Raw genomic sequence first — 57,671 nt, 5'->3', positions numbered from 1 at the left:
GACGGATTGAGGGCGGGCGGCTGGTGGTGTCGATTGCCGAACGCGGTTGATTTAGACCTAACTAGCTCGGCAAGTCTATTTCCGTGGGTCACGTCATCCGTGGGTCAAGTCAAATGACTGTTATCGTGACCCGATCGTCAGGCAATAGGGGGCTGACAACAAGGGGCTGAGTCGCTCGTAGGGTGGGCACTGCCCACCGAACCGTTGCTTCATGGTATTTGCGATATGGCGTGCCAATTATTTTAGGTAAAGGCTGTATCTGGTGAATATGTAAAGGCTGTATCTGGTCAATATTTGGCAGATGTTTTATGTATAGAAATTAATAATTGTACTAATTTCATTGATTTCACTAAAACTCAAATTCTGGGGGACATAATGATCAATTATTGCTGACCATGCCCCTAGGGCATCATGCTGATCATGAGTGATCCATACCCCCGTCCCCAGGAACCGGTATCTCATACACCACCCCAAGATTCCGATCGATGGCATAGCCTGCGCGACCATTTGCAGCAAGTGGCTCGCCTAACCGCACAATTTGCCGTCCCCCTAGGAGCCGATCGCCTAGGTTACTACGCGGGCCTTTGGCATGACCTGGGCAAATATAACCCTAAGTTTCAGGACTATCTCTACCACTGTCACCAGGCAACCCGGCACGGACAAAATAGCCCAGCGCCCAAGTCTGTTCCCCACGCAGTCTATGGTGCAAAGTTAGCAGAGCAGGAACTTCCCGGCGACCTGGGCTGCAAACTGGCCATGGTCATTTTTGGTCATCATGCCGGTATTCCTAACTTGGCGGATATGGATAGCAAGCTAGCCGGTAACCATAGAGCCAAAACTGAACAGGCCTATCAAGCGGTCTTGCGGGAAGCGGAAAAAACCGATATTGAATTGGAGCCAGATCAGGACTTAACTGATTATGCTCCGGCAGAAACCGATGATTGTTACCAACAGGAAGTTTTTTGGCGGTTTCTGTTTTCTTGCTTGGTTGATGCGGACTATTTGGATACGGAGCAGCACTTTAAGCCCACAGAATCGAGCCAGCGCCACTTGGGAATCACAATTGCCCAATTGCAATCGACCTTTGAGCGTGCCTATGCCCAAAAAATCCTGAAACCCTTAAAAAATCCCCAATCTCCCCTCAATTGCCTTCGAGCTGAAATCTATCAACTTTGTCAGCAAGCGGCGAAACAACCGCCGGGTGTATTTCGGCTCTGTGTCCCTACGGGTGGCGGCAAGACTCTGAGCGGCCTGCGGTTTGCCCTTGACCATGCGGTGGCCCATGGGCGATCGCGTGTCATCTTTGCTGTGCCCTACACCAGCATCATTGAACAGACCGTCAATGTCTATCGCGATTTGTTTCAAGCTGAACTGGGCCCCGAAGCGGTTTTGGAACACCACAGCGCTGTTTGGCAAGAAGCACCTTTCAAAAACGAAAACGAATCCGTAATGCATGGTGACGATCGTGCCGAGGATGCTCGCCAGGCCTTTGCTCGGGCCCGGTTAATTGCCCAAAACTGGGATGCTCCCTTGATTGTTACCACAACGGTGCAACTGTTCGATAGTTTGTTTGCCAATCGGCCGAGTCGTTGCCGCAAATTACACAACCTAATCAACAGCGTGATTGTGCTGGATGAGGTGCAAACCCTCCCGATCGAGCTGTTGGATCCGATTCTTTGTGTGCTGCGTGAGTTGGTCACCCGCTATGGCGTGACGGTGGTGCTTTGCACGGCCACCCAACCCGCCCTCGCCGGTCAAAATGCCTATCTTCAAGGATTTGCCACCGACCAAGTGCGGGATATTGTGCCCCCGGAACTGGCCAAAGCTCATTTTCAACAGTTGCAACGGGTGAACTATGTTGTGCCGCCGAAATCTTGGTCTTGGGCGGATTTAGTGACGGATTTGCAAAACCGGCAGGCAAACCAAGCACTCATCGTTTTGAATACGCGCCGCAACGCGTTAGATGTCGTGGCTGCGTTGCAAGGTGCTGGCTGGCCCCGCGAGGCGCTCTTTCACCTCTCCACCTTGCTTTGTGGGGCCCATCGTCGCCAGGTGTTAGCCCAAGTGCGCGATCGCTTGCGGGCAGGGCTGCCTTGCTTGCTGGTGGCTACTCAAGTGGTGGAGGCGGGGGTGGATATTGATTTTCCGCTGGTCTATCGGGCTGAGGGGCCGCTCGATCGCGTTGTGCAAGCGGCCGGCCGCTGCAACCGAGAGGGCAATCTTTGTGATCAGTCAGGCGAGCCAATTTTGGGACAAGTGGTGATTTTCTCTCCCCAAGAGGGCCGGTTACCTAATGGCAGTTACAAAACCGCCGTTGGTACGGCTAATCTCTATCTTCAGACCGATCGTGTGAATCAAGCCTTACACGACCCCAAAACCTTTGAGCAGTACTTTCAGGAGTTGTACCAAACGGTTGGGCGCGATCGGGGTCAAAAGATCCAGAACAGCCGAGAAAGTTGGAGCTATGCCGAAGTAGCCGAGCAATTTTCGTTGATGAAAGATGAGACCGTGCCCGTGGTGGTTCAGTACGACGATCGCGCCAACAACCTGATTCAAAAAATTGAGCGCTCCGGTTCCCTAAACAGGGGCGATCGCGATGCGCTCCAGCCCTACATGGTGAACCTGCGCTTCTACGAATTCAACCAATCAGCCCATTGCCGCCGTGAGGTTGTTCCTGGGCTGTGGTTTTGGAAAGGGGGCTACGATCGGCAACTTTACGGAATTGAGATCGATGGCCAACCTATCCAATACGACCCAGCCGACTTTATTCCTTAGTTTGCTATCAAGTGGGTTAATCAACAATTCACTGACTTTCCAGCATGGAGATTATGAAAAACCTAAATTCATTGAGGGTGAAATTTACCGCGCCCTATGCTTGCTTTACGCGCCCTGAGTTCAAAGTAGAACGCATTTCCTATGATGTGCCCACCCCAAGTGCAATGCGGGGAGCCTGCGAAGCCATTTTCTGGAAGCCAGAAATGCGCTACAAAATTCGCGAAATTCATGTTCTGAAGCCCATCAAATACTTTTCAATTTGGCGTAATGAGGTGAATAGTCGCCAAGTGTTTGCCACTGCCCAAGGTTGGGCCAAAAAAGGCGAAGGATCCTATTTTGCCGATGACGATCGGGCCCAAAGGCACACCCTTTGTTTGCAAGATGTGGCCTATGTGGTTGATTTGGATATTGAAGTTTTGCCCCATGCGGCCGCTGATGTGGCCAAATATCGCGATCAGTTCCAGAGGCGAATTGAGCGAGGCCAGTGTCACCATCAACCCTATTTGGGAACGAGGGAATTTTCAGCATTCTTTGAGAAGCCAAATCCCGATCACCCTGCTGATTGTGCAGATCCCAGTCTCAATCGTGAACTGGGTTTGATGTTGTATGACGTGGAATTCCAAGAGCAGCCGAAGGGGCCGGTTAGCTATCGCAAACGAGATCAATCGGGCGATCGAATCGTTACGGCTCAGGCTCGTCCTCGTTTTTTTCGAGCTTCCTTAACACGAGGTGTGCTGACCATTCCTGAACAACCCTTATCCTAGGAGGCGCTTATGCTTCTGAGCGAGTTGGCCAAGCTGGCAACCCGAATTGATGAAACACCATCAATGTATGGTTTTTCGCCAGTCAGTTGGCTGATTGAAATTGATCAACAAGGAAGACCGATCGGAACAAGCCTGATGACTCCAATGGTCGAGGAGTCACGAAAGGGGAAAAAACGAGGCAAGAAAATTATTGTTCCCCACATTGGCCGCACAGTAGGCATTCAGCCCAAGCTGTTGGCAGATACGGGGGAGTATGTCCTGGGAGCCGCCCGATCGACCTCTAAGCCAGAGCGTGTTGCCGAATGCCATCGGCAGTTCAAAGATCTAGTTGCCAACTGTTTTAGTGCAACTCAAGAACCCGCTGTAGAAGCCATTTTGAAATTTTTGGAAAGTTGGGATCCTGTTCAACAGCGATCGCAATTTGCACCCAATTTGCAGCTTCCTTCTGAGTTTGATGCCAGTGAAGTTGTCACCTTTCGAGTTCATTTTTCCGATGCCCCCGCACTCATTCCCGCAGAGAACAAGGCGAATCTAGAAAAAGTTCAACAATTTTGGGCTGCTTACACATCTGGTGAAACAGCATCAGATAGCCGAGAACGTCCCATGGGTTGGTGTTTGGTGACCGGAACCTATGGCCCATTGGAACAACGATTACCCTTTTTCATTAAAGGTCTTCCCAATGGACAACCTTCAGGAATAGCTTTGGTTTCTGCAAACTCCGTTGCCTTTGAATCCTTCGGGCTGGCAAATTCCCTGACTTCTCCTATTTCGCGACCAGCGGCGGAAGGATTTGCTAAGGCGCTAAATGCCCTTATTGCCAGTGAAAACGACTGTCTTCGCATTGGGAATAGTGTCTATGTTTGGTGGGTGCAACAGGGTGCTGAAGCAGTTGATTTGAAGATCTTGGGCAAGCCGCGTGATCCATTGAATTCAAAAAGAATTCAGAATCTACTGAAATCACCAATGACTGCTCAGAAAATCAGCGAAAAGACAAGTGCAGCCCTCGCTCAACGTTTTTTCGCAATTGCGCTCACTGCCAACAATGCCAGGGCGGTCATTCGTAGCTGGATTGATGTGACGATCGAGTCAGTCAATCACAACCTGAAAATTTGGTTTCAGGGGCAGAAAATTGACTCGCTCTATGAGGAAGATCGCGAATTCTTTGGACTCTATGAACTAGCCGCTTGTGCTTATCGCGAGCCTAAAAAAGATATGTTGTCCCGAACTCCAACAGCGCTGTTTTTAGCGGCTATTGAAGGGCGGCCATTGCCTGCTGACTTGCTCGATCGCCTCCTGCGTCGAATCCGAGTCGAAGGGGGCAGCATCACCCACACAAGGGCTGCTTTGCTCAAGCTAATTCTGACCTTGGAAGGAAAAATCAACATGAATGAGCCTCAAAATGCGATGGAAAGCCTAACTCGCAATCCGCAATTTCAAGATGAGCAATTGGGCGATCGGCTCGCCTACCATGCTGGTCGCCTGTTGGCGCAAGTTGACAGGATTCAGTATGCCGCCTTGGGCAAAGTTAATGCCCCGATCGCCGATCGATACTATGGCTCCATGTCCATCAGCCCTTGCTATCTTCTGGGAAAAATCATTGGCAAAGCCCAGGCCAATCTATCCAAACTTCGCAAGGAAAAACCAGGTCAGCACAACCGGTTTCAAGAGGAGTTGGAGGAAATTCTTAGCAAAATTCCCGATCGTGATCTGCCCAATCTGCCCAGTCGCCTTTCGATGCAGCAGCAAGCTATTTTCGCCATTGGCTATTACCACCAACAAGCACACAACCGCCAGCAAATTCGCGATCGGGCTGCTAATTTCTCTTAGCCAAGCCTATTGCTAGCGCCCAGTCATGCTGTTTGCTTGATCACTTGAATTAATTTTCTGGAGCTTAATCATGTCTGCAATTCACACTAATGCTCAGCATCGTCATGATTTTGTGCTGTTGTTTGATGTGTTGGATGGAAATCCCAACGGCGATCCAGATGGTGGCAATCTTCCACGGGTTGATATGGAAACCATGCATGGTTTGGTAACGGATGTTTGCTTAAAACGCAAGATTCGCAACTGGATCGCTACCTATGGCGATCTGATGGCAGAAAATAGTGAAGAAGCAAGGCGGCTTAAGCTTTTTGTCAAGCATCATGGCGTTTTGAATGACCAAATTCGCGAGGCTTATTTGGCTGAAGGTCTACCAGTTGGTCAACCGTCAGAAGAAACGGTTAGGGACTCCAAAGTTTTGGAGGCACTATACCAAGTTCGTGAATTCCTACCTTCAAGTTTTACTCTGTTTGAAGAAGATGATGACAACAATGATCCCGTTATAAAGTTGCGCTACAGCGGCGAACTAGATGCCGATGAATTGAAGGAACAACTACAGGAGTCCGAGGCCTCACCGGAGTGGAAGGCTGTCAAAAAATTGGTGGAAGACCTGATTAAAAATTCTCGCAAGCCTAAGAAGAGCTTGCAAAATACGGAAAAGGCAAAGCACTGGATGTGCGCCAATTTCTTTGATGTGCGAATGTTCGGGGCAGTGATGAGTACTGGTTTGAATGCTGGTCAGGTTCGTGGGCCCATGCAATTAACCTTTTCTCGATCAATTGACCCAGTTTTTCCAGAAGATTTGGCAATCACACGAGTAGCAGTTGCTGACGCGAAGGATCGTGAAAAGCTACAAACGATCGGGCGCAAAACCAAAATCTCTTACGGTCTATATCGAGGCTATGGTTTCTTTTCGGCTCCTTTGGCCAAGCAAACCGGTGTGACCGATCGGGACTTGGAACTGTTTTGGGAAGCGGTTCAAGGAATGTTTGAAGTGGTGGATCGATCGGCTAGTCGCGGGCTAATGGCTGTGCGTGGGTTATATATCTTTTCCCATGAAAATCCATTGGGTAATGCGCCAGCCCACAAATTGTTCGATCGCATTTCGGTGCAAAAGCGTCCTGAGGTCGATACACCGCGATCGTTCGATCACTACGTCATTGAACTAGACGAAACAAATTGGCCCCAAGGAGTCACCCTAACCAAGCTGATTGAAGGCTAATTAGGCCTTGGCGGAAGCCAACTCCCAACCTAGTTGGCTTCCGCACATTTTCTTATCTTTTGGTTCAGGCCAGTTCGTAAACCCTGCAGCGCCCGGCCCCCGGGCTGGGCGAGGATTGAAACATCAGCCAATTTAGATTTTTTAGGGCCAGATTTATATTGCAGCGCCCGGCCCCCGGGCTGGGCGAGGATTGAAACTTCCCATCAATCTCGGCAATGCCAAGCGCCCCATCAGGCAGCGCCCGGCCCCCGGGCTGGGCGAGGATTGAAACGAGGTCAGAAACTCATAGGTACGGTAGTCCATGAGGGCAGCGCCCGGCCCCCGGGCTGGGCGAGGATTGAAACTGTAGTCCTTGATTCGACCAACTCATAGCGCCTAGGCAGCGCCCGGCCCCCGGGCTGGGCGAGGATTGAAACAGTGTCAGGGTTGCAGACCAGCAGCCCGATCATCGCAGCGCCCGGCCCCCGGGCTGGGCGAGGATTGAAACTCAGGTAACAGCCCCGACAAGGCCCGATCAAATAAGCAGCGCCCGGCCCCCGGGCTGGGCGAGGATTGAAACCCTAGCATTGGTGAGCCATTGGTCATACGCGGCCGAAGGGCAGCGCCCGGCCCCCGGGCTGGGCGAGGATTGAAACCTTGCATCCCAGCCGTCACCGTAAAGCTCGGATCGGCAGCGCCCGGCCCCCGGGCTGGGCGAGGATTGAAACACCCATAACGGATTAACGTTCGAGATCGGTGTTCCCGGCAGCGCCCGGCCCCCGGGCTGGGCGAGGATTGAAACTCGTCCAGGAAATGCAATTTTGCAACTCCAAACAGGGCAGCGCCCGGCCCCCGGGCTGGGCGAGGATTGAAACACCGTCCCGTCGTCGCATTGCACAACGCAATACTTAGCAGCGCCCGGCCCCCGGGCTGGGCGAGGATTGAAACAGCAGCTCATCTTTTTCGCTCTGGGCCTTGTCCAGGCAGCGCCCGGCCCCCGGGCTGGGCGAGGATTGAAACACCGTGTCGCCGTCTGAGACTGATTCGATCGACCAATTGCAGCGCCCGGCCCCCGGGCTGGGCGAGGATTGAAACTTAAGTCGGCTGGCCGACTGCTGAGTGGTGGCGATCACGCAGCGCCCGGCCCCCGGGCTGGGCGAGGATTGAAACAACCAAGCTCAGGCTGCGATCGCCTCGCTCCAATCGCAGCGCCCGGCCCCCGGGCTGGGCGAGGATTGAAACTGCTGAGGATAATGCAACCAGGGCTGCAATTGATGCAGCGCCCGGCCCCCGGGCTGGGCGAGGATTGAAACCTTGCGGATCGCATCGCCTTGGAATGCCTTGCAGCGCCCGGCCCCCGGGCTGGGCGAGGATTGAAACTGATTGGCGGCGATCAGGCGATCGGCTCAATCTCAGTGCAGCGCCCGGCCCCCGGGCTGGGCGAGGATTGAAACAGGTAGCTCTACCCGCTCCTGGATCCACCTTTCGGCGCAGCGCCCGGCCCCCGGGCTGGGCGAGGATTGAAACAGGGTCACCCTCCATGAGGGCCCGCTTCAGGGCCGCTTGCAGCGCCCGGCCCCCGGGCTGGGCGAGGATTGAAACAAGGTCGAAGAGCGCAAGGCGCGAAATGGTCGGAATGCAGCGCCCGGCCCCCGGGCTGGGCGAGGATTGAAACGGTAGTGTCTGGCCGTGGCCATGGCCTTGTCGCGCAAGCAGCGCCCGGCCCCCGGGCTGGGCGAGGATTGAAACACCGCGATACCATCCAGCAGCCAACAACCCTAAAGCGGCAGCGCCCGGCCCCCGGGCTGGGCGAGGATTGAAACACACCGATGATCCACGGTTGGCAGAGCGGGCCGCTGCAGCGCCCGGCCCCCGGGCTGGGCGAGGATTGAAACGCCGCACACTGAGCGTCGTATCCCCCAAACACCCGGCAGCGCCCGGCCCCCGGGCTGGGCGAGGATTGAAACAGACCTAGCGATCGGCACAATTATCAACGAAACCAAGCAGCGCCCGGCCCCCGGGCTGGGCGAGGATTGAAACCAATCCCTGCTTACGGGTAGGGCTGGCAAGGTGACGCAGCGCCCGGCCCCCGGGCTGGGCGAGGATTGAAACAGGATTTGCAGCGTTCCAGCCCTCATGTTTTGGATCTGCAGCGCCCGGCCCCCGGGCTGGGCGAGGATTGAAACGGCTGTCACACCACACCCCGCCCCGATCGGTCTATTGCAGCGCCCGGCCCCCGGGCTGGGCGAGGATTGAAACGATAGGGACACCGCCCACTGTGGCGATGTCCCGCAGCGCCCGGCCCCCAGGCTGGGCAAAGATTGAAACGAAAGGAGCGATCGCGTGAGTTTGCTCGATGATCTCAGTCAGTTTTTAGAAGCTCGGCTAGAAGCCTTTCTGCGCGAACATCCCGAGCTAGAGTTGCGGGCCCTAGAAGAGCAACTGCGGGAACAGGAAGCCGATGCCAAGCGATCGATCGGGGAATTACACACCCAAGAACAGCAACTGAAAGCCGACATTTGGGAAACAGCCCAGGACGTGCAGCGCTGGCACATTCGCATCGAAAAAGTGGAAGCCGCCGGAGAACACCAACTCGCCGCAGCCGCCCGCGAACGAGAAGCCGCCCTCTTGCGCAAAGGCAATCAACTTTGGGGACAAATGCAGGGCATTAAAACCCGCATTGAACAGTTAGAAACCCTGGTCTCGCAACTAGCCAGCAAACGGCAAGAGGTGGCCGCGCGGGCTGCCCAAGCCGATGCGCAAACCCAGGCCCAAGCCAAGACCCGCACCAGCCGATCGCCCTGGGACAGCAGCGATCGGGCAACCTACGGCAGAGGAATGGGAGCCGATCCCCTAGAAGAGCAGTTCCAACGCTGGGAAATGGATGAAGAACTAGAGCAACTGAAGCGCCAAATGGGCCGCCCTTAAGGGTTTGAGCAAGGGATAGCGGCTTTTTTAGCCGATTCAACTGCTTTGGCCTCCAACGGCCGTGCTAGCTTAAGGATGTAACGGTTTGTAAAGAAAAGTAACAACCCGATCGTGCAAGACTGGCAAAGCAAGCTCAAAGGCAAAGTAATCGTCATTGTTGGCGGCACGGGGGGCATTGGCGCAACCCTGGCTCGCAAACTAGCAGCGGCTGGAACCTCGTTGGTGTTGGCGGCTCGGGGAACGGAACAATTGGCGGCCCTCGCAGCGGAACTGCGGGGAACGGGAGCTACGGTGTTGGCGGTTCCCACGGATATTACCGATGCAGCTCAGGTGGCGAATCTATTCACCCAGGCGATCGCCCAATTTGGTCAGATTGATGCGCTGGTCAATGCGGCGGGCGCGGGAATTCTCAAACAGTTTAATAAGCTCACGGAAGCCGATCTGGATCAAATGTTGGCGGTGAATTTAAAGGGCAGTTTTCATACTTGCCAAGCCGCCATTGAGGTGATGAAAGATCGCAAGATGGGGCATATTTGCAACGTGATCGGCATTTTGGGCAAGCACTCTATGGCGATGGGTGCAGCCTATTGTGCTTCCAAGTTTGCGCTCACGGGCCTCAGCAAATGCATGGCCGATGAAGCCCGGCGCTACGGGATCAAGGTCACACTGTTCTATTTTGGGGGCATTGATTCACCCTTTTGGGACAACGTGAGCCTCAAGGTCGATCGCACCAAAATGCTGTCCACGGAAACGGCGGCCGATGCCATTTTATTTGCTCTCAGTGCAGAACCGCAGGCAATTCCCATGGAAATCAATATTCAGCCGGAAAGCCATCTCTTTTTCTAGGCATCCGTGAATATTCATCTGTGAATATTCATCAGCCATTGAGAATAGCAATTTATCAGGGAAAAAAACTGCTGATCGATCGCCCCGCTCCGCCATTGACTCGCTTTGGCCGATTGCTCTATGCTTGTGATTGAGAATGATTCTCATTCTGGATAATCCTCTGAATCTGGGCGTGGGCCAACCAGAGGCATAACCGCAAGCTTAGGTGTGATTGATGGGTGGGATGACTCGAACCATGGCGGAACGGCGATCGCGCAACCGGGGAATTGGGCGGACGCAATGGCCAGCGATCGCCCTTGGCCTGGCCCTGCTGGGAACGGGTTGCGGCACTGGAGCCAACTCCGGGGCAACAACCCCCAACGGCAACAGCGCCCCAGCGGCCAGCACCACCAACCCCGATCGCCCCAAGGTGGTGGCCAGTGGCGGAGTGGTTTGCGACTTGGCCCAGCAAATTGCGGGCGAGACAATCGACCTCACCTGTTTGGTGCAACCCGGCCGCGACCCCCACACCTACGAACCCACCCCCAGCGATCGCGCCGCGATCGAGTCTGCCAGCCTCGTGCTCTATGGCGGCTATGACTTTGAAGGGGGGTTAACCAAAACCCTCACCAGCGCCCCCACCCAGGGCCCCAAAGTGGCAATTTTTGAAAAGGCTGTTCCCAGTCCGCTGAAGATGGCCGCCCATGATCATGACCATGGCCACGACCACGGCCATGAAGATGACCACGACCACAAGCACGACCACAAAACCGAAGCGGCCGCCAAGCCCGAGGAACATGATCACGACCATGATGCAGATCCAAAAACTGCCACTGGGGCAGCGGCGGAACTGGTGGCGGATCCCCACGTGTGGCACAGCCCCCAAAATGGCCAAAAGCTAACGGAGATCGTGGCGGCCCAACTGAGCCAACTGATTCCCGCCCAAGCCGATCGCTATCAACAGGCTGCCCAGACCCTGACCAGCGAACTGCAAGCGCTTGATCGCTGGATTCAAACCCAAGTGGCCACCGTCCCACCCGATCGACGGCGACTCATCACCACCCACGATGCCTTGCGCTACTATGCCCAAGCCTATGGATTTGAGGTGAAAGGGGCCCTCAGCGGTCTGAGCACCGAAGAGCGACCCACCCCCAGCAAGTTGGCGGAACTGGTGAAACTGGTCAAGGCGGCCAATGTGCCAGCCATTTTTGCAGAAGCTTCCACCAACCCCAAGACGATCGCCACCGTCGCTCGCGAGGCCGGCGTGCAGGTGGCCCCCAACCCGCTTTATATTGACGGGCCCGGCGCACCCGGCACGGCGGGATCCACCTATCAAACGATGCTGATTAGCAATACTTGCACGGTGGTGAATGCCTTGGGAGGCCAATGCGAACCCCAGACGGCTCCCCTGGGAAAATCTCGTTCTTGAAACCCCGTTCTTAAAATTCAAATCTCAAAATCTGGGTCTCAGGGTTTGGGTCTTGAAGTTGAGTTTCTAGAATTTAGTTCTTGAAGTTAAGTTCTCGATTTTTGGCAATCAAAATTGAAATTTTGGAGCCATATTTTTCACCGCTTTTTGAGATTTAACTTTGCTCTAATTTTGGATTATGCTTCCTTGATGAATAAATTGATGAATACATTAATGAATACATTCAATTCATCGGCTTAAGGAAGCAATTTCATCTCTGCGCTAACCTGAGATATCCAAGATTTGCGAGGCGAGTACAATAACCATGTACGTTCTCATCGGCGGCGCAGGAATGATGGGATTGCGGTTAGCCCAACAACTCCTAGAGCTGGGGCATACCGTTGCTGTGATTGACAAAGATCCCTTAGCCTGTCGATTTGCTCGCGAACAAATCGGGGTGATGGCCTTCGAGGGTAGCGCAGTCAGCACCGCAGTGCTCCTAGAAGCTGGGATCCGGCAGGCCAATGCGGTGGTAGCAGCCCTAAGGGATGATGCTTTGAATTTGGCGCTCATCACTTTATCCAAAAGCTACGGCATTGCCCACACTGTTGTTCGGATGCTCGATCGCGAGTTTCTGGATGCTTATCGTTTGGCCGGCGCTAGCCACATCATCAGCACCATTGATTTGGCAGTGGCCACGATGGCCAACGCGATCGAATACCCCGAAGTGGAATCCATGATGCACTTTGAACAGGGTCAGGTTGAAGTGCTCAAGCTGCCCGTTCCCAATGATTGTTATGTGGTCGATCGCACGGTGGCCCAGATTGCCCAAGATCCCGATTTTCCAACGGGATCTCTGATCATTGGTTATCAAAGTCATTCCTGTAGCAACCTAGAAATTCCCAATGGTCAAACAGTCTTGAAAGCTGGCTCTACCATTTTGGTTGTGACCCGGCCGGAACTCGTCCGGCCGATGATCAAATATCTTGGACTCACTGCTAGTCATCGCTCAGAGACTGAAGCTTCTGATCCAAATCTTTGATGTAGCGTTGCACCACATCTTCCGGAACAATTCGCTTGCGCAGAGCATCGTTAATTGCACCCTTTTCCGCAATAATTAACTGTCTTCGCACCACATCCAATTGGTTGGGATAATGCAGACCCAAATGGGCTTGGTGTTGGTTATAGACCTCCCTCAAAACCCGTTCTGATCCAGCGACTTTGGCTTGATAAGCAGCCCAAAGCTCCTCATAAGTTGCTTTTGGTAAAACGCCAGCCTTGAGTAGCTGGGCAAGTTCATCCTGCGCCGCCTTGGCCCCGATCAGTTGAATCTGTAATTGGCCAATTTCTTCGGATATGCCATTGCCTTGGCCGATGTTGAGCTGCTTGATCAACCAAGGCAATGCCAGTCCCTGAATCACCAACGAAAACAGGACTGCCCCAAAAACCAGTTCAATAATGAATTCTCGGCCAACAAAACCCACAGGAATGGCGATCGCCAATGCCATGGACAGCGATCCCTTAATATTACCGAGCACTAGGACATGTTGCCAACGGAGGGGAATCGGGCGATCGAACCAGCGCAAGCCAGCCAGCAATGAATAAACAGAGATGATGCGTCCCAATTGATAGGCAATGATCACCAAAATAACCGCCGGGAGAATTTTCCAGAGAGTGAGGGGATTAATTTCAATGCCAATCAACAGAAAAATGAATGTATTAACACTAAAACCTGCATATTCCCAAAAGCTGAGCAGCGTGATCCGATAGGAGGCTGATGTGGCTTGGGGCAAACCCAAATTACCAAAAACCAAACCAGCAATTACGACGGCTACCGCACCGGAAACACCCAAAAACTGACCCAGTTGGAATGTGCCTAAAGCCAATGCCACAGTTAGCAACAAGCTGCTTAAGGGATCTTGCAGGCGATTAAAAATCGGCAAGCAAAGATAGCCTAAAACTGCTCCTAGGAATGCACCGCCCAGGGAAACCAACAGCATCTCTTTGATGCCTTGACTGACGGTAATGCTACCGGTGGAGTAAATGACCAACAGCAGATTGAAGGAAACTAAGGCAGCGGCATCGTTAAATAATGTTTCGCCTTCAACAATCGTTGAAAGCCGTGAAGGCACTCGCAATTCCTTAAAAACCGCGATCATGGAAACGGTGTCGGTATTAGCCAAAATTACACCGACCAACAGCGCATTAATCCAATCCAGCCCTAGGCTCAGTTTCACCAAAACAGCAATGATCCCTGAGGAGAGCAAGGAGCCAGGAATTGCGAGCAGGGCGATCGGTTTGAAGGTGCTGCGAAGACGACTAATATCCGTGTTGATTGCCGCTTCAAAGATCAGAATTGGCAGGAAAAGATTGAGCACCAGCGACGGATCCAGGCCAAGGCGCTGGGATAGCAAGTCGGTGATGGGTAGCCCCGCCAGCACCAAGCCGGTGACATAGGGAATTCTCAGCCGCTGCGTCACCAGGGCAACGGTGGTTGCCAGCAAGAGCAGGATAATGAGGATATTAATCAGTTCGGGAATGCTGCCGATCGCTAGACTGCTGACCGCTGCGTTGGAATTGTGAACTGAATTGCTGTTTGCTAGGAATTGTGGCCAGGAGGAAAGAGTCAGCAACCAATCATGCTTCATGCGGTTTTCTCCTAGATGAATGAGGAAGATTAATGGCAAATTTACCCCGCTCTGATCTGGTTTGGAGGGGGGTAGGTATGGCCAGATTTCTGACAAGCTGTTACGGTCGATCGCACAATTAAGCCGATCGCCCAATTACAATCCCAGTCCGAACAGTTAGGTTAAATAGGTCAAAGTTAAGTCAAAGCTAGGCCGCTACGAGCGATCGAATCAGTTCCGCCAGTTGATCGACTTCCGCTTCTTGGGTGAAGTAATGAACACAGGCCCGCGCACAATCGGGATTGGGCAGGGTTCGGAGCAAATATTTTTGTTTTTCCAGGGTGGCCACGAGCGATCGAGCGTTGTGGGAGCCGCTGACCTTGAAGGAAATGAGGCCGGTTGGCGGCGGGTATGGCAGCCAACATTCCACCTGGGGAATGGTTTGCAGATGTTGCCAAAGGCGGCCGGCAAGCTGCACGATTCGATCGTACCGTTGCTGGGGTGTGCCCCAACGGCGGTGCAAGTCCAGAGCCGATTGGAGACCTAGCCCAAGCGCATAGGCGGAGGTGGCCACTTCAAAGCGTTGGCCGGTAGTTTTGTGGCCCGTGGGGTTACCCTGGCGATCGGCCGTGATGCCACGCCAGCCCACAAAGGTCGGCTCCAGGCTCGATCGGGGATTAACATACAATCCCCCCAACCCATCGGGCCCACAGCACCACTTGTGGCCTGTGAAGGCATAGAAATCAATCTCTAATTCCGACAGATTCAAGGGCAACAGGCCCACCGATTGGGCCGCATCAACCAGGATTTGTACAGAGGGCTGTTGGTGGCGGCAAGCGCGGGCAATGGCTTGCACATCGAGAATTTCGCCCGTATTCCAAAGGGCATGGCTCACCAGCACCAAGCGGGTTTGGGGATGCAGATGGGCCAAAATGGCTTCCACGATCGGTTGCTCAGGGACTCGATCGCGCAGGGGAAACTGATCGATCGTCACTCCCCAACGCTTGGCGATCGCTTGGGCGGCGGCCACCACCCCCGGATGCTCGGAATCGCTAATCAATAGCCGATCGCCCGATCGCCAAGGCAATCCCCAAAGGGCAATGTTGCAACCAGCCGTCACATTCTCAGTCAGGGCGATCGTCTCCGGACTCACCTGCAATTCCTGAGCAATGGTTTGGCGGGTGGCGGCCAGTTGCGCATCAACCCAATCGCCCACGGCGCTGCTGAAGGGGCCCAGTTGCTGCATCGTTTGCCAGGCTTGCACCATGGCTTCCAGGGATCCTTGGGGTAGTGGCCCTTGGCCGCCGTAGTTGAAATAGGTTTTGTTGTCTAGGGCGGGGAATTGGGAACGCACCTGATCAATGCTCCAGGGTTCTCCGTTCCTAGGTTCTTGGTTCGTTTGTGCCATATTCCTGTTGCCCGCAACCACCATGTTTCCAAACGCTCCTGCCAATAGGCTGCTAGTGGGTTTCAACTAACCCTTGTGCAGTCAATCTCAAGGTTTTTATTTTGCTGTTTTTTGCGGTTTCTATTCCGCAGTTTCTATTCCGCAGTTTCTATTCCGCAGCCGCTATCCCGATGTTTCGAATGTTTCGAGGTGGCGGGTATGAGCCAGGTTGCGTGAATCTTAACCAGCAGCCCAGTCGCGATCGGTTGCCCGTCGTTTGGTGTCATTTAAAGACTGTTTGACCCGCTCCAAAACCCAACTGAAGGTTTCAAAAACCTGCCGGAGCGATTGTTCATCCCGCAGGGTTGAAAGGCTGAAGTTGGGGGCCCGACGTTCTCGTGAGTCCGGCGGGAGGGCCAGGCCAATCGAGCTGAAGTGGCTGCGCAATTCCATCCATTCGTCATGGCGCGTGAAGGGATACCAAGAAGCGTAGGTGCTGGAATTGATTTCCAAGCCCCCATCAATCCCCACTTTGAACAGCTCATGGGACTCGCCCCGCCCGAAATCACACATGGCCACAAACCCGCCGTAGGTGTCGCCCGTGCGCCAGTAAACCTCCACATTGGGATGATCGCTGCACCACTCGTAAATGTGGTGTGCAATGGCGGCTTCGTCTTCCCCCTGGCGGGTGCTGAATTCTTGGAAGAAGCTGTCTTCGTCCCAACGCCGCCGATCGAGGGCGGGGGAAGCGCTCTTGGAGTCGGTCATGCGCCCAATTAATCGGGGCACGAGGGTGCGAAATCCTTCATCGCTCACGTATTGGCGCAGCTCGATCGCCTGAACTTCTGCCGGATCCATCTGGGCGTTCAAAAACTCCACCGTCCGCACCAGTTCCGGCGAGAGGGCATCGGAAACCACCACAATTCGGATCCGGCCCGCTTGCAGGTTAGTTTTCACCTGTTGCCAAAAACGCTCTTCTTCCTCGTCATGGCCCAGGAAGTCTTCCACCACTTGATCGGGATCCCGATCGTTGGCGCGGCAGTTGGCTTCAAATTGGGCCAGCATGGTTTCGATCGGCCAATATTGCGACAGGTTCGCAGCATATTCGATCGCCTGGCCAATCAGCTCTTGGGCCTGTTGACCGCCGCCGCGTCCGTGGCTGCAAAACACCTCCACCACCGTAGGCACACCGCTGCGATCGAGAAAAATCCGATCCAGAGACCAGCGATCGGCCCGTTCGTCATCAAAAATCACCGTGTTCTGGCGAGTGATGGCCAACCAGTCCTGATCACGGTTAATGAGGCTGCGATCGCCAGCCAATAGGTTGGGGTAAGTTTCCAAGAGTTCCTGAAGAAGCGTCACCGACCCATAGGGCTGCTCCATCATCTCCACGAGTCGCCCATCATTGCGTACGAAGTAAATTCCGCTGCTCATGCCTATTGCTCTTCAGTTGCTGCCGTGAACTGGTGATCGCCGGGGGGCCATGGCGGCCCCCAATCCTTAGCACCGCTTGGGCGACGGACTCATTGGCGACGGATTAACTTGACCCGGGGCCGGATCACCAGCCCCTCCACACCCCGTTAAAAACCGCTTCTGCCGGCCCCGTCATGAGGATCCGATCGCTCACAGCATCCCAGGTGATCTGCAATGGGCCGCCGGGAAGCTCCACCGTAGCCACTCGATCGCTGTGGCCATTTAACACGGCTGCTACCAGTGTTGCACAGGCCCCCGTTCCACAGGCCAACGTGATGCCCGCGCCGCGCTCCCAAACCCGCATTCGTAGATAGTCGCGCCGCACCACTTCCACAAATTCCACATTGGTTTTTTGGGGGAAGGCCGGATGGCATTCGATTTGCGGGCCAATGGCGGGCAGGTCGATCACGCTCACATCCTCCACAAAGGTGACACAGTGGGGATTTCCCATGCTGACGGTGGTTACTGTCCAATCCTGGCCAGCGGCCGTGAGCGATCGGGCCAGGGCCGTTTCGCCCGCTGTGCCCAAGGTGGTGGGAATCCGCTCGGCCGCCAAAATCGGCTGGCCCATGTCCACAGTCACCTGGCCATCGGCCTGAATGGTGGGAATAATAGAACCCGCCAGCGTGTGGACTTTGTAGGTTTTTTCGGTGTTGTCCAGGCCTTCCAGGGCCGCTAAATATTTGGCAAAACAGCGAATGCCATTGCCGCACATTTCCGGTTCGGAACCATCGGAGTTAAAAATTCGCATGGTGTAATCGGCTCCCTGCTCGCCGGGCAGCACGAAGATCACACCGTCGGCCCCAATGCCAAAATGGCGATCGCACAGTTGCACGGCCTGCTCAGGCGAGAGAATTGGCTCTGCTCGATCGCGGTTATCCAGCAGAATAAAGTCATTCCCTAATCCGTGATACTTTGCAAACGCAAGTCCCATTGAGCACTCCCTATGGCTGAAGAATTTAATACTGGGCTGCCCAGCACCCGTCAAGTGCAGACAGCCATTAAGAATAAGCAAGAAGTGGAACTAAAGCTGCTAACCAATGACCTGATTGCAGGCAAGGTGAGGTGGCAGGACAGTGATTGCATCTGCATTGTTGACCATTACGACCAGCCTACAATCGTTTGGCGACACGCGATCGCCTATCTCAAGCCCAAGGCCTAGGGGCAACTCAACGGCTCATTCAGCGACTGAACTGGCTGATCAGCGAACGATTGATTTTCCATGTCCCAGTCGTCGTAACAAGGGGCCTAAGCCCCTTGTCCTCCACGATCTGCCAAAGGTGGAATCAGGGTTTCAGGCGATTTGTTTCAGGCGATTTAACGACAGGCCCTAGCCTTGACCCGATTGGGCAGAAGACTGGGCCGGCGAAGCTCCGGCCGGGGCCGCAGGAGAGCGCTGGCCCCGCAAACTGCGGAAGTAAAGGGTTCCCACGCCGCCTAAAAAGAGGCAATACCCGATCGCCTGAGCTAGGTAGAGATGGTCACGGTAGCCAAAGAGGGTTTTGAGCAATACACCCGGCAACACCCGATCGCTCAAGGTCGCTGACCAATCCCAAACCAGGGGCCCCAGCAAGCAGGAATCGCCCCCCACGGCACAAAGGCCAGCCCAGGCAGGATGCAGTTGCTCCCAAAGAACCGCCGCCGCGTCCAGGTGCTTGAGTACGGAAATCACCAACGCGCCCACCACCAGCAGCAGAATTGTGCCCACCACTTGGAAAAATCGGCGCACGTCAATCTTGATGCCAAAACGGAATAGCAGCAGCCCCATGATGGCGGCTCCGATTACACCCGCGATCGCCCCCACGGCGGCCCCGAGGCTTTCCTGAAACTGGGCGGCAATGAAAATAACTGTTTCCAGTCCCTCTTGCAGCACGGCGGCCGTGACCAAGCCAAAAATTTTCCAGGAGGCCCCCGCTTGCTCCCCGATCGCCCGCTGCACAGAGGATTGCACCTCTCCTTTCAGTTGTTTGGCCTGCTGAGTCATCCAAACCAACATCCAACTCAACAGACCAATGGCGATCGCCCCCAGAATTACTTTTAAGCCTTGAGTCCAAAAGGGGGCCCAAGGGGCAACCGATCGATCCAAGGCCCCGAAGACCCCAGCCAACCCAACGCCCACCAAAGCACTCAGGCACAACCCCGCCACAATCCCCCAAGCCACCGATCGGTTGAGGTGGGTTTGGCCCGCTTGTTGCAAACAGGCCAACACCAAGCCAATGATCAAAACCGCTTCAAACCCCTCGCGCAGGGCGATCGAAAAGGTTGGCAACGCATCCACAAGGTTCATGGCGGGGAAACCCCAATAGCATTAATCGTTCAGCAATCGTTCAGCAATCGTTCGGCGCTCTTCTCCAAGCTAGCGAGGAATGGCGCGATTGGGCAAGACAAGAACAAGATCGGCCGGCTAATTAGTCGGATATGGATTGGTTGATTGCTGGGTTGATTGCTGGGTTAATTGCTTGGCTGATTGCTGGGTTGATTGCTGGGTTAATTGCTTGCTTGATTGACTGAACAATAATCTCGAAAAATATTCTTAAAAATATTCCCCAAAAATATTCCCGCAACATTCCTAAAAAGATACTTAAGCAACTTGCTCAAAAGTCTTCATCACCAGAATCGCGCAAAAAATGGGCGATCAAATCGCTTTCACGACCCGATCGCCCCTCAAAGACAACGAGAAAAATCCCTAACGCAATGGACTAGACCAACTCCCTAGCGTCCTGCCAAACGGGCCAACGCAGCAATTCGGGACTCCGTGGAAGGATGGGTGGAAAACAAGTTGCGCAGCCAGTCTTTGGCGCTGGGGTTAATGATCAGCAAGGGCGAAAAGGCGGGATTGCCCTCCAAACGAGTGGCATCAGCCATCGTTTCCAAGCGCTTCAGGGCCCGAGCCAAGGCCATCGGATCGCCCGTTAACTCTGCGGCTCCCGCATCGGCCGAAAACTCCCGCGTTCGGGAAATGCCCAGTTGAATCACCGTGGCAGCGATCGGGGCCAAAAGCATGGCCAACAACCCTGCAAGCGGATTGCCCCGATCGCGATCGCCCCCAAACCACATGGCCGCCTGCGCCAGGTAAGAAATCGCGCCCGCAATGGTGGCCGCCACCGCCTGAGTCAGGGTGTCGCGGTTGCGGATGTGGCTGAGTTCGTGGGCAATCACCGCCGCCAACTCATCTTCCGGCAGAATTTCCAGAATCCCTTCCGTCACAGCCACCGCCGCATGGTTGGGGTCACGACCGGTGGCAAAGGCATTAGCCATCGGGCTGGGGATGATGTGCAGGGTGGGCACGGGCATTCCCGCGCGATCGCACAGTTGCTCCAGCATGGCGTAAAGGTGGGGCGCTTGCGATCGATTCACGGGCTGGGCCCCATAGGCCGCCAGAGCAATTTTGTCCGAATAGAACCAGGATCCCAGGTTCATCACCGCTGCCAAAACCAGCCCCAGGAAGGCCCCGCGAGCACCTCCAAACAAAAGACCGCTGGCAAAAATCAGCAGGCCGCTCATGCTGGCGAGCAAAACCGTGGTTTTTAGTTGATTCATAGCACCAAACCGAAAGAAGAAATCGGCATCGGTGTTTGGAGTTTGGAAATCCGAAGACCGGCCGTTGCTTCAATTCTAGGAAGGATTTGGGGATGCGCACGCGGTGGGAATTGCCCCGCTGGAGGGTGGTTTTCCGCCATTTCCCCGATCGCCCCCAAAGTTCTAAGCCCAGAATCCTAAACCCAGAATCCTAGGGGCTGAATTACGGTCTAGGAAGCCTTGCGGCGAGTGCTACTCGATCGGGTCGATCGGGTGGTTTCGCCTTCTGGGGCCTTGTCCTCAGTGGTTTTGGCTTTGCGGGTGCGAGTGGTTTTGGGAGCTGCTTCTGCGTCTGCGGTTTTGCCCTTGGTGGTTTTGCTGGTGGTTTTACCCGTCGTCTTGCTAGCGGTCTTGCTAGCGGTTTTCGTGGTTTTACCCGTGGTTTTGCTCGCAGTCTTACGGGCAGTCTTTTTCTTGCTGCCCGCTTTGGCCGCCAACAATTCCAACGCCTCCGCCAAGGTCAGGCTCTCCACGGTTTGCCCTTCTGCCAAGCCCGCATTCACCTTGCCATGTTGGACATAGATGCCATAGGGCCCCTGATACAGGTTCACCGGTTCGTTGTCGTCCGGGTGGGGGCCCAACTCGCGAAGCGGGGTTTTCTGTTTGCGGCTACGGCTGGCCTTCGGTTGGGCCAATAGCTCCAGGGCCCGTTCCAGGGTGATGGTGGTGACATCATCATCGGCCTTGAGCGATCGGTAATCTTGGCCCCCGTCCTTGCCCATGTCGTGAACAATGTAGGGGCCAAAACGCCCAAGGCTGGCTTTGACGGGGCGGCTGGTCTCCGGGTGCTGCCCCAACAAACGCGGCAAAGAGAGCAAACCCAAAGCCAGCTCAAGGGTCAGGTTTTCGGGGGTCACGCCTCGGGGCAAGGAGGTGCGTTTGGGTTTGGGATTTTCGTCAGTCACCTCGCCCAACTGCACGTAGGGCCCATAGGCTCCCGTCAGCACGTAAATGGATTCGCCGGTTTCGGGATGGTTGCCGATCGAGGCGGGGCCTTCGGTCTTTTGGCGAATCAGGGCGGCAATTTGCTCCGCGTCTAGATCAGCCGGGGTCAAATCCTTGGGCAGGGAGGCTTTGATCGTTGCGCCCTGGTCGTCCACGACTTCCACATAGGCTCCGTAACGCCCAATCCGAATATCGGCGTTCAAATCTTCCAAAACGATCGTGCGGGCTTCGGCCGGGTCGATCGCGCTTTCGCGCACCTTCACCTGAGTATCCAGCCCACCATCGCCCAAGTAGAACTGACGCAGATAGGGCAGCCAAGAGGTTTTGCCCGTGGAAATTTCGTCCAAGGTGCGTTCCATTTGGGCCGTGAACCCAAAGTCCACCAGGTCAGGAAAATGATTTTCCAGAAGCCCCGTGACCGCAAAGGCCGTGAAGGTGGGAACCAGGGCATTGCCGAGCTGTTGGGCATAGCCCCGATCGACGATCGTGCCGATGATGCTGGCGTAGGTGCTGGGGCGGCCGATGCCTTCGTTTTCCAGCATTTTCACCAAGGCCGCTTCCGTGTAGCGGGCGGGGGGTTGGGTGTCGTGGCGCAGGGCCTCCAGGTCTTGGCAATTGACCCGATCGCCCTTGGTCAGGGGTGGCAACAGCACTTCCCGATCCTCGATCGCCGCATCGGGATCGTCTGACCCTTCCACATAGGCTCGGAAAAAGCCCGGGAAATCAATCCGCTTGCCGCTGGCCCGAAACTCAGCGTTTTCCACCCGAATTTGGGCTGAAACGAAGGTTTGGCGTGCATCGGCCATTTGGCAGGCCACCGTTCTTTTCCAGATCAAATCGTATAGTTGCAGTTCCCGTCCGCTGAGACCCGTTTGTTGCGGTGTGCGGAACGTGCTGCCGGCCGGGCGAATCGCTTCGTGGGCTTCTTGGGCCCCCTTGGCCTTTGTGGCATATTGACGCGGTTGGGGACTCAGGTAATTCGCGCCGTAGAGTTCCGTCACGCAAGCACGGGCCGCCTCGATCGCCTGTTGAGACAGGTGTACCGAGTCGGTTCGCATATAGGTGATATAGCCCTGCTCGTAGAGACTTTGGGCCGTGCGCATGGTGTCCCGGGCCGAGAGCCGCAGTTTGCGGTTCGCCTCCTGTTGCAAGGTGGAGGTGGTGAAGGGAGGCGATGGCTTGCGGGTGTTGGGTCGCTCCTCAATGTCCGCCACTGTCCAATCGCCCGATCGCAGGCGATCGCGCAGGGTTTGGGCCTGCTCTTCGTTGAGCAAAACAACCTTTTTGCCCGCCGCAATTTGCCCGGTGGCTTCGTCAAAATCCGCCCCCGTGGCCAATTTTTTGCCGTCCAGGGCCACCAACTTGGCTTCAAAGGGGCGATCGTCCAAGCTGGTCAACGCCGCCTTCAAGTCCCAATAGGTTCCGGTTTTGAATGCTCGCCGGGCCCGTTCCCGAATCACCAGCATCCGCACCGCCACGGACTGCACCCGCCCTGCCGACAGGCCCGCCGCGATTTTTTTCCACAGCAAAGGCGACAGGGTGTAACCCACCAAGCGATCAAGAATTCGGCGGGTTTCTTGGGCATGAACGAGGTTATCGTTCACCTGGCGACAGTTTTGAATGGCCGATCGAATGGCCTCTTCCGTAATTTCATGGAAGACCATTCGTTTCACGGGCACTTTCGGTTTCAAAACCTGCAATAAATGCCAGCTAATGCTTTCCCCTTCCCGGTCTTCGTCAGTGGCCAAGACCAATTCATCGGCCAGCTTCAAAGAGTCTTGTAACTCTTTAACGACCTTTTTTTTGTCCTTGGGAATGACGTAAAGGGGTTCAAAGTTCTTTTCAATGTTGACCCCTAATTGGGCCCACTGTTCGCCCTTAACCGCCGCCGGAATCTCACTTGCCGATTGGGGCAAGTCGCGAATATGACCCATCGAAGCCGTTACCTGATAGCCAGACGGCAGAAAGTTACGAATGGTTTTCGCTTTGGTCGGGGACTCGACAATAACAAGGGTTGTCATGGATGGCGGAGGGCTGACCCAGTATTCCTAATATATAGATAGATCGAAACTTGGATAGATGACAGTGCGATCGCGGTCACAGGCTGAGGCGGACGACGCGATCGGGACAAAACGGGCGATCGAAGTGGCTGCAAAGACTAGCCGTAAAGACTAATTGGACAGAGTGGAAGAAATTTCGGGAAATGTCAAGTCGCGATCGCTTCGGTGACAAGATTGGCCGGCTTGGATGCATGGGCGCTGCCATTAACCCGGCTTTTGCCAACAGACGGCCGTTTGCTCCCGATCGACGGTGGATCCCCTGCGGGGCAGGCCGCAACGCCAACCCTGAATCCCTGAATGGTCGTCGCCATCATAGAATGGATCCCTTAGACTTCAGCATTTCAGCAAATTGGGGTGGGATTGCCTCGCCGTTCGCTTCCCGCTCAATTGCGCTCAATTTTCATCACGATCCAAGGGAGAACACCAACCGTGACATCCTTAGCTGCCCCCGCCATTGACATTAACAGTTTGGCTCAGGAATTAGAGAATGAAAGCCCCCAAAAAATTCTCGATCGGGCCCTGAGTTTGTATGACAATCTGGCCATTTCCTTCAGCGGCGCTGAGGATGTGGTTTTGATTGATATGGCCCATCGATTGGGTAAGCCCTTTAAAGTTTTTACCCTGGACACGGGGCGGTTACATGCGGAAACCTATCAACTGCTCGATCGCGTTCGTCAACGCTACAACATCTCGATCGATGTGATGTTTCCCGATGCAGCGGCCGTGGAAGCATTGGTGAACGCCAAGGGGCTATTTAGCTTCTATGAAGATGGCCATAAAGAGTGCTGTGGCATCCGTAAGGTTGCCCCCCTGCGCCGTAAATTAGCCACTCTGGATGCTTGGATTACGGGTCAACGGAAAGATCAAAATCCTGCCACTCGGGATAGTGTCCCGATCGTGCAAGTGGATGGTGGATTTTCCACACCCGACCATCAATTGGTGAAGTTTAATCCGCTGGCTAATTGGTCTTCCAGCGATGTTTGGATGTACATTCGCGCCTACGAAGTGCCCTATAACGCACTTCATGAAAAGGGCTTTATCAGCATTGGTTGTGAACCTTGCACCCGGCCCGTATTACCCAACCAACATGAGCGGGAAGGTCGTTGGTGGTGGGAAGATGCGGGCAAAAAAGAATGCGGTCTCCATGCGGTGAACTTGAACGAGCAAAAGTAGGCTAGTAGCTCCAGCGATCAGCGCAACCAAAACGGATGCAACCATAGATGCAACCATAACAGACAAGGGGCTTAAGCCCCTTGCTCCGTAGCTTAAGCCCCTGATCCAATTGGTTAAGTTTTCGTTGGTTTTCGTCAGTTTGCGTTGGTTGACGTTAATTGGTTGGTGTGAATTAGTTGACGTGAATTAGTTGGCGTTCATTAACCACAATTAACCATGGGTTGCAGGCTAGCTTTTAAAGGCGGCAGCCGGTGCGCCCCAAGTGGGCAACAATTGAGCAGCCCGATCGCGCGAAAACTCAGTGATCGCATCCCAAGCAGTGTCCAACGCCACTTGCATCAGGCGGCTGGGTTCCAAATCATCCTTCACCAAATCCCACAGGCGTTGCAATTCAGCCCCATGGAGGCGATCGTCTTCCACCAGGGCTAGCAACAACCGTTGACGCAGCAATTGCCCCTCTTCGGACATCAAATAGCGCAATCCCAAACCGGCGGTGGGAACCAGGTCAAACCCGGAATCTGAACGGGCGATCGCCAGCATATTTTCCAGGCGCGTCCATTGAAATTTGCCATCTTCAAACAGCACTTCAATCAGACGGCGACGCAGTTGGGGCGATTCCCCCATCAACAACCGTCGCGCCACGTAAGGATAGGCAATTTCCAAAATCTTGAACTGAGGATTCAGACTCAGGGCCAAGCCCTCTTGGGTGACGAGCGATCGAATAATCAAGGCAAATTTGGCCGGCACTCGGAACGGATAGTCATACATCAATTCCGAGAACCGATCGGTGACGGTTTTGAAGTTGAAGCTACCCACATTCCGCCCGATCGCCTCGCCCAAAACCGACTCCAGCGCCGGAATGATGGGACGAATATTCGTATTCGGAGCCAGGAAGCCGAGGCGCACAAAATCCCCCGCCAGTTCCTCATACTTCCGGTTCAACAAATGCACCACCGAATCCACGATCGTTTCCTTGGTGGATTCGTTTAACTGATCCATCATCCCAAAATCAATGTAAGCCATTCGACCATCGCGTAGGGCAAACAGATTTCCCGGGTGGGGATCCGCATGGAAAAAGCCAAATTCTAGGAGCTGTCGCAGACCAGAAGTGACCCCAATTCCGATCAAAGAATCCCGATCGAGACCCGCTTCCCGCACCGAGTCCGTGTTGGTCAGCTTGAGGCCATCAATCCATTCCAACGTCAGCACCCGATGGCTGCTGTAGTCCCAGTAAATGACCGGTACTTTGACCGTGGGATCATCACGGAAATTTTCACCAAATCGCTCGGCGTTGCGCCCTTCGTTTTGGTAATCAATTTCTTCAAAAAGTTTGCTGCCAAATTCATCCACAATCAGGGTCAAATCATGGCCCAAATTGAGCGGCAACCAGGGAGCGGCCCAACTGGCGCACCAGCGAATTAAATACAAATCAAGGGTCAAGGTTGGCAGCAGATTCGGCCGCTGCACTTTCACGGCCACGTCCTCGCCGCTGTAGAGCTTGGCGCGGTAGACCTGTCCCAAGCTGGCCGCCGCGATCGGTTCGGGGGAAATGTCGCGGAAGATGTCCCGCAGGGGGCGATCCAAGTCCGCTTCAATGATGCTGAAAGCCAGTTCCGTCGAAAACGGCGGGAGCTGATCCTGCAGTTTCTCAAGTTCCGCCAAATAATCCACCCGCACCAGATCGGGCCGAGTGGACAGGGCTTGCCCAACTTTGATGAACGTGGGGCCCAAGTGGATCAAAATTTGACGCAGTTGCTCGGCTCGCTGGCCCACTTGGTCAGACCGCTCGCCCCACAATTGATCGCTCAACCAGCCAAACACGAATGCAGCACTGAACCAAGCAATTTGCAACAGTCGCAAGATGCCAATCCAAGGTCGCCGGCCGTAAAATCGGGCAATTTCCTTGGGATCGTAGCGACGGGCGCGATTGCTGGTTGTGCCAGCGCGCAAATCTTCCAAAAGAACCGAAGTGGCGTTCACGCTAGCAGCCTCAACCAACCTAAAGCCGGTATTTATTTTAGCTGTAGCACCCGTATAGGAAACTACAAAAATCGAAAAACAATCAAAGCTTTTCGTTACAACCAGCTTGGGGGGTCGTCAAATCGCCTGAAACCCTGATGCTGCCGTTGCCGGATCGCAGGAAGCAAGGGAATGCAGCCCTTGGTTACAACCAGCCGATCGCATTGCCCCGCTCGATCGCCCTTATTTGATCGCCCCCGATCGCCCGTGGAATTGGTGTTCCACTGGAGCGGCTCTGGGAATGATTACGCCCGATTGATCGAAAAATCGGGTGTTTCAGCTCCTGCACCGCTGCTCGATCGCGGCTGATGCGCGAGCATTGGCAAACAAGTTCCCAATGGAAGTTCAGAAAATGTTCAAAAAATTTTGCCAAATGACTTGAGCAATTGCGGTCACCATGCTAATCTTTGATTCTGCAAAGGCGGAAACGCACTGAGCGCGGGCGATTAGCACAGTGGTAGCGCACTTCCTTCACACGGAAGGGGTCACTGGTTCAAATCCAGTATCGCCCATCTAAACAGGTTCAACACAAGCTCAACGGGGCTTGATGAGCCAATTCACCAATCCAATTGAGAGTTTCGATCGAGGCTGTCGAGGACAAACCGCGGAACTCAGGGTTGATCAGCCAAGTATCCGGTAACTGGGCCCAGATCCAGGATCGGTGAAAATGCGGTCACGAAGGCCGCTCGCTGGGTGCAGAACTCGCCTCGCCCTCAATAGGCCGCTTGCATCAATCCAGACCCTCGCCCTAAATCCCTCTCCCGACTTGGGAGAGGGACTTGAAAATCAACAACGAAATCGCCGTTATTCCTGATTTCTGGTTCCCCTTCGCCCGCCTTGGGAGAAGGGGTTGGGGGATGAGGGCTGTTAGCTGATTCGCGCAAGAAGTCTAATCAGCAATCAGATCGCAGCGACTGATCGTTAGGTGATCACCGTGGGGCGATCGCGCCCGGTCAGGGACTTAATTTGGGCCACTTCCTCCGCGATCGCGATCAAATCCCCGAGGGCCACTTGGGTGTCTTGATCATGCTTGGCGGAATCGGGTTCGTAGCTTTCCAAATACAACCGCAGCGTGGCTCCTTGGGTTCCTGTGCCCGACAGGCGGAACACAATCCGGGAGCCATCCGTGAACCCGATCCGAATCCCTTGTTTTTGGCTGAGGCTGCCATCCACAGGATCGGTGTAGGCAAAATCATCGGCGTAGTCCACCTCGTAGGAGCCGAATTTCTGGCCCTTCAGGTCGCCCAGCTTGGCCCGCAGGTTATCGACCAGGGTATTAGCCCGATCGCTCTCCACCTCTTCATAGTCATGGCGGGAGTAGTAGTTGCGGCCGTAGGTTTGCCAATGTTCCCGCACGATCGCCTCCACAGACTGACCCCGCACCGCCAGCAAGTTCAGCCAGAACAGCACCGCCCAAAGACCGTCTTTTTCGCGCACATGGTTCGACCCCGTGCCGAAGCTTTCTTCACCGCAGAGGGTGGCCTTGCCCGCATCCAGCAAATTACCGAAGAACTTCCAGCCGGTGGGGGTTTCATAGCAATCAATGCCCAGCTTGGCCGCCACCCGATCGACTGCGGCGCTGGTGGGCATCGATCGCGCCACACCGGCCAAACCTTCGCGATAACCCGGGATGAGGGTGGCGTTGGCGGCCAACACGGCCAAGCTGTCGCTGGGGGTGACGAAGAAGTTACGCCCCAAAATCATGTTGCGATCACCGTCCCCATCGGAAGCGGCCCCAAAGTCCGGCGCACCGTCGCCAAATAGAATTTCCACCAAGTCATGGGCATAAACCAGGTTGGGATCCGGATGCCCCCCGCCAAAGTCCTCCAGGGGCACACCGTTCATCACCGTGCCGGCCGGCGCACCCAACAGCCCTTGCAAAATTACCTGGGCATAGGGGCCAGTCACGGCGTGCATGGAATCCACACAGGCGCGGCCGGTTTTGAACCAATCCCGCAGGCGATCGAAGTCAAATAACGACTGCATCAGAGCCGCGTAGTCGCTGACGGAATCGATCACCTCAACGGTCATGTCGCCCAGTTGGCTCGTGCCGGGGCGATCGAGATCCAAATCCGTCGCCTCCAGAATTCGATAGCCATCCAGGGTTTTGGTGCGGTGATAAATCGCATCCGTCACCTTTTCGGGAGCCGGGCCGCCGTTGGCCGTGTTGAACTTGATGCCAAAGTCCGCATCGGGGCCGCCGGGATTGTGGCTGGCCGAGAGGATGATGCCGCCAAAGGCTTCGTTTTTGCGGATCACGCAGGAGGCCGCCGGAGTGGACAAAATTCCCCCCTGACCCACCAACACGCGCCCCACCCCATTGGCCGCGGCCATTTTCAAGATTGTTTGGATTGCGGTGCGGTTGTAGTAGCGCCCATCGCCACCCAGGACTAGGGTTTGGCCGGCAAAATTTTCGAGGCTGTCAAAGATGGATTGAACAAAGTTTTCTAAATAATGCCGCTGCTGAAAAACGGGCACGCGCTTCCGCAGGCCGGAAGTGCCGGGCTTTTGATCTAAAAAAGGCTGACTGGCGACGTGGTGAATATTCATAGGGTAATAGGGCGAAATTTTATGGGGTCATGGGGGCGATCGCCTCTGCTGGGAACCCGCACTAGCAGAAACCAAAAGACCAGTCCTATTTCTTCAGCAACCGCACATCAATCACGCTGGCATTGAAGTTATAGGCCTTTCCTTCTAATTCCACGGGAATGCCAATTTTGAGCTTGTTATTCCCCAGAACGGGCCCATTTTCAGTCATGGTGGCCTCGCCGCTGAGGGTCAAATACAGGTCACTGTTATATAAATCAGGGCGGGGATCCGGCAGGGCCTTCACCGTGCCATCCGGTTGAGGAACCAGGGTGGTGCGGGTGAGGGTTTGCACCGATTTCACGGTGATGCTGCCGTAGGGTTGGTTCCGAATAATCACGTTGGTTTTGCCGGAACTGGTCATTTCTTGGATCACAGTTTGCGGATCCCGAATGGAAAGACCCCGAGCCACCGCGTCAATTTCAACCATTTGTTTTACTGCGCCCACTTGGGCCACGGAGCCGCCGGTTCCGGGCACCAAGAAGATCCCAACCAGCACAAGCAGGATAACCAGGCCTGCACCGAGGTCTAAAATGCTGAGTTTGCCAAGGAGGCGACCCTGTGAGTCGAGCAGTTTCATGGCGGTATGCCGAAGGTGTACGAAAGGGGCGAGGGTTGTGCAGCCCAAGACCAACCCCTAGATCCCAGATTCAAAATCCAAGATCCAAGGGGAAATGAGATCCAAGAACCTGCGCGGTCTAGATAACCTAGAAAGCCTAGACAGCAGTAAGGTTATCAGGTCGCACGGGAGCATGAAAACCTTGTCTCTTTAGAGCAAGGATAAAAGGCGACAGGGGTACTTTAGCGCTCGTCATTCTTATGCCAAGTAGGTCAGCATAAGCTATAATGCAAATATGCTAATTCTTGAGTTCAAAGTCTACGGAAAGCCTGCTCAGTTCAGCGCGATTGATGAGGCGTTGAGGACTGCCAAGTTTATCCAAAACAAGTGCTTACGCTATTGGATGGATAATAAAGGCTTGTCTAAATATGACCTCAACAAGTACTGTGCGGTGCTGGCAAAAGAATTTCCGTTTGCCAATGAACTCAACTCAATGGCTCGTCAAGCATCGGCAGAACGCACTTGGTCTGCGATCTCGCGGTTTTATGAGAACTGCAAAAAGCAGATCCCAGGCAAGAAAGGCTTTCCGCAATTTAAGAAAGACGTTCGCTCAGTGGAATACAAAACGACTGGGTGGAAACTAGCGGAGGATCGTAAATCAATCACGTTCACTGATGGTAAGCAGATTGGCAGATTGAAACTGAAGGGAACTCGTGATTTGCATTTTTACCAACCTAACCAAATCAAGCGGGTCAGACTGGTAAAACGCGCAGATGGGTACTATGTTCAATTTGCCGTATCTGTTGAACGCTTTGAAGTAGTCCAGCCTTCTGGTAAGGCGATTGGGTTAGATGTAGGACTCAACGATTTCTACGTCACTCAGGATGGCGACAGAGCAGAAAATCCGCGCTTTCTTCGCAGGGGAGAGCAACGGATCAAGCAGGCTCAAAGGAGGGTTAGCAGAAAGGTTAAAGGGTCAAGCAATCGTCGCAAGGCAAGGGTAATTTTAGGCAAGCGCCATCTCAAGATAAGTAGGCAGCGTAAAGACCATGCTGTGAAATTGGCACGGTGCGTAGTTCAGTCTAACGACTTGATCGTCTACGAAGATTTGAGAATCAAAAACATGGTGCAGAATCACTGCCTTGCCAAGTCGATTAACGATGCATCCTGGTATCAGTTCAGAGTGTGGCTGGAATACTTTGGCAAAGTGTTTGGCAAAATTACCGTTGCCGTCCTGCCTCACTACACAAGCCAGGAATGCTCTAGCTGTGGCGCGATTGTCAAGAAAGGGCTGTCAACAAGGACGCATATTTGTCGGTGCGGAGCTGTCCTGAATCGTGACCACAATGCAGCTAGAAATATCCTCAGTCGGGGATTGGCTACGGTAGGGCATACCGGAAGCTACGGTCTTGAACCGTGCAACGCTTGGGGAGAGGATGCCTCTACTTTGGTTGGGGAAACCCTGCCAAGGCAAGCAACCTCGTAGAATCAAGAATCCCTGTCTCTTTAGGGCGGGGAGTGTCAACACGCGGATCATGCGCGGTTGGATAGGGGTTTGATCTTGGGGATGGATTTCACGAATCGCAATACGTTGTGGGCTTCGGTGTTGGCGGAAACGCTGGTGCGGGTGGGGGTGACGGAGGTGGTGATTTGCCCAGGCTCCCGATCGACCCCGTTAACGATCGCCCTGGCCAGCCATCCGCGAATGACGGCGATTCCGATTTTGGATGAGCGATCGGGGGCGTTTTGGGCCCTGGGGGCGGCCCGGCGATCGCACCGGCCGGTGGCGGTGGTTTGCACATCGGGCACGGCGGGAGCCAACTTTTTCCCGGCGGTGATTGAGGCTCGCGAAAGTGGTGTGCCCCTGTTGTTGCTCACGGCCGATCGCCCACCAGAGTTGCGCGACTGTGCGGCGGGCCAGGCGATCGATCAGCTCAAGCTCTTTGGGATTTATCCCGTTTGGCAAGCAGAATTGGCCCTGCCGGAACCTCGGCTAGACCTGTTGGCTTATTTGCGCCAAACCCTGGCCCAGGCGGCCCAACGGGCGATCGCCGCCCCGGGCCCCGTGCATCTGAATGTTCCCTTGCGGGATCCGTTGCCCCCTTTGCCGGAACCGGCCGTGGCCGATGCCCTGGCCCAGCTACGGGCCAATTGGCATGATCAGGAATTCTTTGGGCATTTGCAGCCGGTGCGCCGACCGATTACCTTTTCTCGGTTGCCCTGGCAGGAGTTTTGGCAAGGGGCCCGCCAAACGGAACGGGGGCTGATTGTGGCGGGGCCGGCCCAACCGGCGGATCCGGCGGCCTATTGTGCAGCGGTGGGCCGCTTGGCGCGATCGCTCGGTTGGCCCGTGTTGGCGGAGGGCCTCTCGCCGTTGCGGAATTTTGGGGCTCTGAATCAGCACTTGGTGGCCCACTACGACTTGATGTTGCGCAATCCCCACCAGCGGGAACAACTGCGACCCACCATGGTGCTGCGGCTGGGGGGCTTACCAATCAGCAAGACCCTGCGCCTGTGGTTAATGGAAACCGACGCGCCCCAATGGGTTCTAGATCCGGGCGATCGCAACTTGGATCCCCTCCATGGCCGCACACGATCGATCCAGGGGGCGATCGAACTCTGGGAAACCCCGGAACCGGCCTTGCCCCCCTCCGATTATTTGCAAACTTGGCTAGCGGGCGATCGAGCCATGGAAATCACCGTGAAACAGGCCCTGGCGGAACAGCCCCAACGTCTGGAAAGCAAAATCGCCTGGTTGTTGCCGCAAACACTGCCCGATCGCACCCCCATCTTCATTTGCAACAGTATGCCCGTGCGGGATGTGGAATATTTTTGGGGCATTAACAACCGGGAAATTCAGCCCTTTTTTAATCGGGGAGCCAACGGCATCGATGGCAGCCTTTCCACCGCGATCGGCCTTGCCCAACACCATCAACCGGCCGTGATGCTCACCGGAGATTTGGCCCTGTTGCACGACACCAACGGCTTCTTAGCCCGTCGCCACTTCCAAGGCAGCCTCACCATTTTGCTGATTAACAACAACGGCGGCGGCATCTTTGAAATGCTGCCCGTTTCGCAGTTTGAACCCCCTTTTGAGGAGTTTTTTGCCACACCGCAATCGGTCAACTTTGCCAGCCTCTGCGAGAGCTATGGCATTGAATATCGGCAAATTACCCAATGGCAGCAGTTTTGCGACTCCTTGAGCCAACTGCCCGCCCAAGGCATTCGCGTGCTGGAATTTTTGTGCGATCGCAAGCGGGATGCCCAGTGGCGGCAATCTTTTTTCCGGCAGTTGGCTGTTTAGGGCCGTGGGGGCGGGGTCTTCCCCATGTGCTTCAACTGAACGGTTAGCTTGTTCAAAATTATCCCAACCAACGTTGATCGAAACCCGTCAACCCTGTAGGGGCGTACGGCCGTACGCCCCTACCCGGATTTTCTCGGTCTGAGGTTGAAGCCCATGGGTCTCCCTGCCCAGTTCCCCTAGAGCGAAACCTGCGGCAAGCCCATGCTGTAATTCACCGCGCGGGTTTCCAAGTTGTAGGCGATCGTGCCATTTTGCAACAGCGATCGCACAAAATGCTCCAAATCTGACCCAATCCGCCGCAGGGTATATTCTGTCAAATCTTGACCCGCCGACTGGGCCACCAACTCTTCAAACTTGCGGTAGACCTGCTGGAGCGCCTCCGGACTCCACAAAAACTCATTATCAGGATCAATATCAATCGTGAGCTTCGTTTCGCTGGGCACAATGTCATCATTGACCAACTCGGCAGCGAAGATGCGGATATGGCGGGTGGTGGACTTTAGTAGCATCGGCTCTGGTTTTGAACGCGGCGGTTGAGAAGGGATCTGGGCATGGACAGCCAAGGCCCGATCGCCAGACTCCCCAATTCCAAACTCCCCAATTATTGTAGGAGCTTGCCCAATGCGTTCTACCCCTTCCTAAGGGCCACGAATTCTAATTGATGCTGAAACTCTTTTTTATCCGTCATACGGAGTCGATCGGGAATGCAGCGGGGCGGATGATGGGGCGAGCCGACGACCCCTTGACCGATCGGGGCCAAACCCAAGCGCGATCGCTCGGCCGGGCCCTGGCCCAACAGGGGGCCCATCCCCAAACCATTTACAGCAGCCCCCAACAACGGGCCCAAGAAACCGCCCAACTGGCGCGATCGGCCGCCATGGCCCACCCAGCCACGGGCGATCGACCCCGACCGCCGATCATCACCGACACCCACCTTTGCGAATTTGACAACGGTATTTTTCAGGGGCTGACCTGGAGCGAAGCCAGGCAACAATATCCCGAACTTTGCCAAAAACTGGAAAATTCCTGGGAATGGATCCCAATTCCGCAATCAGAAACCCTAGAAGCCGGGCGATCGCGCGCACAGATCTTTTTACAAGGTCTAATTAGCCAATTTATTGACACAAACCCCACCGAAACAGAGCCACAAAATCCCGATCCCTGCCTTTGGATCATCACCCATCACTGGATCTTGCAACACCTAATCTCAGAGATCCTCGGCTCCCCAAGAACATGGCAAATTTCCATCCCCCACGGAGCAGTTTTTGAGCTGTGGCTCGATCAAACCCGCTGGCAAACTACCCAGGAACTCGCCATGGGTTTAGACGATCAACAGCGGTTGAACCATGTTTTTTGGCAAATTCACCGCTTCAATCAACTATTGGAGAACAGAGACTGATCAACTTCCTGGGAAATTTTGTGAAAATAGACTGAATGTTCATTTTTCGAGCTAAATTTTCCATGTGTGTTAGTCAGTCCGCGCAAATCTGCCCCGCCTGATCGATGTTGTGATACATCATGACGATCTATCCTGGTTCATTCGTGCTAGATCGTCCTGATGCACACTGAATTTCCCCTTGGGATATCGATTCCCGATCGATCCCCTACCCTGATTAACTGGGGCTAATCCTCCTAATAGGAGATTTAGACCCATTCATTCTGGGTTGGTTCATTGAGATAGCACTCAGATAACACTCAGTAGGTATAACCGCTCATACGGTTGCTGCCTGGGATAGTCATGCTGTGCTCAACAACGGCGATCAACCAGGTCATAACCTGCCTAATTGGGCTGGGATCGATTCTGTCCCGGAGTGACTAATCATTATCTACCAACCACTCAATCAACCTTCACGGGTTTTCTCTTTGAGGAATTTGTCGATGGACATTCAACTAATCAATGTTGGTTTCGGTAATATTGTGGCGGCCAACCGAATCATTGCCATTGTCAGCCCTGACTCGGCTCCGATTCGTCGCCTAGTTACTGATGCAAAAGATCGTGGTCAACTCATTGATGCCACCTATGGTCGCCGTACGAGAGCTGTGATTATTTCGGATTCGGGCCATGTAGTGTTGTCTGCAATTCAACCCGAAACCGTTGCCAATCGCTTGGTGGTTGGCAAGGAACCCAAAGGGGACTGATCTTTCCGATCGCCGCCAGCATCCACCCGATCGCATGGATCATTCGATGGGAATTGGTTAACGGCTCTAGGAATCCGTCAAGTCTTTGGGAAATTCTGAGTCGCTTTCGCTCTCAGCTTTTTGGCTTCATTTCATGGTGTGTTTGCTCAAGAAATCTTATCTAGGGAGTTTTAGGGCAAACAGGCATCACAATTCGTTCATGACTTGTTCATAAGGAGTTGTCGATCGATTAGGGGGGGGACGTTCTAGCTCGCGATCGCTAGATCAATTGGGTAATTGAGGAAGCTGTTGAGTTTCCGGGTTGGCATGGGTCAACCGTTGCCGGTCACGAGCTAGAACGCCATTAAATCGTTCACCAATCACGTCTAGCCGTTTATGCCTCGGGGTTGCTGAGAAGAGTTGGTACGCCAATCACAGATGCCATGAAGCAATTAATGCCATGAAGCAGTTATTAGGTGGGCAGTGCCCACCCTACTGTGCTTATCCCGAATTCACGTTCAGCGAGGTAAGGGCTGTAATTCATAACCAGTAACTAGGGCGATCGAGCCAGTTCGCGCAAAATTCCCAGCAGCGCCGCTTGGTTAAATGCATCCTTGGTTAGGTAGGCATTGGCTCCGGCTTCCGCGCCCCGTCGTTTGTCTGCGTCGGAATTCAGGGAGGATACGAGCACGATCGGGAGGTCGTCGTATTCGGGCATTTGACGAATTCGCGCCGTTAGCCCCAACCCATCCAAACGAGGCATTTGAATATCGGAGACGATCGCGTCGAAAGTGCGCGATCGCAGCTTGTGCAGTGCATCCATCCCATCGGTGGCGGTCACCACGTCGTAGCCAGCGGTTTCCAAAATTCGCTTTTCTTGGGTACGGGTGGCGATCGAGTCTTCCACCAACAAAATCGCTGGCGGCCGGGCCATGCTCAGGGAATCGGCCGTGCTCAGGCTGCTGTTGCGGCTGGTGCGGCCGCCCAAGGTGGCAAACAAGTCCGGCGGGTGCAACACGGGGCACACGTCTCCATTGCCCAAAATCGTCACCCCAGACACATTCCGCACGCGCACCAGTAGTTTGCTCTGGGGCTTGAGCATAATTTCTTGCACATCAATCAGCCGATCGACAAACACGGCCAGGCGATCGCGCCCCATCACTAACACCACACAGGCATGGGGAATGACATCGACCCGATCGGGCGCGGGCCCCGGCGGCAATCCCGGCAACTCCAGCAAATCCCCCAGGTCAGTGGCGGAAACCGGTTCCCCTTCCAGCAAAATGACGGGGCGACCTTCCAAGGCAGTGATTTGACTGACCGGCACAAGGCGCGTTTCGTGAACATATTCCAAAGGAATGGCCAAGGTGCGATCGCGCGTCATCACCAACAGGGCTTGGGTGGCCGCCAGGGTTGTCCCCACCGTGAGGGTGATGGTGCAACCCTGACCCGGCTTGGACTGCACGATCACCCGACCCTTCAGCCGTTCTGCACAAACCCGCACCGCATCAAGGCCAACCCCTCGTCCCGATAGCTCGGTGGCTTCCAGTCGGGTGGAAAATCCTGGCAACAAAATCAGCTCAAAAATCTGTTCATCCTGCCAGTGGGCGAGTTCTTCGGCACTGTAAAGCTGCTGGCGAACGGCGGTGGCGATAATTGCCTGACGATCCAAGCCGCGGCCGTCATCGCTGAGGGAAATCAAGACCCGATCGCCCTGTTGAGCACCCCGCAACCGCAAGGTGGCACAGGCGGGTTTACCGGCTGCTTGACGTTCAGCCGCCGACTCAATGCCGTGGTCGATCGCATTGCGCACCAGGTGCAATAGGGGATCTCGCAGCGCCTCAATCACCTGCTTGTCGGCGGTGGTTTCGCCCCCTTCCACCACCAGGGTGATGGCTTTGCCCTGCTGCTGGGCCAAGTCACGCACCATGCGCGGAAAATGTTGAAACACCGTGGCCAAGGGCAACAACCGCAGGGAACGGGTGCGATCTTTCAGGTCATCGGTGATCGCCTCCAGGCGGTGGTTGGCGTTTTGGACTCGTTCCCGCAAGCCATAGAGGGCCTGTTGAAATTCTTCGTGCAGTTGATGCCGTTGCTGATCGCTACGACGACGATCGGTGGCTAGGGTGTGATCACTAATCCGCTGCTGCCCCCGATCGAGCAAGCGCAATTCTTCCCACAGCCGCACCAACCCATCGAGCAAGGCCGACTGGTGGGATAGTCGTCGCTCAATGGCCGCCAACTCACCCACCCGATCGACCAGGCCATCTAAATGGCGGGTGGCAACGCGGATCGTGTCGATGTGGTATGGCTCGGCGCTGGGGGGCGTGATGGGATTAACTGAATGGATTGAATGAACTGGACTGGTTGGCCGATCGAGAGATCGAGCCGGTGGGGGCGATGTGGTGGCTGGGGAAGTGGGGACTGAAGAAGCGGGGCGATCGGCTCCAAGCGCTGGAACCGAATTAGAAACTGCTGGCGGTGTTGTTGAGGGGGTTACTTCCGGTTCGCTGGGCTGTTCTGGAATTAAGTCTGAAATTAATTGGGGGTCTGGAATTGACTCTGGAATTGGCTCTGGAATTAATTGGGGATCTGGAATTAGTTCTGAGTTTCCTTCAAGACTCGCTGGGGCCGTTTGGGCGATCGGGAGCGGACTGGGTTCCAGCGGCATCAACTCCGACTCAGCCACCCCACTACTGGCCTGCATGAGCCGAGCCAACACCCGCACCGGATCGATCGCAGAAGGCAGCTCACTTGGCAGATCCTCCGTGGCCTCCTGTACCAACTGCTTGACCGCATCCAGAGTGTTATAGAGCGTTTCCGCCAGCAGCGGCGTGAGGCTGATTTCCTGACTCTGCAACTGCTTCAGCACATGCTCCACCTGATGAACCAGTTTTTCCACATGGTTCACCCCCAACATTCGCGAGTCTCCCTTCAGGGTGTGGGCCGCCCGCAACAGTTCCGCAAAGTCATCGCGATCGCTGGGATTTTGTTCAAACCGCAGCAGTCCCGTTTCCAGGGTTTGCAAGTGCTCGCCACTGGACAAGCGATAGAGTTCCCGCAGATCCCGATCGTCAATGATTGCCATCAGCCGTTCCCCATCCGGAATCTAAACCATCTCTTGCAGGTCGCGGGCCGCCTCTTCCAAGCGTCGAGTGCCGATGCGGGTTTGGGCAATGCCTTCGGCGGTTTGCTTGGCCCCTTGGTTCAAGGCATTCATGGCCTGCACCACTTGATCAACGGCGATCGCCTGCTGACGAATATTCAGCGAAATTTGTTGGTTACTCACCACCACCATATCGATCGCCCGGGCCACCTCGTCAAAGGCCCCCGCCGTTTGCTGGCTGGCCGTTAAGCCCGTTTCCACGCGCTTGCTGCCCTCTTCTGTGGCCATGACTGTGGTGTCAATCGCCCCTTGAATTTCTGTCACCAACCCATCAATCTTTTGGGCCGATTCCTTGCTGCGATCGGCCAGCTTGCGAATTTCCGCCGCCACCACCGAAAAACCCTTGCCATGTTCCCCGGCCCGCACGGCCTCCACCGCCGCATTCAGGGCCAACATATTGGTTTGATTGGCCACATCCGTCACCAACTGCGTAATGCTGCCAATTTGGGCCGCCTGGCTGCTCAGTTGGGAAATTTGTTGGGCGATCGCATTCATTTGCATTCGCATTTCCGTCATGCTCTCCAGGGTTTGGCCCACCGTGCGGTTGCCATCCTCCACCAAATGCAAAACCCGCTGGGAAGCCGCCGCCGCCGATTCCGCCTGTTCCGCCGACTGCCGAGATGAAGCACTCAGCTCATCCATCGTGGCCGTGGTTTCATTCACCGAAGCGGCTTGGGCGCTGGAAGTGCGTTCCTGCTGTTCCACCGTGGCCGCAATTTCACTGGATGAAGCTGCCAGGCTGCTGCTGACTTCAAACATTTGCCGACTCACCGCCACCACGATCCAAATCCCCAACACCGTGGATCCCAAAACCGCCAGCCCCGTGGTCAACAGGGAAATATTCGACAGGGCCGTCAGGGCATCGTTTTGATCCTTCAGGGTTTTGTCCACCAATTCCGATTGCCGACTGCGCAGAATTTCCACCAACCGTTCAACACTTTGAATGGCTTGGCGACCCCCATCCCGCTTCCATTCCGCGATCGCCCCGGCCGGATTTTGACGAGCAATGGTCAATAGTTTTTCGTTGATGGAAATTAATTGCGCCAAATCCTGTTTCAGTTCGCCCAGGGTTTCCCGCTGCCGAGCATCCACAACGATCGCTTCCAAATCGGTCATGGCTTTGTCAGCGTTTCGACGCGCCTGCTCAAAGGAAGTAATGGAAACGGGATTTTGATCGAGCAAGTATCCTCGGGTAGACCGGGAAACCGTTTGGGCATTGAACCCCAACAGACCGATTTTTTCTTCCACTTGCGTGACTCGGTTAAAAGTCGCCTGTTGCTCTCGAACGGATTGCACATTATTCAAAACCACGGTGGTGGCAATGATCGACAGGGCGATCGGCATGGCATATCCCAAGGAAATTTGATACCGCAGTCGCCAGTGGCTATCGTTTTTGAGGGGGGAATTCATGGTTTTGTCCTGCAAAGTTGGGGGAAATAAAGTTGGGGGAAATTCGGAAGCTTGGGGGCCGATCGCCCCGTGGGCCTCAAGACCTGCCTAGAGACTTTCGTTAACCACCAAGCTCGGATCGCGCAACAGGGTGGCCACATCCAGCCAACTAGTGGCTTGGCCCCCATCCACATGGATGCCCCGAATGTAGGCGCTTTCTCGGTTGACGATTGCTGAATCTAGGGAGCCGTTGACGGGAGCCAGTTGCTCAGCGGTGCTGGCGTTAAAGGGAACGGGGGCTAAACGCTGGGTGCTGACCCATTGGGTTTCGATCGCCCGATCGATCGCCAAGCCCACCGTTAAGTCCTCCACCTGCACGATCGCCACCAGCGATCGGGTGACGGCGGGCCGGCGCTCTTGGCCTAGCCAGGGGCTGATATCAATGGCCGTCACAATCTCGCCCCGCAGATTCGCATTCCCCAGCACATGGCTGGGACAACAAGGCAGGGGCACAATCACCGGCAACTCTGCCAACTCCCGCACGGCCGCCGCATCAATGCCAAAGCGTTCGCCACCAATTTCCACCACGATCCAGGGTTGCCCCCCTTGGTCACTGTCGGCGCGATCGGCCTCCGCCAGTTCCACCGCCCGCGCCCGCAACAGGGCCTGATCCATCGCGGAAAGGGTTTGCCAGCGATCGGTGGCAGAATCCAGGGGCGATTGGTGCCATTCGGGCCGTTGCAACACCGTGAACAGATTTTCACTGTTGATCAGGGCGATGGGCTGACCGGCCAAAAGCACCACATCCCGCACAATCTCGCGGGCCTGGGCTGACAGTTCCGCCACCAACAGGCTGGGGTCTGGATCCAGCATCACCCCTTGCAGATCCACCGCCTCATTCACAATCAGCCCCAAGCTCACCCCCTGGGGCGATCGCAACACCACAATTGCATCGGAGAGGCCATAGGGCGATCGAGCCAGGCCCAAGCAATCTGCCAAATCCACCACCGGCAATAGTTTTCCCCGCCGGTCGATCGCTCCCAAATAGCCAGCTCCCAACCCCGCGATCGGCTTCAGCTCCACCAAGGGCAAAGTTTCCTCCACCCACTGGGCTTCCAAACCGCACAGGGTTCGCATCACATCCACAATCAAATAGCTTTGTTCAGTCGCCACAAACCCTTCACCGCCCCCTTCACCGCCCATTTTGCTGAACCAGCTAGCCCCGCTCGATCGCCCCGAGCATCACGCTAGCGATCGCCCCCAAGAGATCGCACCAGAAATCAACCTCAGACTCGCCACAATACTAGGGTGAGTTTGAAGTCTCGAAAGCTCAAAGTTACCGGGCAAAATATGCGGCTTTTTGCCATATTTTTCTTTTCGAGGATGTTTGAAAAGTATTTTTTGGCCCGGGCCGAGCACCAACAATCGTGGGGAGCAAGGGGCTTAAGCCCCTTGTCTGCGTCGATTACTGAAGCGTACAGAGTAGCAACTTTAGCTTTTCAAACAACCGCTTAGAAATCTGTTGCAATCCCTGGTTTTTGGGGATCACACAGATTTGACAAAAACCTTTTGCGCTTTTACCTTTCGCTTTTTACCTTGGATTCCTGAGTCACGGGGACTCTGCCATGGCTTTTTGTTCGATCGTTGCCCTGACGAACTAACTTGAGTTTACTTTCGATTTTTCCGATCTTTGGGATTTTTGGCGTTTTCTTTATGTTTTTGTGTGAAATCTATATTTTTTTGCCCAATCAATAGCCAATGGCTAACAGATTGCCAGTTCATTGACCACTAATTGATCGCCAATGGATCACTCATTGACCACTGATCGACAACCAATTGACAACCAATTGACAACCAACGGATCGCCCGTCAATGAAAAATCAATCAAAACCCAGAACATCCCACGGGAAGCACTAATGAGTTCAGTTAGCACCGATCGCGGCCAGATGTTCCTTGAGGCGATCGCTCAACTCCCCCGCCGTTAAATGGTGATGGTCAAACACCGGCCAATGGGGGGCAAAATCCTGCAATAGTTCCAACGCCGAAGCATAAAGACGACGCGCCGCCGTGGCATCCCCAATTCGTTCATATAAGCTGGCTAATTCCAGTCGGGGAGGCAGGGCATGGCGATCCAAATATACCGCCCGCCGCAGAAATTGCTTGGCTTGATCGAGCTGGTTTTGTTCCTCCCAAATACGCGCCAACAGACAGCAAATTTCCGTTGACTCCGGCTCAATTTCCAAGGCTTGTTGACAATATTGGTTGGCTTCTTGGCTGGCTCCCCAATTGGCGTGCAGGCAAGCGAGTGCATAGAGTGTGGCGCTGCTGTTGGGATAGTGCTTTAGCAGTTGCAACAATTTTTGCTTGATTCGATTATGTAACTGTTCTGTTTGATTTTTGGGAACAGCATAGGGTGTGGAAAGGGGCTTAACCACCGGCACTTTGGGGGACGACGGCTGAAGGGAATGGGGGGATGAGTCGGTGGGACGAGGATTGCTCGATCGGGAATTATTTAAATGGTTGGAATTAGTTAAGTCATTTAAATGATCCGATCGCGAATAATTGGGCCGTTCCTGATGATTGGCGATCGCCGTTTCAATCGCGATCGCTTGGGCATCAGCATTAATCAGCGGAGCCGGATGAAGCGTTTCCATCCCATTTTTCAGCCCCGCCGTGTTTTCTAAGGGATTCCCCAAGGGATTTTCTAAATTGCTGGCAGCGGCGTAAGGTTGGGTTAAACCATTGATTGGAGGCAAAGGGGTGGCGGTTGCTTGTCCCGATCGCCGACGATAGATCACCGATTCTGGATAAATTTGAGTTGCAAAGGATTGCAGCGGTTGATGGCACAATTCCGCATGGCCCGTGAGCAAATATCCTCCAGGAGCAAGGGCCTTGGCAAACAGATCAACGGTTCGCGTAATCGACTCCGTGGCAAAGTAGATAAAAACATTTCGACAAAGAATTAGATCAAATTTGCCAACATCAGTTAAAGGCAACTCATCATTCACCAAATTGAAGTTTTGAAAGGTCACCAATCGCTGAATCGCCGGGTCAATTTGCCAGCCATCCGCCAGGGGCCGAAAATAGGTTTGCCAAGTGGTGGAATCAATGGCTCGGAATGACCACGATCGAAAACGACCCGATCGGGCCCGATCGAGTGCTTCTTCATTAATATCCGTGGCAAAAATGCGAATTTGCCAATTTTCATGGGCCGGCAACATGCCCTGCAAAGCAATTGCCAAGGAATAGGGTTCTTCGCCCCCAGCGCAAGCCGCACTCCACAAACAAAGCCGCCGACTTCCTTGCCGACTCAGAATTAGCTCTGGCAAAATCTGCCGTTGCAAGAGCGAAAACTGTCCCCGATCGCGGAAAAAATAGCTTTCCGTATTGGTGATGACATTAATTAAGGGTTGCCAAGCCTGTTGGCCATAGGGACTTCGATCCAACAGTAGTTGACGATAGGTAGCCCAGGTTTGGGGGCTGCCCGCTCGCCAACGATTATGCAAAAACTGGGTCAAATCTTCGAGATCGCTAGCCCGCAGCCGAAGGCCATAGCGATCGTAGATGATGGGAACCAGTTCATGGAGCAGCGCAATAACCTCTGGGGGCATAACCTTGACAGAAAGAGACAGGGAATAGCCCTTGTCCTCACGAGTAACTCATGCAACGAGCTGTCTTGAGTTTAGTGGTTACGATCGGTCACTGCTAGGGGGAGCCATAGTCGGAAGGTTGTGCCCTTGTGGGGCTGGGATTCACAGGCAATTTTGCCCCCATGCCGATCGACCACAATTTGGTAACTGATAGATAGGCCCAACCCTGTGCCTTTGCCCACAGGTTTTGTGGTGAAAAATGGGTCAAAAATTCGAGAAGTGACCTCTGAGGGAATTCCGCTGCCGTTGTCTTGAATCGTGATTTCAACGCCCGGTTTTGAAGGCTGATCAGATCCATCTATTGCCGGATTTGCTGCCATTAATTGGGTGCGAATGACAATACGCGGATCGGTTTCTCGGTCTTCGAGCGCATCGATCGCGTTGCTTAATAGGTTCATAAACACTTGATTGAGCTGACCGCTGTGGCATTCCACCAAGGGCAACTCACCATAATCGCGCACCACTTCAATCCGATTTTGCCGACCTTTACGCTCCAGGCGACTATGCAAAATGAGCAAGGTACTGTCGATGCCTTCATGCAAATCCACGGAGGAAACTTCCGCGCGATCGAGCCGCGAGAAATTGCGCATGGAAGCCACAATGCCTTGAATCCGTTCTGTGCCTTGGCGCATGGAATGCAAGACCTTTGGCAAATCTTCTAGCACGAATTCCAAGTCCATCTGCTCGGCCTGGGCCATGATTTCGGGATCATGGTCATGGGTGTGGCGTTGGTACAGGCGCACCAGTTCGATCAATTCCGTGAGGGCATCGCTGGCCCAATCCAGGTTGCCACTGATGAAGTTGACGGGGTTGTTAATTTCGTGGGCAATGCCGGCCGCCAACTGGCCAAGGCTAGACATTTTTTCGGAGTGAACCAGTTGGGCTTGGGCTTTTTTCAAATCCTCAAGGGTACGTTCTAGCTCGTGAAATTGGGTTTCGGTGGCGCGTACAGCGGCCTGGGAGCGATCGTACAGTTCCGCTTGGCTGATGGCGACGGCCAGGCGATCGGCTGCCCAACGCAGGGCCTCGCAGTCGTCGCTAGACCATTGACGACGCTGGCTAGTGGTGGTGCAGGCGATCGCCCCGGAATGGCCAGAAGCCGTCTGCACAGGCACAATCAACAGGGCATTGATCCCGGCGGACTCGGCCCAGTGGGCCACTTGGGGATCGGGATGGTGCAGCAGGTGGGTGAGTTGTGTCCAGGGCAGGGTGGAAGTGGTGCTTGAATCTGCCCGATCGAGCGCCGCTGGCATCAATAGGGAGGGCAGGCCTTGGGCGATCGCCCGGGTGAAGGCCCCATCCAAGGCCGGTTGGCGGCTGTCCTGGTGGCTAACGGTGAGCTGCATGGCTCCGTTGGGGCCCCGCAAAGCCCACAAATACGCACAGCGATCGACCCGCAACACCAAACGCAACTCCCGCACCGCCGCCGCCAAAATCGCATCCAAATCGAGGGATGAGCGGATTTTTTCGAGCCAAGGTCGCAGCCGCACCTCTGGTTTTTGCCGATCGCCCTGTTTAGCCAAGTCATGGCCCAGCGCCAGCGCCACCAACCGCGCCACCTGTTCCACCGCCTCTTGCATGGCCAACGACCAGGGGCGATCGCGCCACAGCAACAACATCCCCAGGGGATGCCGCTCCATGCGCAGGGGATAAGCCCCCCAATAAAAAGCCTGGGCAGAGGATGCCGCCTCCTCGGAACCGGTCTCCAACCCCTGGGGTGAAAGCTGCGACAGTTCCAGCTTGCCCATGGAGCGACTGCCCCGCCGCCCCAACTTGCGCACCTCCGCTTCCGACACGGAGCGATCGAAATGCACTGCCAAATTTCGCCCCTGTCCCCGCACAAACAGGGCCGCCAACTTGAACCGATGTTGCACCCGATCGTAAGACCACAGTTCCGCTTCCTTTAGATCCAGGTAACGGGCTAAGTAACGTAATGTTCGTTGCAGTCGCCGTTCCAGGGGCCCCGTGCCGGTCAAAATGGCCCCCACCCCATTCAGCATCGTCAGCAGCGATCGACAGTCCGCCTCGGAACTGCTATCTAGCCAATGAGCCGTTGAATCTGGATCCGTGCTGAAGGCCAGCTCTTGATTCAGGGAAGCCGAATTGGCCACTGGTTGATTCGCTGAATGATTCGTTGACTCGATCGCACCGTCAGACCAAGAGGAGCTATTTCTGAGACGTGCCGCTGAGGTTCCGAGGGAATGAACTAACAACGGCCCAGCTTGGGATCGATGAGGCGATCGCCGCATGGCGTAGGACGGTAGTTGAGTAACCATTACAATTTCCAAAATTGGCTGCTGGAGGATAGTTGCGGCATCTCTCCCCAAAACTGTTAAAAAAATCTGTATTTGCTATCAATTTTAGCCCAGGATCTTTCACTAGATCTGTGAATGTGGCGTTTTATTGATAAATCCACGAAGGATTGGACGCAAACCCTTGATCATAAATTTATGTAAATACTCTCCAACCCTTAAATAAACACGCTTCTCCTTGATTCTCGTTAGATAATTTGCTGATTTTGACACTAAGTCTTAATTTCGCGGGCGATCGCCCATTAGAGCTTTCAGAAATTGAATCTATTCTCATTAATGGTCTCAATCACTCCTTCGGCCGATCAGGTTAAGTTTTTGATCTTCATAATTGTTCAAAAACCTGATTCCACGGCAATTGTTTCCCGATCGCAATTGACCACTCCAATTGCTTTTGCATCCCTTCAGAGAATCCTGAGAGGATGCAAATTGGCCTCTGGAATCATCAGTGCTCGCAAAATCCCAACGTTGGCCTTGATGACTTTCAATCTTGATAGGGCCTTGCTGATGCCCCATAAACTGATGATGCCCCATGAACGATCGAGGCCCTACTCCATCACCAATGGCTCATCAACATGGCCCATCAACAATGCCCCAACGCCCCGATCGCCCATTCATCGCTACTGGATTAATAACGAATGATTGACGAATAGTTGACAAATCGTTCATGAGTCATCAATCAGCAGTCGAGCAATGGTTCATGAACACCAGAGGAGTACTCAATAAACGCTGGATAGATGCTGTACAAATACTGGACAAATATCAGATCAATCTTGAATGAATTTTGAATGAATTTTGGATAAATTACAGTTATTAATAGAGACAATATTCAAATTCCCTTCATGTTTTTTGATCTTTTCTTCAAAAAATCACTGAGCTACCCATTCCGCCCCAACCAGCCCAAAACCACGCCATTCCCCCTGCAAGACCTTTGGCGAGGGTTAAATCATTGCCGCTGCCCTCTCCGCCAACCAGCGCAAGAGACCCAGACCCTTTATTTTCAAATTGCGCTACTGTTGCCGTGGGTCGAGGTCTGAGCAACGCAGCGGGCAAGATCAGCGCCGATCGTGCCTGGGTCGCAATCGGCGCACCAATCGTCAACCTTGACCAATTATCAAAAATTGATGCCTACGAACAGAATTTTGACCAGGGCGCAACGGAAAATGCCAGAATTTAATTAGTTCCCTGCTTTAGTCTCAGTCCCTCGATCGCCTTGAAATTGTCTTGAAAGTCCTTGTCTTTCTCCTTGGGAGATTAGCCATATGGGTGAAAGAAATCAGGAATCTAGGAATAATCATCTAATAAGGCAGCTAAGGTAGCAATTGATGGATTAATCAAACGAGAGTGCTATTTCTTGCAGGATTGGGCAGGCTGATTCGACCAGCGACCTGAAACCAACCTGCGAGGGGTGAGGCACAAGGCGTTTGGGAATTTGCCCCATCAATTGCCGCATCGATCATCTCAATCCTGGGGTCAGTCATGAACAGCTCCTCTGATGTCGTTTCTGTGGCTCGATCGAGCATGACAAAGCCCACGGTGCTGGCGGTGGACGATAGCTTGATTGTGCATACCTTGGTGCGCCGCACGTTAGAGGATTTGTACAACGTGGTGACGACGGCGGATCCGGTGGAGGCGCTGTCGATGATCTACCACCAGCGAATCGATCTGCTGCTGTTGGATGTGTCGATGCCGAATCTGAATGGGCTGGAGCTGTGCCGAATTTTGCGCAGCTTGCCCCAGTTTGCTGCGCTACCGGTGATTATGTTGACTTCCCACGATCGCCCGTTCGATCGCATTCAAGGGCAACTGGCAGGAGCCACGGAATACATCACCAAACCGTTCGATCAAGATGCTTTGCGCTCCTTGGTGGCTTACCACACGCTCGATCGCGCCTAGGTGAGCGATGCCTTGGGCGATCGCGACCCCTACGCCCTAAGGTTCCGATTCCATCCCAATTTGTCCCCAGCGATCCTGCGGAATAAAGGTGCGATCGCTCGGCAACGGGGCCACGGCCTCCGACAGCAAAAACCGCCCCTGTTGAATTTCCAATTTCAGCGCCTCGGACACCTGACGCGACAGGGCCAAGCTAGTGAGCGGTGCTGTGCGCACGAGTTTTCCGTCAATTTCAATGCGACCGGACTTCAGTTGGGCATAGTTCACCAGGCCAAAGGTGGGCCGCACCCGTCGGGGAATCGAAAAATCCACGATCGGGGCCACAATTTCTTCATCTTTGACGGCGCAACGGGCCACCACCGCTTCGTCCACCACTGGCAACGGCACACCCACCCCCAACATCAGGGACGGCCCATAGCCTTTGAAATAGCAACCGCGCACCCATTGGGCCTGCATTTGTTTGGCATCTCCCACCAAAGCCAGGGTGGCCGCCGGGCCGATCGGGGTTTGGTTGGGGAGGCGCTTTTGCAGCGGAAAATGCTGAGTTCCTTCCCAGGCAATGTAGCCCTGGCTGCCGGCCAACCAAATGCGGCTGCCAATGCCCAACAGTCGCAGTTCCGGATCGTTCAGCAGGGGAGACAAGGCCCCACCGCTGACATAGACCGCATTGCCCAGGTTGGGTTGCAAGGGGCCCAGGTAGGTATTCAGCAGCCGATCGCCCCCATTCACGCCCACGATGAAGTTTTGGTAGAGATTGCGGGGGTTGTAGAGATAAAACTGGTTGATCGTGTCGCGGGAAATCGAGGTTTCAAAGGAGCCTCGGGGATAGCAGTCGGTCACATGCCCGATCGCCCGCAGTTGCACCGAATGCCCCGCGATCAAACTTTCAATGACATGGCCGCCGCCCCGATCGCGGCCTTCATCGGGCGCTTCTCCGTCGGCAAATTCCACCGGGTGGCTGGCTCCCAAATACAAATCCACCGCCCCAAAGCCCGCATAGGCCGGCACGCCATCGAGCCAGCAGCGGCGAATTTTGATCGGTGGATCCGTTTGCCCCAGGTTCAGAAAGGCTCCAGAAGCCTCCATGGGTTCAAAGGTTCCGGTCACCACCACGTCTACCCGCGCGGCCGCCGCCTGGATGCCGATTGTGGCCACTTGGGCTTTCAGTTCTTCGGCCGTCCAAACGGTGACTTGGCCACTCCGGATTTTGTCGTTGATCTCGGCAATCGATCGCATGGGCTTCGGAACTCGGTAACGTAATCTGAATCTACCGTTGAATCTACGGTTTTTCGATCGAGTTTTAGTTGTATTTCGGTAAACAGTTTTGCTAGGATGCAAACCAGCACAATGCTGGCACAATCTTGCTCGCTGCTGACCCCTTCGCTTCGGGTTCGATCGAATGCTTAATCCTCCGTAACCCAACGGCCCCCAGCGGTGACAATCGGATCAACGTTTCCCCATCCACCTCCGTCTGCCGATGAACCCCTCTCGCCCCGCCCCGATCGCCGCACCCGTCGCCCCCCAAGCCTCGCTGACCAACGGTTCTCCCGCTGAACCCACGTTTCTGTACTTTGCCTATGGCTCCTGCATGTGCCCGGTGGATTTGCAGCGCACCCTCGGAGAGCCAGCTTATCCTTACCTGGTGGGCACGGCCATGCTTGAGGGTTATCGGTTGGGGTTTAACTGGCGATCGCCCCGGCGAGAATGCGGCGTGTTGGATGTGGTTCCTGATGCCCGATCGCGCGTTTTTGGGGTTCTTTATGCCCTGCCCTGGCGCTTAAGCGACCAACTGGACGATCGCGAAGATGTGCCCCGAGGTGGCTACCGTCGCGAAACCATCACCGTCACCAGCCAGGGCCAAACCTACCGCGATGTGCGCACCTACGTGGTTGTGGACAAATTGCCCCGCGAACTGGCCCCCAATGATTGGTATTTCACCGTCGTGATGCGCGGAGCCACCACCTGCGGCCTGCCAGAAGAATATTGCTGGAAACTCTTCCATCACATGGCTCAACTTCAGCGCCAACATCACCATCAATATCCCCACCCTCATCCTCATCCCTATCACCCCCAAGCCAGCTAGGCCTTGGAGCATGGATTCAACGGGACTAAATCCGATCTAGTCCGAATCAAACCCGATCAAATCCAATCAAACGGTTGATGTTTGGGGGCTAATCAACGGCTAGCGATTTCAGAACAGACATCTCAGCCTGTTCTCCACAGTGGTGCAACAAAAGCACCGGGGCCCCAAGGAAAGGGGCGATCGACTCGGCAAATTGCAGATCAATTCCCATTACGCGATCGCTAATTTGCCGATAGGCTATATCGATAATTTCGTAATTCCGTCGATATCCCGATCGATCCTCCCCCGCTTGCCCCCATGAAAATTGCCCTCGCTCAACTGAACCTTGTGGTCGGAGATTTGGCGGGAAACGCCCGTGCCATCCTCAACGCTGCCCAGCAGGCCAGTCGCCAAGGTGCGCGGCTGTTGGTGGTTCCGGAATTAGCCCTTTGTGGATATCCACCGCGCGATTTGTTGGCTTGGCCCAGCTTTTTGGAAGCCACAAAACAACAGTTGACCAAGCTGGCCCGTGAGCTACCGCCTAATCTGGCCGTGCTGACGGGGACAATCATTGGCAATTTGTTGGCGACCGAAGGTGGAAAAAGTCTCTTTAATAGCGCAGTGCTGATTGATAGTTGTGCCCTGCGGCATGTGTTTAGTAAACGACTGCTGCCCACCTATGATGTTTTTGATGAGGGGCGCTATTTTGAGCCGGGTAAAAAAGCGGAATGGTTCACGCTCGACGGCATCAAAATCGGCGTAACAATCTGTGAGGATATTTGGAACAACAATCAGTTTTGGGGCCGCAAATTCTATGATGTGGATCCCCTGGCGGAATTGGCGGATTGTGATGTGGATTGGGTGGTGAATCTGTCCGCATCGCCCTACACGATCGGGAAGCCTCGGTTGCGCGAAGAAATGCTGCAACATTCGGCTTTGAATTATGGTTTCCCGATCGCCTATGTCAATCAGGTGGGCAGCAATGATGATCTGATCTTTGATGGCACCAGCTTGGTCATCAGTCGCACAGGGGCGATCGCGGCCCGGGGAGCGAGCTTTGAAACCGGGTTAATCATCACGGAATTTGATCCGGAAACCCGCGATTTTGTGGTCACCGGCCAGGAAGGATCTTGGCCCCACAGCTTGCCCCTGTTGGCAGATGAGCAACCCCTGCCAGAACAAACCGGATTGCTAGCCCCCCTGGCTCCCAGCACCGATGCGGAGCTGTGGTCAGCCCTCGTGTTGGGCATTCGGGACTATGCCCGCAAATGTGGCTTTCGCAAAATTGTGCTGGGCCTCAGTGGGGGGATTGATTCCACCTTGGTTGGAGCCTTGGCCGTGGCGGCATTGGGGGCCGAAAACGTTTTGGGCGTGTTGATGCCTTCCCCTTACAGTTCCGACCACTCGATCGCCGATGCCCTGGCCCTGGCGGAAAACTTGGGTTTCCCAACCCTGAAACTCCCGATCGGGGACTTGATGGCCACCTTTGAGCAAACCCTAGCGGAACCCTTTGCCCAAACCCAACCAGACGTGACCGAAGAGAATTTGCAATCGCGCATTCGCGGCAACTTGTTAATGGCCTTGGCCAACAAATTTGGCTATTTGCTCATTTCCACAGGCAACAAATCCGAAATGGCCGTGGGCTATTGCACCCTCTATGGCGACACCAACGGCGGCTTGGCCGCGATCGCCGATGTGCCCAAAACCCGCGTCTATTCCCTCTGCCATTGGCTCAATCAGGGGCAAGTGGGCGCGGCTGCCTTTGCGCGGTTGGTGTCCCAGGGGGCGGAAATCGTGCCCAGCAACGTACTGAACAAGCCCCCCAGCGCCGAACTGCGCCCCGACCAACTGGATCAAGATTCCTTGCCCCCTTATGAAGTTTTGGATGACATTCTCGATCGGCTGGTGAATCGTCGGCAGTCCCTCGCGGATTTGGTGGCCGCTGGTCACGAGTCGGCCACCGTGCGGCGGGTGATGCACCTGGTTGCTCGGGCTGAATTTAAACGGCGACAAACGCCCCCGGTGCTCAAGGTCAGCGATCAGGCCTTTGGGGTGGGTTGGCGAATGCCGATCGCCAGTTGCTGGCAGTTGAGCGATGCCTAGGGTCATCAAAATTGCCTAGGGGCATGGCTTAAGGGCTTCAGCATTCTCGGTAAATTTTTCCTTTCCCCGATCGACCCTTGACAGTCGCGGGAAAAGTCATGCTAAAGTAGCAACATCTGAACAAACGTTCAGCTATTCATCTAAAGCTGACCTAAGATCAACTTAGGTTTCAACTTAGACCCCAACTCAGACCCCAATTTTGAGATCCCCACCTCAAACGCCAATCGCGATCAGGTCATGGCTTGGAGTTATTTCTGGAACCCCACGCCGGGCCCAGAACTCGGGGAACCTCCCCCTTGGACAACAACCAACGACCCAGCGACGCACCATCCTCGATCGGGGATCTTAGGGATCTTTAACCCACTCGCCTCACTGCTCAGTGAGATTGCTAGGAGCAACCCATGACGACGACCACTCAAAAATGCGACTGCGGCCCTTGCCTCTGCACTGTGGACTTGGCAACCGCCATCCAAAAAGACGGAAAGCACTATTGCAGCGAAGCCTGCGCCAATGGCCATGAAGGCGGCGCTTGCTGTGGCAATTCCGGCTGCAATTGCGGTCAAGCTTAGGCTAGGTTTTTGCCGTAATTTTTGACAGTTCGGATCGGGGCGTGCGGCCGTGCGCCCCCTTTGCGGTTTGATATGGCTGTTGATTTTTGATATAGCTGTTGATTTATGATTTCAAACTCACATCTAAACTCATTTTTTATATCTTAAATTCACATTTTTATAGACAAAAATTGATAGAGACCAATATCGATAGAGATCAAGAGATCAATAGATAATCAGTAAAAAATGATCAGTAGGTAATCGATAGATAATCGACAGATGATCAACAGATATTGATATACAGCAACAAATATTGATTGGCGGTGACGTGCGATCGCGCCTTCGTTGGGTCGATCGACACAATTTGATCATTTAAGGCCATTACAGTTTAAAAAAGACACAATTGAAGTAGAACCTAAGTTCAAGTGCAGCTTGCCAATTGCCAATTCCTGGTGTGAGGATCCCGGCTTGCTCAGACCTGTTTCTGGGCCATATCCCTGAGTAATGTCCTCGGGGGATACCTTTGGTGATCTTTCCGAGAAACATTTCTTGGCGGTATTTCTGGGAAATTTGCTCGCCAGTTCATTGACTTGCAAGCGTCTGAGGAAGGCCGGGAGTTTCGGCAAATAATTGGGAAGCCTCGAAGGATTCTTGGGCGGTAATGGTGCTTGATTGCCATCACCCCAGCCTCCTAGTGCAAATGCAGAATAGAAGGTTCCGCCTATTCCAAACTGAGGTGCGGTTCGTTTTTGCTATGGCACTGAGTGAGACCTTTCTCGATCGCCCGGACATGGGCCACAGCGTTGAGCGATCGCGCGAACAGCGGGCAACGGAAACGGGAAATCTGGCCCAGCGAGTGATGGAGCGGCTGGCCCGGGGCGATCGCTGGCCGCGCATTGCCCAAGCCGCCCTGCACGATTTGCGGCTGCAGTTGGGGGTGGATGCGGTGTTGATTGCCCAACGGATCCATAACCAAGCATTACAGGTGGTTTATGAATCTAGCCGCCCCGACGAGGACAGCCGCTTGGGTGGGGAGTTGCCGTTGCAGTTTCCGCTGCTGCCGATCACGGTGGTGGAGCCGGTGATTGGGGTGGCAGGGCCGCTGCAGGGGCGATCGCCCCTGCTGTCGCAACATCTCAAGGCCTTGCAAATTCAATGTTTTGTGGCGATTCCCATTGCTCCCCAACAACACCATTGGGGTTGGCTCATGGCCGTGCAGTCGGCTCCAGTGCCGCCCCTGTCCATTTTTGCCCAGCGGGAATTGCAAGCGGTGGCCCTGTCGTTGGCGGTGGGCTTGCGGCTGGAAGGATTGGAGCAGGCTGCCGAAACGCAGGCGGCGGCGGTTCCTGAGCCAGGGTTGTCGGAGTTGGCTGGATCCGACGGATCTGGGGGGGCGATCGAACCGAATCGCTTACAACTTGGATCGACCAAACCAGAATCTATCAAACCAGAATCCGGCAAACCGGAATCTAGCCAACCTGCCCTTGATCGCCCCTGGAACCGATCGCACCTCCCAACCTTGGCCGCCACCGATCGCGCCTTGATCTATCGCAATCCCGATCGCGATCGGGTCAGTCAGTCCATTGCCCAAGCCTTGCGCCTGACTGAATCGCGCTGGATGGCGGTTTTTCGACTTAATCCTTCTCCTGGCCTAATTTTGGATGGAGGAGGTTTGATTTTGGAAGCCAATGAAGCCTTCACGCGCTTGGCCGGCTATTTGCCAGCGGAAGTGCAAGGCCTCAGCGTGCAGTCACTTCAGGGATTTTTGCGTGATCGGGACTATCAACAAATTCGCTCCACCATCCAAACCGGTCGCTATTACCAGTCGCCGGAACTGGCGATTCACGATCTCAACGGCCAGCGCAAATTGGTGCAACTGTCTGCCGCCCCGATCGAGCTGGACGGGCAAGCCTGTTTGTTCTTAGCCTTCCAAGACATCAGCGACCTCCAGCGCCGGGAAGCCATGTTGCGGGCCTTGGTCGAAGCCACCACCAGCACCGGCAAAGCCTTTTTTGAGAACTGCGTGCGGCTGTTGGCAGAATCCCTGGGCGTTCGCTATGCCTTCCTCACCAGCGTCATGGATCATCGATGCCACCAAGCGGAAGTGTTGGCCTGGTGGAATCAAACGGAATGGGGAACCAGCTTTGCCTATTACTGGACCCATCACCCCTGTGCGATCGTCTTTGGTGGCCAAACCTACACCTGTGGGCAAAGTTTGCAATCCCAATTTCCCCAAGGAACCAACCTGCGCAACCTGGGAGCCGAAAGCTATGCAGGCGTGCCCCTCCAAGACTCCCAAGGCACAACGATCGGGGCCTTGATTGTGATGGATACGCAGCCATTGCCCGAGGATCCCAACCACATCACCATTTTGCGAATTTTTGCGGCCCGGGCTGCGGCCGAGCTGGAACGGCAGCGGGCGAACCGCGCGATCGATCGCCTCAACACGGAATTAGCGACCCGCGCCGCCGAACAGTCCACCGACCTGGCCCACAGTCAACACATGCTGCAAAAAATGGCCGACGCGAACCCCAACATGGTCTATCTTTACGACCTGACCCAGCACCGCACCCTCTACATCAACCATGCGGTGCAGGATATTTTGGGCTACACCCCTCGGGAAATCCAGGCCATGACCAGCGCCATGGTGGTGCGCCTGGTGCATCCCGACGATTTTGAGCGCTTGGCCCATCACTACGACACCGTTTTGAGCTGCACGGATGGGGAAATTTGCGAGCGGGAATATCGAATGCAGCGATCGGACGGGGAATGGCGCTGGCTCTTTGAACGGTTAACGATCTTCTCGCGCGATCGCCAAGGTCATCCCACCCAACTGCTGGGCAACATTGCAGACATCACCCCCCTCAAGGCCGTTGAAGGAGCCTTGCGCCAACTGAACGAACAGCTAGAACAGCGCGTTCAGGAACGCACGGCCCAACTAGCCGAAAGCCAGCGGTTTGTGCAGCAGTTGGCCGACTCCACCCCCAACTTGCTCTACCTCTACAACCTGTTGGATCAAGAGTTGGTCTATGTCAATCAAGCGGTGGAAACCCTGCTGGGCTACTCAGTGCCGGAAATTCAGCGGATGGCCCAAGGCTCCTTTGTGGATGTGCTCCACCCCGATGACTGGTTGGCGCTGCTGCAATATGGGCGCACCTGTGCGCGAACTGAGGTGGGCCAGGTTTTGGAGCGGGAATATCGAATGCGTCATGCCAATGGAGAATGGCGCACCCTCAGCAGTCGGGAAACGGTTTTTAGCTGGGATCAGCAGGGGCGACCGCAACTGTTGTTGGGAACGGCCAACGACATCACGGATCTGAAACGGCTGCTGGAGGTTTTGCAACGGCGATCGCACCGCGATCGGGTCTTAGCCAGCCTATCCCAGCAGTTTTTGAACGAAGATATTGGCATTGCCCTGGCCACCACGCTCTCCACGGTGGTTTCCGCCCTGCATCTGAGCCATGCCTGGTTTTGTTCGCGGCCGGCCGCCGGTCAGCCCTGGAGCCTGGATGGCTATTGGTTGCGGCCCACGGATCAGGTGGCTTGTCCGCTCACGCCGGATCCCTCAACCCTGCTGTTGCCGTTGGATTGGTTGAGCGATCGCCTGGATCGCGCAGAACCAATTCTGTTGCCCGATTCTGCGGATCGCTCAAATTCCCTGAACGCTGCCATTGACCACTGGTTAGCCGAACAGGGCATGAGTTCGATCGGGGTGTTGCCCATTCACTACCGCAGTGAACTGGTGGCTTGCTTTGTCTTGGCCATGAACCAGCCCGCCGCCTGGGAACCCGGCAGCATCAAATGGGCCCAGCAAGTCGGCACATTGATGGCCATGGCCCAATCCCGCGCCACCGCCGAAGCCGCCCTGCGCCAAGCCAAAGAAGCCGCCGACTTGGCCAACCGCGCCAAGAGCGAATTTTTAGCGAACCTCAGCCACGAAATTCGCACCCCCATGAACTCCATTTTGGGATTTTGTGAACTGCTGCAACGGGAAGCCCGAGACCCCAAAACCCGATCGTGGCTTCAGGTCATGACCCAAAGCGGGGAAACCCTGTTGGCTTTAATTAACGATTTGTTGGATCTCTCAAAAATTGAAGCGGGAAAACTGGTTTTGCACTGGGGCCCCATTCGGCCACGCTTAGTGTTGCGTGAGGTGGCGGAAATGTTCACGGTGGCGGCCCAACAAAAAGGCATTCAGGTGCAGGTGGCCGTGGCCGATCGAATCCCTGAGTTGATCACCTTTGACTCCGTGCGCCTCCGCCAAATTTTGGTCAACTTGGTGGGCAATGCCGTGAAGTTCACCGAGCGTGGCCATGTCACGATTTCCCTGCAAACCATCCCCAGCCATGCGGTTCCCCAGGCGGCCAACAACCCCGATCGCCCAGCGCCACCGCCACCGCCGCCCAATCATCCCACGTTTGTTAATCCCAACTTTACGGGACAACCCAACCCCGAAGCCCTTCCGGAACCCACGCTCAATCTGCGGTTGACGGTCACAGATACGGGAATTGGCATTGCACCCGACCAGCAGTCCCGAATTTTTGAAGCCTTTATTCAAAGCGAAGGTCAGTGCGAGCGAGAATATGGCGGCACAGGGTTGGGACTGGCGATCGTCAAGCGGCTCACGGCCATGCTGGGGGGCACAATCCAAGTACGCAGCACCTTGGGACAGGGTAGCCAGTTTTGTTTGTACTTTCCGGCGGTTCCGGTGGTTCCAACACCGATCGCGGGGCGATCGAACCCGCATCCCATCGCCCCCGACCCACCCCACAACCCAGAAGCCCTAGAGACTTGGAGAGGGTTAGAGAATTTTGAAGACTGGATTCCGCAAGCACCATGGGAATCAGAGCCGACATTTGCACCGGAGCCGGAACTAAACCGAACAACGGAGTCCACAGGAGATCCGGCACTGGCGTTCAAGGCGTTAAATTTTGAACTGACTCCAGCGCTAGCCCCAGAATTACCCGCAAAATCACCCACAGAATTACCCGCCCAACCG

The 57,671-nt window shown here is 54.8% G+C and carries 38 protein-coding genes, 1 tRNA gene and 1 CRISPR repeat array; of the genes, 22 read left to right on the top strand and 17 right to left on the bottom strand.

Translation table 11 applies throughout. The features are described 5' to 3' along the window. Window positions 1–420 precede the first annotated feature (420 nt). From AMR42_RS06850 to AMR42_RS06815, 8 genes are all read left to right on the top strand, one after another. On the top strand, window positions 421–2,775 hold the full coding sequence (locus AMR42_RS06850) for a CRISPR-associated helicase/endonuclease Cas3 (RefSeq protein WP_099532742.1): 2,355 nt from the start codon (window positions 421–423) through the stop codon (window positions 2,773–2,775). Window positions 2,776–2,852: 77 nt separating this feature from the next. Next, on the top strand, window positions 2,853–3,539 hold the full coding sequence (gene cas5c / locus AMR42_RS06845) for a type I-C CRISPR-associated protein Cas5c (protein ID WP_234406731.1): 687 nt from the start codon (window positions 2,853–2,855) through the stop codon (window positions 3,537–3,539). A gap of 9 nt (window positions 3,540–3,548) precedes the next feature. Then, window positions 3,549–5,366, top strand: a complete 1,818-nt coding sequence (gene cas8c / locus AMR42_RS06840) for a type I-C CRISPR-associated protein Cas8c/Csd1 (protein ID WP_099532716.1) — start codon at window positions 3,549–3,551, stop codon at window positions 5,364–5,366. A gap of 70 nt (window positions 5,367–5,436) precedes the next feature. Beyond that, window positions 5,437–6,582, top strand: coding sequence for a type I-C CRISPR-associated protein Cas7/Csd2 (gene cas7c / locus AMR42_RS06835; protein ID WP_099532715.1), 1,146 nt, complete (start codon window positions 5,437–5,439; stop codon window positions 6,580–6,582). Between the two features lie 85 nt (window positions 6,583–6,667). Next, a CRISPR array of direct repeats spans window positions 6,668–8,889; the repeat unit is 37 nt; unit sequence GCAGCGCCCGGCCCCCGGGCTGGGCGAGGATTGAAAC. Between the two features lie 15 nt (window positions 8,890–8,904). Then, window positions 8,905–9,489 (top strand): TIGR04376 family protein, encoded by a 585-nt coding sequence (locus AMR42_RS06830; protein WP_099532714.1) that lies wholly within the window; start codon window positions 8,905–8,907, stop codon window positions 9,487–9,489. Window positions 9,490–9,600: 111 nt separating this feature from the next. Then, a complete protein-coding gene (locus AMR42_RS06825) occupies window positions 9,601–10,335 on the top strand; it encodes an SDR family oxidoreductase (RefSeq protein ID WP_099532713.1) in 735 nt (244 codons plus the stop codon). Between the two features lie 223 nt (window positions 10,336–10,558). After that, the gene (locus AMR42_RS06820) at window positions 10,559–11,743 is read left to right on the top strand and encodes a metal ABC transporter substrate-binding protein (RefSeq protein WP_234406729.1); all 1,185 of its coding nucleotides are present in this window, start codon (window positions 10,559–10,561) and stop codon (window positions 11,741–11,743) included. A gap of 304 nt (window positions 11,744–12,047) precedes the next feature. Next, on the top strand, window positions 12,048–12,764 hold the full coding sequence (locus tag AMR42_RS06815; RefSeq protein ID WP_099532711.1) for a TrkA family potassium uptake protein: 717 nt from the start codon (window positions 12,048–12,050) through the stop codon (window positions 12,762–12,764). On the opposite strand, the gene AMR42_RS06810 is transcribed toward AMR42_RS06815, so the two are convergent. From AMR42_RS06810 to dapF, 4 genes are all read right to left on the bottom strand, one after another. Next, window positions 12,721–14,370: a sodium:proton antiporter gene (locus AMR42_RS06810; RefSeq protein WP_099532710.1), complete on the bottom strand. Its 1,650-nt coding sequence runs from the start codon at window positions 14,368–14,370 to the stop codon at window positions 12,721–12,723. The two genes, AMR42_RS06815 and AMR42_RS06810, sit on opposite strands and share 44 nt — an antisense overlap. 187 nt (window positions 14,371–14,557) lie before the next feature. Next, window positions 14,558–15,757, bottom strand: coding sequence for an aminotransferase class V-fold PLP-dependent enzyme (locus AMR42_RS06805; protein ID WP_099532709.1), 1,200 nt, complete (start codon window positions 15,755–15,757; stop codon window positions 14,558–14,560). Between the two features lie 219 nt (window positions 15,758–15,976). After that, window positions 15,977–17,170, bottom strand: a complete 1,194-nt coding sequence (locus tag AMR42_RS06800; RefSeq protein WP_099532708.1) for a hypothetical protein — start codon at window positions 17,168–17,170, stop codon at window positions 15,977–15,979. A 124-nt stretch (window positions 17,171–17,294) separates the two neighbouring features. Further along, entirely contained in the window at window positions 17,295–18,143 is an 849-nt protein-coding gene (gene dapF, locus AMR42_RS06795) for a diaminopimelate epimerase (RefSeq protein ID WP_099532707.1), read from the bottom strand. Window positions 18,144–18,155: 12 nt separating this feature from the next. On the opposite strand from dapF, the gene AMR42_RS06790 reads away from it, so the two are divergent. Then, on the top strand, window positions 18,156–18,371 hold the full coding sequence (locus tag AMR42_RS06790; RefSeq protein WP_099532706.1) for an RNA-binding protein hfq: 216 nt from the start codon (window positions 18,156–18,158) through the stop codon (window positions 18,369–18,371). Window positions 18,372–18,539: 168 nt separating this feature from the next. Here AMR42_RS06790 and AMR42_RS06785 read toward each other — a convergent pair whose 3' ends face one another. From AMR42_RS06785 to topA, 3 genes are all read right to left on the bottom strand, one after another. Beyond that, window positions 18,540–19,496, bottom strand: a complete 957-nt coding sequence (locus AMR42_RS06785) for an FTR1 family protein (RefSeq protein ID WP_099532705.1) — start codon at window positions 19,494–19,496, stop codon at window positions 18,540–18,542. A 425-nt stretch (window positions 19,497–19,921) separates the two neighbouring features. Beyond that, entirely contained in the window at window positions 19,922–20,749 is an 828-nt protein-coding gene (locus tag AMR42_RS06780) for a M48 family metalloprotease (RefSeq protein WP_099532704.1), read from the bottom strand. Window positions 20,750–20,958: 209 nt separating this feature from the next. Then, window positions 20,959–23,754: a type I DNA topoisomerase gene (gene topA, locus AMR42_RS06775; RefSeq protein WP_099532703.1), complete on the bottom strand. Its 2,796-nt coding sequence runs from the start codon at window positions 23,752–23,754 to the stop codon at window positions 20,959–20,961. A 468-nt stretch (window positions 23,755–24,222) separates the two neighbouring features. On the opposite strand from topA, the gene AMR42_RS06770 reads away from it, so the two are divergent. Then, the gene (locus AMR42_RS06770; RefSeq protein ID WP_099532702.1) at window positions 24,223–24,966 is read left to right on the top strand and encodes a phosphoadenylyl-sulfate reductase; all 744 of its coding nucleotides are present in this window, start codon (window positions 24,223–24,225) and stop codon (window positions 24,964–24,966) included. A 228-nt stretch (window positions 24,967–25,194) separates the two neighbouring features. On the opposite strand, the gene AMR42_RS06765 is transcribed toward AMR42_RS06770, so the two are convergent. Continuing rightward, on the bottom strand, window positions 25,195–26,946 hold the full coding sequence (locus AMR42_RS06765; protein ID WP_234406726.1) for an AarF/ABC1/UbiB kinase family protein: 1,752 nt from the start codon (window positions 26,944–26,946) through the stop codon (window positions 25,195–25,197). A gap of 171 nt (window positions 26,947–27,117) precedes the next feature. On the opposite strand from AMR42_RS06765, the gene AMR42_RS20290 reads away from it, so the two are divergent. Beyond that, window positions 27,118–27,294 carry a hypothetical protein gene (locus tag AMR42_RS20290; protein ID WP_234406724.1) on the top strand — a complete coding sequence of 59 codons (177 nt, stop codon included), beginning with the start codon at window positions 27,118–27,120 and terminating at the stop codon, window positions 27,292–27,294. 131 nt (window positions 27,295–27,425) lie between these two features. Further along, window positions 27,426–27,497, top strand: a tRNA-Val gene (locus tag AMR42_RS06760). A gap of 409 nt (window positions 27,498–27,906) precedes the next feature. Here the strand turns inward: AMR42_RS06760 and AMR42_RS06755 are convergent. After that, window positions 27,907–29,535 carry an alpha-D-glucose phosphate-specific phosphoglucomutase gene (locus AMR42_RS06755; RefSeq protein WP_099532701.1) on the bottom strand — a complete coding sequence of 543 codons (1,629 nt, stop codon included), beginning with the start codon at window positions 29,533–29,535 and terminating at the stop codon, window positions 27,907–27,909. Window positions 29,536–29,620: 85 nt separating this feature from the next. Beyond that, entirely contained in the window at window positions 29,621–30,151 is a 531-nt protein-coding gene (locus AMR42_RS06750; protein WP_099532700.1) for a DUF4330 domain-containing protein, read from the bottom strand. Window positions 30,152–30,425: 274 nt separating this feature from the next. On the opposite strand from AMR42_RS06750, the gene AMR42_RS06745 reads away from it, so the two are divergent. Together AMR42_RS06745 and menD are read left to right on the top strand one after the other, a co-directional pair. Beyond that, window positions 30,426–31,616 carry an RNA-guided endonuclease TnpB family protein gene (locus AMR42_RS06745; RefSeq protein WP_099532699.1) on the top strand — a complete coding sequence of 397 codons (1,191 nt, stop codon included), beginning with the start codon at window positions 30,426–30,428 and terminating at the stop codon, window positions 31,614–31,616. 81 nt (window positions 31,617–31,697) lie between these two features. Continuing rightward, a complete protein-coding gene (gene menD, locus AMR42_RS06740) occupies window positions 31,698–33,434 on the top strand; it encodes a 2-succinyl-5-enolpyruvyl-6-hydroxy-3-cyclohexene-1-carboxylic-acid synthase (RefSeq protein ID WP_199858109.1) in 1,737 nt (578 codons plus the stop codon). A 176-nt stretch (window positions 33,435–33,610) separates the two neighbouring features. On the opposite strand, the gene AMR42_RS06735 is transcribed toward menD, so the two are convergent. Next, window positions 33,611–33,943 (bottom strand): NAD(P)H-quinone oxidoreductase subunit M, encoded by a 333-nt coding sequence (locus AMR42_RS06735; protein ID WP_099532698.1) that lies wholly within the window; start codon window positions 33,941–33,943, stop codon window positions 33,611–33,613. A 152-nt stretch (window positions 33,944–34,095) separates the two neighbouring features. Between AMR42_RS06735 and AMR42_RS06730 the strand changes: the two genes are divergently transcribed. Both AMR42_RS06730 and remA read left to right on the top strand, forming a co-directional pair. Then, the gene (locus AMR42_RS06730) at window positions 34,096–34,833 is read left to right on the top strand and encodes a histidine phosphatase family protein (protein ID WP_099532697.1); all 738 of its coding nucleotides are present in this window, start codon (window positions 34,096–34,098) and stop codon (window positions 34,831–34,833) included. Window positions 34,834–35,312: 479 nt separating this feature from the next. Beyond that, window positions 35,313–35,573, top strand: a complete 261-nt coding sequence (gene remA / locus AMR42_RS06725; RefSeq protein ID WP_099532739.1) for an extracellular matrix/biofilm regulator RemA — start codon at window positions 35,313–35,315, stop codon at window positions 35,571–35,573. A 532-nt stretch (window positions 35,574–36,105) separates the two neighbouring features. Here the strand turns inward: remA and AMR42_RS06720 are convergent. The 5 genes from AMR42_RS06720 to AMR42_RS06700 all read right to left on the bottom strand — a co-directional run bounded on the left by AMR42_RS06720 (window position 36,106) and on the right by AMR42_RS06700 (window position 46,033). Beyond that, window positions 36,106–38,640 carry a hybrid sensor histidine kinase/response regulator gene (locus AMR42_RS06720; protein ID WP_199858108.1) on the bottom strand — a complete coding sequence of 845 codons (2,535 nt, stop codon included), beginning with the start codon at window positions 38,638–38,640 and terminating at the stop codon, window positions 36,106–36,108. A 21-nt stretch (window positions 38,641–38,661) separates the two neighbouring features. Continuing rightward, window positions 38,662–40,128 carry a methyl-accepting chemotaxis protein gene (locus AMR42_RS06715; protein ID WP_099532737.1) on the bottom strand — a complete coding sequence of 489 codons (1,467 nt, stop codon included), beginning with the start codon at window positions 40,126–40,128 and terminating at the stop codon, window positions 38,662–38,664. Window positions 40,129–40,215: 87 nt separating this feature from the next. Further along, window positions 40,216–41,280, bottom strand: a complete 1,065-nt coding sequence (locus AMR42_RS06710; RefSeq protein WP_234406721.1) for a chemotaxis protein CheW — start codon at window positions 41,278–41,280, stop codon at window positions 40,216–40,218. 749 nt (window positions 41,281–42,029) lie between these two features. After that, entirely contained in the window at window positions 42,030–43,718 is a 1,689-nt protein-coding gene (locus AMR42_RS06705) for a protein-glutamate O-methyltransferase CheR (protein ID WP_099532695.1), read from the bottom strand. 71 nt (window positions 43,719–43,789) lie between these two features. Next, window positions 43,790–46,033: an ATP-binding protein gene (locus AMR42_RS06700; RefSeq protein WP_099532694.1), complete on the bottom strand. Its 2,244-nt coding sequence runs from the start codon at window positions 46,031–46,033 to the stop codon at window positions 43,790–43,792. A gap of 964 nt (window positions 46,034–46,997) precedes the next feature. On the opposite strand from AMR42_RS06700, the gene AMR42_RS19775 reads away from it, so the two are divergent. Then, window positions 46,998–47,243, top strand: a complete 246-nt coding sequence (locus AMR42_RS19775) for a hypothetical protein (RefSeq protein ID WP_234406719.1) — start codon at window positions 46,998–47,000, stop codon at window positions 47,241–47,243. 302 nt (window positions 47,244–47,545) lie between these two features. Further along, window positions 47,546–47,962 carry a response regulator gene (locus AMR42_RS06685; protein ID WP_234406718.1) on the top strand — a complete coding sequence of 139 codons (417 nt, stop codon included), beginning with the start codon at window positions 47,546–47,548 and terminating at the stop codon, window positions 47,960–47,962. A 36-nt stretch (window positions 47,963–47,998) separates the two neighbouring features. Here AMR42_RS06685 and AMR42_RS06680 read toward each other — a convergent pair whose 3' ends face one another. Next, window positions 47,999–49,195 carry a homocysteine biosynthesis protein gene (locus AMR42_RS06680; RefSeq protein ID WP_099532690.1) on the bottom strand — a complete coding sequence of 399 codons (1,197 nt, stop codon included), beginning with the start codon at window positions 49,193–49,195 and terminating at the stop codon, window positions 47,999–48,001. Between the two features lie 241 nt (window positions 49,196–49,436). Here AMR42_RS06680 and AMR42_RS06675 point away from each other — a divergent pair, with 241 nt between their 5' ends. From AMR42_RS06675 to AMR42_RS06660, 4 genes are all read left to right on the top strand, one after another. After that, window positions 49,437–50,042, top strand: coding sequence for a gamma-glutamylcyclotransferase (locus AMR42_RS06675; RefSeq protein ID WP_099532689.1), 606 nt, complete (start codon window positions 49,437–49,439; stop codon window positions 50,040–50,042). 297 nt (window positions 50,043–50,339) lie between these two features. Then, the gene (locus AMR42_RS06670) at window positions 50,340–52,124 is read left to right on the top strand and encodes an NAD+ synthase (RefSeq protein ID WP_099532688.1); all 1,785 of its coding nucleotides are present in this window, start codon (window positions 50,340–50,342) and stop codon (window positions 52,122–52,124) included. Window positions 52,125–52,525: 401 nt separating this feature from the next. Further along, on the top strand, window positions 52,526–52,693 hold the full coding sequence (locus AMR42_RS06665) for a metallothionein (RefSeq protein WP_099532687.1): 168 nt from the start codon (window positions 52,526–52,528) through the stop codon (window positions 52,691–52,693). Between the two features lie 733 nt (window positions 52,694–53,426). Further along, a partial coding sequence (locus AMR42_RS06660; protein ID WP_158234385.1) for a PAS domain-containing protein occupies window positions 53,427–57,671 on the top strand: 4,245 nt, incomplete at its 3' end.

Origin of the sequence: Limnothrix sp. PR1529, assembly GCF_002742025.1 — a bacterium.
Classification (GTDB): Bacteria; Cyanobacteriota; Cyanobacteriia; order CACIAM-69d; family CACIAM-69d; genus CACIAM-69d.
This window is presented reverse-complemented; position numbering and strand designations above follow the sequence as displayed.

Coding starts and splice junctions, on each gene's coding strand:
- AMR42_RS06850 (WP_099532742.1), top strand. CDS start 421: ATGAGTGATCCATACCCCCGTCCCCAGGAACCGGTATCTCATACACCA.
- cas8c (WP_099532716.1), top strand. CDS start 3,549: ATGCTTCTGAGCGAGTTGGCCAAGCTGGCAACCCGAATTGATGAAACA.
- cas7c (WP_099532715.1), top strand. CDS start 5,437: ATGTCTGCAATTCACACTAATGCTCAGCATCGTCATGATTTTGTGCTG.
- AMR42_RS06820 (WP_234406729.1), top strand. CDS start 10,559: ATGACTCGAACCATGGCGGAACGGCGATCGCGCAACCGGGGAATTGGG.
- AMR42_RS06815 (WP_099532711.1), top strand. CDS start 12,048: ATGTACGTTCTCATCGGCGGCGCAGGAATGATGGGATTGCGGTTAGCC.
- AMR42_RS06810 (WP_099532710.1), bottom strand. CDS start 14,370: ATGAAGCATGATTGGTTGCTGACTCTTTCCTCCTGGCCACAATTCCTA.
- AMR42_RS06805 (WP_099532709.1), bottom strand. CDS start 15,757: ATGGCACAAACGAACCAAGAACCTAGGAACGGAGAACCCTGGAGCATT.
- AMR42_RS06800 (WP_099532708.1), bottom strand. CDS start 17,170: ATGAGCAGCGGAATTTACTTCGTACGCAATGATGGGCGACTCGTGGAG.
- dapF (WP_099532707.1), bottom strand. CDS start 18,143: ATGGGACTTGCGTTTGCAAAGTATCACGGATTAGGGAATGACTTTATT.
- AMR42_RS06790 (WP_099532706.1), top strand. CDS start 18,156: ATGGCTGAAGAATTTAATACTGGGCTGCCCAGCACCCGTCAAGTGCAG.
- AMR42_RS06785 (WP_099532705.1), bottom strand. CDS start 19,496: ATGAACCTTGTGGATGCGTTGCCAACCTTTTCGATCGCCCTGCGCGAG.
- AMR42_RS06780 (WP_099532704.1), bottom strand. CDS start 20,749: ATGAATCAACTAAAAACCACGGTTTTGCTCGCCAGCATGAGCGGCCTG.
- topA (WP_099532703.1), bottom strand. CDS start 23,754: ATGACAACCCTTGTTATTGTCGAGTCCCCGACCAAAGCGAAAACCATT.
- AMR42_RS20290 (WP_234406724.1), top strand. CDS start 27,118: ATGCAGCCCTTGGTTACAACCAGCCGATCGCATTGCCCCGCTCGATCG.
- AMR42_RS06755 (WP_099532701.1), bottom strand. CDS start 29,535: ATGAATATTCACCACGTCGCCAGTCAGCCTTTTTTAGATCAAAAGCCC.
- AMR42_RS06750 (WP_099532700.1), bottom strand. CDS start 30,151: ATGAAACTGCTCGACTCACAGGGTCGCCTCCTTGGCAAACTCAGCATT.
- AMR42_RS06745 (WP_099532699.1), top strand. CDS start 30,426: ATGCTAATTCTTGAGTTCAAAGTCTACGGAAAGCCTGCTCAGTTCAGC.
- menD (WP_199858109.1), top strand. CDS start 31,698: ATGGATTTCACGAATCGCAATACGTTGTGGGCTTCGGTGTTGGCGGAA.
- AMR42_RS06735 (WP_099532698.1), bottom strand. CDS start 33,943: ATGCTACTAAAGTCCACCACCCGCCATATCCGCATCTTCGCTGCCGAG.
- AMR42_RS06730 (WP_099532697.1), top strand. CDS start 34,096: ATGCTGAAACTCTTTTTTATCCGTCATACGGAGTCGATCGGGAATGCA.
- remA (WP_099532739.1), top strand. CDS start 35,313: ATGGACATTCAACTAATCAATGTTGGTTTCGGTAATATTGTGGCGGCC.
- AMR42_RS06720 (WP_199858108.1), bottom strand. CDS start 38,640: ATGGCAATCATTGACGATCGGGATCTGCGGGAACTCTATCGCTTGTCC.
- AMR42_RS06715 (WP_099532737.1), bottom strand. CDS start 40,128: ATGAATTCCCCCCTCAAAAACGATAGCCACTGGCGACTGCGGTATCAA.
- AMR42_RS06705 (WP_099532695.1), bottom strand. CDS start 43,718: ATGCCCCCAGAGGTTATTGCGCTGCTCCATGAACTGGTTCCCATCATC.
- AMR42_RS06700 (WP_099532694.1), bottom strand. CDS start 46,033: ATGGTTACTCAACTACCGTCCTACGCCATGCGGCGATCGCCTCATCGA.
- AMR42_RS06685 (WP_234406718.1), top strand. CDS start 47,546: ATGAACAGCTCCTCTGATGTCGTTTCTGTGGCTCGATCGAGCATGACA.
- AMR42_RS06680 (WP_099532690.1), bottom strand. CDS start 49,195: ATGCGATCGATTGCCGAGATCAACGACAAAATCCGGAGTGGCCAAGTC.
- AMR42_RS06675 (WP_099532689.1), top strand. CDS start 49,437: ATGAACCCCTCTCGCCCCGCCCCGATCGCCGCACCCGTCGCCCCCCAA.
- AMR42_RS06670 (WP_099532688.1), top strand. CDS start 50,340: ATGAAAATTGCCCTCGCTCAACTGAACCTTGTGGTCGGAGATTTGGCG.
- AMR42_RS06665 (WP_099532687.1), top strand. CDS start 52,526: ATGACGACGACCACTCAAAAATGCGACTGCGGCCCTTGCCTCTGCACT.